At 67.3% G+C, this 55,818-nt stretch carries 57 protein-coding genes (2 of these 57 cut by a window edge); 31 read left to right on the top strand and 26 right to left on the bottom strand.

What is annotated here, in order from left to right; translation table 11 throughout:
• From N2K99_RS16265 to N2K99_RS16225, 9 genes are all read left to right on the top strand, one after another.
• Nucleotides 1–368, top strand: the 3' portion of a protein-coding gene (locus N2K99_RS16265; RefSeq protein WP_227920312.1) for an ABC transporter ATP-binding protein. Its footprint begins 586 nt before the window's first position; 368 of the gene's 954 nt are visible here — the last part of the coding sequence; its start codon lies beyond the left edge, outside the window; it ends in the stop codon at nt 366–368.
• Between the two features lie 4 nt (nt 369–372).
• Nucleotides 373–1,251 (top strand): ABC transporter permease, encoded by an 879-nt coding sequence (locus N2K99_RS16260; protein WP_227920309.1) that lies wholly within the window; start codon nt 373–375, stop codon nt 1,249–1,251.
• Nucleotides 1,252–1,420: 169 nt separating this feature from the next.
• The gene (locus tag N2K99_RS16255; RefSeq protein ID WP_227932686.1) at nt 1,421–2,701 is read left to right on the top strand and encodes a M18 family aminopeptidase; all 1,281 of its coding nucleotides are present in this window, start codon (nt 1,421–1,423) and stop codon (nt 2,699–2,701) included.
• Nucleotides 2,702–2,902: 201 nt separating this feature from the next.
• Nucleotides 2,903–3,253: a 30S ribosomal protein S6 gene (rpsF, locus tag N2K99_RS16250; protein ID WP_227920298.1), complete on the top strand. Its 351-nt coding sequence runs from the start codon at nt 2,903–2,905 to the stop codon at nt 3,251–3,253.
• Between the two features lie 34 nt (nt 3,254–3,287).
• Nucleotides 3,288–3,854 (top strand): single-stranded DNA-binding protein, encoded by a 567-nt coding sequence (locus N2K99_RS16245; RefSeq protein ID WP_227920296.1) that lies wholly within the window; start codon nt 3,288–3,290, stop codon nt 3,852–3,854.
• 150 nt (nt 3,855–4,004) lie between these two features.
• Entirely contained in the window at nt 4,005–4,244 is a 240-nt protein-coding gene (rpsR, locus tag N2K99_RS16240) for a 30S ribosomal protein S18 (RefSeq protein ID WP_007269381.1), read from the top strand.
• An 18-nt stretch (nt 4,245–4,262) separates the two neighbouring features.
• Nucleotides 4,263–4,712, top strand: a complete 450-nt coding sequence (gene rplI / locus N2K99_RS16235; RefSeq protein WP_146359901.1) for a 50S ribosomal protein L9 — start codon at nt 4,263–4,265, stop codon at nt 4,710–4,712.
• Nucleotides 4,713–5,288: 576 nt separating this feature from the next.
• Entirely contained in the window at nt 5,289–6,671 is a 1,383-nt protein-coding gene (dnaB, locus tag N2K99_RS16230) for a replicative DNA helicase (RefSeq protein ID WP_227920294.1), read from the top strand.
• Between the two features lie 69 nt (nt 6,672–6,740).
• Nucleotides 6,741–7,361, top strand: coding sequence for a cell division protein CrgA (locus N2K99_RS16225; protein WP_227920292.1), 621 nt, complete (start codon nt 6,741–6,743; stop codon nt 7,359–7,361).
• A gap of 57 nt (nt 7,362–7,418) precedes the next feature.
• Here N2K99_RS16225 and N2K99_RS16220 read toward each other — a convergent pair whose 3' ends face one another.
• Nucleotides 7,419–9,416 (bottom strand): APC family permease, encoded by a 1,998-nt coding sequence (locus tag N2K99_RS16220; protein WP_227920290.1) that lies wholly within the window; start codon nt 9,414–9,416, stop codon nt 7,419–7,421.
• A gap of 678 nt (nt 9,417–10,094) precedes the next feature.
• On the opposite strand from N2K99_RS16220, the gene N2K99_RS16215 reads away from it, so the two are divergent.
• On the top strand, nt 10,095–10,871 hold the full coding sequence (locus N2K99_RS16215; protein WP_227932687.1) for a transglycosylase family protein: 777 nt from the start codon (nt 10,095–10,097) through the stop codon (nt 10,869–10,871).
• Between the two features lie 108 nt (nt 10,872–10,979).
• Here N2K99_RS16215 and N2K99_RS16210 read toward each other — a convergent pair whose 3' ends face one another.
• Nucleotides 10,980–11,330 carry a MoaD/ThiS family protein gene (locus N2K99_RS16210; protein ID WP_227920286.1) on the bottom strand — a complete coding sequence of 117 codons (351 nt, stop codon included), beginning with the start codon at nt 11,328–11,330 and terminating at the stop codon, nt 10,980–10,982.
• Nucleotides 11,308–12,432, bottom strand: a complete 1,125-nt coding sequence (locus N2K99_RS16205) for an exo-alpha-sialidase (RefSeq protein WP_227920941.1) — start codon at nt 12,430–12,432, stop codon at nt 11,308–11,310. The genes N2K99_RS16210 and N2K99_RS16205 overlap by 23 nt, the downstream gene beginning before the upstream one ends.
• Before the next feature lie 175 nt (nt 12,433–12,607).
• Here N2K99_RS16205 and N2K99_RS16200 point away from each other — a divergent pair, with 175 nt between their 5' ends.
• The 5 genes from N2K99_RS16200 to N2K99_RS16180 all read left to right on the top strand — a co-directional run bounded on the left by N2K99_RS16200 (nt 12,608) and on the right by N2K99_RS16180 (nt 17,248).
• Nucleotides 12,608–13,540 carry a DUF4031 domain-containing protein gene (locus N2K99_RS16200; RefSeq protein WP_227920940.1) on the top strand — a complete coding sequence of 311 codons (933 nt, stop codon included), beginning with the start codon at nt 12,608–12,610 and terminating at the stop codon, nt 13,538–13,540.
• Nucleotides 13,537–14,826 (top strand): MFS transporter, encoded by a 1,290-nt coding sequence (locus N2K99_RS16195; protein WP_227920284.1) that lies wholly within the window; start codon nt 13,537–13,539, stop codon nt 14,824–14,826. The genes N2K99_RS16200 and N2K99_RS16195 overlap by 4 nt, the downstream gene beginning before the upstream one ends.
• A 10-nt stretch (nt 14,827–14,836) precedes the next feature.
• Complete coding sequence (locus tag N2K99_RS16190) at nt 14,837–16,195, top strand: MATE family efflux transporter (protein ID WP_227932689.1); 1,359 nt, start codon at nt 14,837–14,839, stop codon at nt 16,193–16,195.
• 95 nt (nt 16,196–16,290) lie between these two features.
• Entirely contained in the window at nt 16,291–16,809 is a 519-nt protein-coding gene (locus N2K99_RS16185; RefSeq protein WP_227932690.1) for a hypothetical protein, read from the top strand.
• Between the two features lie 76 nt (nt 16,810–16,885).
• On the top strand, nt 16,886–17,248 hold the full coding sequence (locus N2K99_RS16180; protein WP_227920278.1) for a hypothetical protein: 363 nt from the start codon (nt 16,886–16,888) through the stop codon (nt 17,246–17,248).
• Nucleotides 17,249–17,252: 4 nt separating this feature from the next.
• Here N2K99_RS16180 and N2K99_RS16175 read toward each other — a convergent pair whose 3' ends face one another.
• From N2K99_RS16175 to N2K99_RS16165, 3 genes are read right to left on the bottom strand one after another with little or no spacing between them, the layout of a single operon-like run.
• Nucleotides 17,253–18,149, bottom strand: a complete 897-nt coding sequence (locus N2K99_RS16175; RefSeq protein WP_227932691.1) for a glycosyltransferase family A protein — start codon at nt 18,147–18,149, stop codon at nt 17,253–17,255.
• Nucleotides 18,146–19,717 (bottom strand): D-glycero-beta-D-manno-heptose 1-phosphate adenylyltransferase, encoded by a 1,572-nt coding sequence (gene rfaE2, locus N2K99_RS16170; protein ID WP_227932692.1) that lies wholly within the window; start codon nt 19,715–19,717, stop codon nt 18,146–18,148. Before rfaE2 ends, N2K99_RS16175 begins: the two co-directional genes overlap by 4 nt.
• Entirely contained in the window at nt 19,714–21,156 is a 1,443-nt protein-coding gene (locus tag N2K99_RS16165) for an aldehyde dehydrogenase (RefSeq protein ID WP_374200016.1), read from the bottom strand. The genes rfaE2 and N2K99_RS16165 overlap by 4 nt, the downstream gene beginning before the upstream one ends.
• A 192-nt stretch (nt 21,157–21,348) precedes the next feature.
• Here N2K99_RS16165 and N2K99_RS16160 point away from each other — a divergent pair, with 192 nt between their 5' ends.
• Complete coding sequence (locus tag N2K99_RS16160; protein WP_227932693.1) at nt 21,349–22,503, top strand: glycosyltransferase family 9 protein; 1,155 nt, start codon at nt 21,349–21,351, stop codon at nt 22,501–22,503.
• Between the two features lie 95 nt (nt 22,504–22,598).
• Nucleotides 22,599–23,195 (top strand): TetR family transcriptional regulator, encoded by a 597-nt coding sequence (locus N2K99_RS16155; RefSeq protein ID WP_227920269.1) that lies wholly within the window; start codon nt 22,599–22,601, stop codon nt 23,193–23,195.
• A gap of 43 nt (nt 23,196–23,238) precedes the next feature.
• Here N2K99_RS16155 and N2K99_RS16150 read toward each other — a convergent pair whose 3' ends face one another.
• The 3 genes from N2K99_RS16150 to N2K99_RS16140 are packed head-to-tail and all read right to left on the bottom strand — an operon-like array spanning nt 23,239 to nt 27,530.
• Nucleotides 23,239–25,482: a cytochrome P450 gene (locus tag N2K99_RS16150; protein ID WP_227932694.1), complete on the bottom strand. Its 2,244-nt coding sequence runs from the start codon at nt 25,480–25,482 to the stop codon at nt 23,239–23,241.
• Nucleotides 25,483–25,504: 22 nt separating this feature from the next.
• Nucleotides 25,505–26,674, bottom strand: a complete 1,170-nt coding sequence (locus tag N2K99_RS16145; RefSeq protein ID WP_227932695.1) for a serine hydrolase — start codon at nt 26,672–26,674, stop codon at nt 25,505–25,507.
• A gap of 43 nt (nt 26,675–26,717) precedes the next feature.
• Nucleotides 26,718–27,530: an SDR family NAD(P)-dependent oxidoreductase gene (locus N2K99_RS16140; protein WP_227920261.1), complete on the bottom strand. Its 813-nt coding sequence runs from the start codon at nt 27,528–27,530 to the stop codon at nt 26,718–26,720.
• Between the two features lie 354 nt (nt 27,531–27,884).
• On the opposite strand from N2K99_RS16140, the gene N2K99_RS16135 reads away from it, so the two are divergent.
• Complete coding sequence (locus tag N2K99_RS16135; protein WP_227932696.1) at nt 27,885–28,112, top strand: hexameric tyrosine-coordinated heme protein; 228 nt, start codon at nt 27,885–27,887, stop codon at nt 28,110–28,112.
• 26 nt (nt 28,113–28,138) lie between these two features.
• Here N2K99_RS16135 and N2K99_RS16130 read toward each other — a convergent pair whose 3' ends face one another.
• Genes N2K99_RS16130 through N2K99_RS16115 form a run of 4 tightly spaced genes read right to left on the bottom strand, consistent with a single transcriptional unit; the run spans nt 28,139 to nt 31,737 of the window.
• Nucleotides 28,139–28,615, bottom strand: a complete 477-nt coding sequence (locus N2K99_RS16130; protein WP_227932697.1) for a MaoC family dehydratase — start codon at nt 28,613–28,615, stop codon at nt 28,139–28,141.
• Nucleotides 28,616–28,655: 40 nt separating this feature from the next.
• A complete protein-coding gene (locus tag N2K99_RS16125) occupies nt 28,656–29,852 on the bottom strand; it encodes an acyl-CoA dehydrogenase family protein (RefSeq protein ID WP_227920255.1) in 1,197 nt (398 codons plus the stop codon).
• Nucleotides 29,849–30,778 carry an amidohydrolase family protein gene (locus tag N2K99_RS16120; protein WP_227920245.1) on the bottom strand — a complete coding sequence of 310 codons (930 nt, stop codon included), beginning with the start codon at nt 30,776–30,778 and terminating at the stop codon, nt 29,849–29,851. Before N2K99_RS16120 ends, N2K99_RS16125 begins: the two co-directional genes overlap by 4 nt.
• Nucleotides 30,779–30,792: 14 nt before the next feature.
• Entirely contained in the window at nt 30,793–31,737 is a 945-nt protein-coding gene (locus tag N2K99_RS16115) for an SDR family NAD(P)-dependent oxidoreductase (protein WP_227920242.1), read from the bottom strand.
• 176 nt (nt 31,738–31,913) lie between these two features.
• Between N2K99_RS16115 and N2K99_RS16110 the strand changes: the two genes are divergently transcribed.
• Nucleotides 31,914–32,366 carry a MarR family winged helix-turn-helix transcriptional regulator gene (locus N2K99_RS16110; protein ID WP_227920239.1) on the top strand — a complete coding sequence of 151 codons (453 nt, stop codon included), beginning with the start codon at nt 31,914–31,916 and terminating at the stop codon, nt 32,364–32,366.
• Between the two features lie 67 nt (nt 32,367–32,433).
• On the opposite strand, the gene N2K99_RS16105 is transcribed toward N2K99_RS16110, so the two are convergent.
• Nucleotides 32,434–33,771 carry an MFS transporter gene (locus N2K99_RS16105; protein ID WP_227920237.1) on the bottom strand — a complete coding sequence of 446 codons (1,338 nt, stop codon included), beginning with the start codon at nt 33,769–33,771 and terminating at the stop codon, nt 32,434–32,436.
• A gap of 52 nt (nt 33,772–33,823) precedes the next feature.
• Complete coding sequence (locus tag N2K99_RS16100) at nt 33,824–35,329, bottom strand: long-chain fatty acid--CoA ligase (protein WP_227932698.1); 1,506 nt, start codon at nt 35,327–35,329, stop codon at nt 33,824–33,826.
• Between the two features lie 304 nt (nt 35,330–35,633).
• Here N2K99_RS16100 and N2K99_RS16095 point away from each other — a divergent pair, with 304 nt between their 5' ends.
• The 3 genes from N2K99_RS16095 (at nt 35,634) to N2K99_RS16085 (ending at nt 37,318) form a co-directional block, all read left to right on the top strand.
• Nucleotides 35,634–36,167 (top strand): hypothetical protein, encoded by a 534-nt coding sequence (locus N2K99_RS16095; protein ID WP_227932699.1) that lies wholly within the window; start codon nt 35,634–35,636, stop codon nt 36,165–36,167.
• 252 nt (nt 36,168–36,419) lie between these two features.
• Nucleotides 36,420–36,902 (top strand): helix-turn-helix transcriptional regulator, encoded by a 483-nt coding sequence (locus N2K99_RS16090; RefSeq protein ID WP_227932700.1) that lies wholly within the window; start codon nt 36,420–36,422, stop codon nt 36,900–36,902.
• Nucleotides 36,903–36,907: 5 nt separating this feature from the next.
• Nucleotides 36,908–37,318, top strand: coding sequence for a VOC family protein (locus N2K99_RS16085; RefSeq protein ID WP_227920226.1), 411 nt, complete (start codon nt 36,908–36,910; stop codon nt 37,316–37,318).
• A 10-nt stretch (nt 37,319–37,328) separates the two neighbouring features.
• Here the strand turns inward: N2K99_RS16085 and N2K99_RS16080 are convergent, their stop codons facing one another.
• The gene (locus N2K99_RS16080) at nt 37,329–38,534 is read right to left on the bottom strand and encodes an ROK family protein (RefSeq protein WP_227920224.1); all 1,206 of its coding nucleotides are present in this window, start codon (nt 38,532–38,534) and stop codon (nt 37,329–37,331) included.
• A gap of 96 nt (nt 38,535–38,630) precedes the next feature.
• On the opposite strand from N2K99_RS16080, the gene gap reads away from it, so the two are divergent.
• The 3 genes from gap (at nt 38,631) to N2K99_RS16065 (ending at nt 41,420) form a co-directional block, all read left to right on the top strand.
• On the top strand, nt 38,631–39,638 hold the full coding sequence (gene gap / locus N2K99_RS16075; RefSeq protein WP_227932701.1) for a type I glyceraldehyde-3-phosphate dehydrogenase: 1,008 nt from the start codon (nt 38,631–38,633) through the stop codon (nt 39,636–39,638).
• A gap of 152 nt (nt 39,639–39,790) precedes the next feature.
• Nucleotides 39,791–40,387 carry an RNA polymerase sigma factor gene (locus tag N2K99_RS16070; RefSeq protein WP_227932702.1) on the top strand — a complete coding sequence of 199 codons (597 nt, stop codon included), beginning with the start codon at nt 39,791–39,793 and terminating at the stop codon, nt 40,385–40,387.
• Nucleotides 40,353–41,420, top strand: coding sequence for a CU044_5270 family protein (locus N2K99_RS16065; RefSeq protein ID WP_227932703.1), 1,068 nt, complete (start codon nt 40,353–40,355; stop codon nt 41,418–41,420). Before N2K99_RS16070 ends, N2K99_RS16065 begins: the two co-directional genes overlap by 35 nt.
• Here N2K99_RS16065 and N2K99_RS16060 read toward each other — a convergent pair.
• Entirely contained in the window at nt 41,417–42,148 is a 732-nt protein-coding gene (locus tag N2K99_RS16060; protein WP_227932704.1) for an alpha/beta fold hydrolase, read from the bottom strand. The genes N2K99_RS16065 and N2K99_RS16060 overlap by 4 nt on opposite strands.
• Nucleotides 42,149–42,221: 73 nt before the next feature.
• Between N2K99_RS16060 and N2K99_RS16055 the strand changes: the two genes are divergently transcribed.
• The 3 genes from N2K99_RS16055 (at nt 42,222) to N2K99_RS16045 (ending at nt 43,800) form a co-directional block, all read left to right on the top strand.
• Nucleotides 42,222–42,920, top strand: coding sequence for a YafY family protein (locus N2K99_RS16055; RefSeq protein WP_227932705.1), 699 nt, complete (start codon nt 42,222–42,224; stop codon nt 42,918–42,920).
• 119 nt (nt 42,921–43,039) lie between these two features.
• Nucleotides 43,040–43,531 carry a DUF2975 domain-containing protein gene (locus tag N2K99_RS16050; protein ID WP_227920938.1) on the top strand — a complete coding sequence of 164 codons (492 nt, stop codon included), beginning with the start codon at nt 43,040–43,042 and terminating at the stop codon, nt 43,529–43,531.
• The gene (locus tag N2K99_RS16045) at nt 43,531–43,800 is read left to right on the top strand and encodes a helix-turn-helix transcriptional regulator (protein ID WP_227920216.1); all 270 of its coding nucleotides are present in this window, start codon (nt 43,531–43,533) and stop codon (nt 43,798–43,800) included. The genes N2K99_RS16050 and N2K99_RS16045 overlap by 1 nt, the downstream gene beginning before the upstream one ends.
• Here N2K99_RS16045 and N2K99_RS16040 read toward each other — a convergent pair.
• Nucleotides 43,797–45,470: an FAD-binding protein gene (locus tag N2K99_RS16040; RefSeq protein WP_227932706.1), complete on the bottom strand. Its 1,674-nt coding sequence runs from the start codon at nt 45,468–45,470 to the stop codon at nt 43,797–43,799. The genes N2K99_RS16045 and N2K99_RS16040 overlap by 4 nt on opposite strands.
• Before the next feature lie 133 nt (nt 45,471–45,603).
• On the opposite strand from N2K99_RS16040, the gene N2K99_RS16035 reads away from it, so the two are divergent.
• Nucleotides 45,604–46,155 carry a TetR family transcriptional regulator gene (locus N2K99_RS16035; RefSeq protein WP_227920212.1) on the top strand — a complete coding sequence of 184 codons (552 nt, stop codon included), beginning with the start codon at nt 45,604–45,606 and terminating at the stop codon, nt 46,153–46,155.
• Between the two features lie 3 nt (nt 46,156–46,158).
• Here N2K99_RS16035 and N2K99_RS16030 read toward each other — a convergent pair whose 3' ends face one another.
• Nucleotides 46,159–47,574 (bottom strand): PLP-dependent aminotransferase family protein, encoded by a 1,416-nt coding sequence (locus tag N2K99_RS16030; protein WP_227920211.1) that lies wholly within the window; start codon nt 47,572–47,574, stop codon nt 46,159–46,161.
• On the opposite strand from N2K99_RS16030, the gene N2K99_RS16025 reads away from it, so the two are divergent.
• Entirely contained in the window at nt 47,573–48,511 is a 939-nt protein-coding gene (locus N2K99_RS16025; protein WP_227932707.1) for a DMT family transporter, read from the top strand. The genes N2K99_RS16030 and N2K99_RS16025 overlap by 2 nt on opposite strands.
• Nucleotides 48,512–48,533: 22 nt before the next feature.
• Here N2K99_RS16025 and N2K99_RS16020 read toward each other — a convergent pair whose 3' ends face one another.
• The 7 genes from N2K99_RS16020 to N2K99_RS15990 are packed head-to-tail and all read right to left on the bottom strand — an operon-like array spanning nt 48,534 to nt 55,226.
• Nucleotides 48,534–49,325, bottom strand: coding sequence for an SDR family oxidoreductase (locus N2K99_RS16020; RefSeq protein ID WP_227932708.1), 792 nt, complete (start codon nt 49,323–49,325; stop codon nt 48,534–48,536).
• A 53-nt stretch (nt 49,326–49,378) separates the two neighbouring features.
• Complete coding sequence (locus N2K99_RS16015) at nt 49,379–50,737, bottom strand: PfkB family carbohydrate kinase (RefSeq protein ID WP_227932709.1); 1,359 nt, start codon at nt 50,735–50,737, stop codon at nt 49,379–49,381.
• A complete protein-coding gene (locus tag N2K99_RS16010; RefSeq protein ID WP_374200017.1) occupies nt 50,734–51,360 on the bottom strand; it encodes an SIS domain-containing protein in 627 nt (208 codons plus the stop codon). Before N2K99_RS16010 ends, N2K99_RS16015 begins: the two co-directional genes overlap by 4 nt.
• Complete coding sequence (locus tag N2K99_RS16005; protein WP_227932710.1) at nt 51,357–52,613, bottom strand: glycosyltransferase; 1,257 nt, start codon at nt 52,611–52,613, stop codon at nt 51,357–51,359. Before N2K99_RS16005 ends, N2K99_RS16010 begins: the two co-directional genes overlap by 4 nt.
• Complete coding sequence (locus N2K99_RS16000; protein ID WP_227932711.1) at nt 52,610–53,638, bottom strand: glycosyltransferase; 1,029 nt, start codon at nt 53,636–53,638, stop codon at nt 52,610–52,612. Before N2K99_RS16000 ends, N2K99_RS16005 begins: the two co-directional genes overlap by 4 nt.
• Nucleotides 53,635–54,696, bottom strand: coding sequence for a glycosyltransferase family 9 protein (locus N2K99_RS15995; RefSeq protein WP_227932942.1), 1,062 nt, complete (start codon nt 54,694–54,696; stop codon nt 53,635–53,637). Before N2K99_RS15995 ends, N2K99_RS16000 begins: the two co-directional genes overlap by 4 nt.
• Entirely contained in the window at nt 54,693–55,226 is a 534-nt protein-coding gene (locus tag N2K99_RS15990) for an HAD-IIIA family hydrolase (RefSeq protein WP_227920189.1), read from the bottom strand. Before N2K99_RS15990 ends, N2K99_RS15995 begins: the two co-directional genes overlap by 4 nt.
• Nucleotides 55,227–55,382: 156 nt before the next feature.
• Between N2K99_RS15990 and N2K99_RS15985 the strand changes: the two genes are divergently transcribed.
• Nucleotides 55,383–55,818 carry the 5' end (the start) of a glycosyltransferase family 9 protein gene (locus N2K99_RS15985; protein ID WP_227932712.1) on the top strand. It continues 503 nt past the right edge of the window, so 436 of the gene's 939 nt are visible here — the first part of the coding sequence; its start codon is at nt 55,383–55,385; its stop codon lies beyond the right edge, outside the window.

Raw genomic sequence — 55,818 nt, 5'->3', positions numbered from 1 at the left:
ACCTGATCGTGATTGGCCGCGGCCGGATCATTGCCGACGCGCCCATCGCCGAGATTATTGCCGGCCAGAACAAGGTACGCGTCCTCGTCCGTACGGACAGCCCGCGCGAACTCCTGGAAGCAGTGGCCGGTCCGGGGGTCGCCGGCGTGGAGAAGGAATCCGGGCTGCTGGAGGTCACGGGGGCGGAACCGCGAATCATCGCCGAGGCCGCGCTGGACCGCCGGATCCTGGTGTACGAACTGACACCCCTGCAGGTGTCCCTCGAGGACGCCTACATGGAGCTGACCCGAGATGACGTTGAATACCGGTCCCAGGACCTGCCGCAGGAGCTAACCGCCGCGGGAACTGCCTCCGGGAAGGGGAAATAAAACCGTGAGTACCGCTACAACATCCAAGAATCCCGCGTCATCGCCGGCCGCCTCCTCCGGCTCCGGACTGAGCTTCCTCCGGGTCCTGAAATCCGAGTGGATCAAGATCACTACGGTCCCTTCCACCGTCATCCTCCTGGCCATCACCGTAGTGGTGATGGTCGGACTGGCAGCTCTGGGTGCCTGGGGCACCACCCAGATTGTCAATGAATTCGGCGGCGGTGCCGGCAGCCCGGACGCAGCGCAGGCCGGGCCGCCCGCGGCCGACAGCCTGGTTCCGGAGATCCCCGCCAGCGGACTCTTCTTCGGCCAGTTGCTCATCGCTTCCCTCGCGGTGGTGCTCATCGCCTCCGAATGGGGCACCGGAATGATCCGCTCCACCTTCAGCGCTGTTCCCAAGCGCATTCCGGCGCTGCTGGCAAAGAACCTGCTTATCGCCCTGATTTCCTTCGCGGTCGGTGCAGGTGCCGCCTTCATCTCCTTCCTGGTGGCCCAGCCGATCCTGGGCAGCGCAGACCTCAGCCTGTCCCTGGATGATGACGGAGTGCTCGCCAGCATCCTCAACACCGGAACGTGCCTGGCACTGATCGCCGTGTTTGCCATGGCCATCGGCACCCTGCTGCGGAACACCGCCGGAGGCGTGGTGACCGCCATCGGCATCATCTTCGTCCTGCCCCTGGTGGTGGCCATCGTGCAGAACCTGGCGGACTGGATTCCGGACGCCGCACGGTTCCTGCCGAGCAACGCGGGAACCCAGCTGGTGACGGCCGGCCCGATTGCGGACGGAGCCCTCACCCAGCTGCAGGGCGGCCTGGTCCTCGCAGCCTGGGCAGCTGTACTGCTGATCGCTTCCCTGGTCGTAACCAAGAAACGGGACGTCTAGGGGCACTGAACTTCGGTGCGGGCGGCGGCGGAAGAACGGCCGCCGCCACCCGCACCGGAACCAACCAACAATTCCTCCACAACCCCCGGCAATGGTCGTGCCGGGGGTTCTTTACGTCCGAGAAGGCCGGTGGTTACGCCGGGGCGACGGGCTCTGGTTGAATCGGAGCATGTCTGACGCATTGGCCCACATCAATGACCTCGGCGCGTTTGTCAGCGCCTCACCCTCCAGCTTCCACGCTGCGCGTGAAGGCGCGCGCCGCCTGGCGGAGGCAGGGTTCACGGAAGTACTCGAGACCGGAGATTTCCCGCGCTCGGCCGGAAAGTTCTTTGTGGTGCGCGACGGCGCGTTCATCGCCTGGGTCACGCCTGAGGCCGCGGGCCCCGCCACGGGGTTCTCGATCTTCGGTACCCACACCGATTCGCCGTCCTTCAAGCTCAAGCCACGGCCCACCACCGGACGGCTCGGCTGGCTGCAGGCCGGCGTCGAAGTCTACGGCGGCCCGCTGCTGAACTCCTGGCTGGACCGGGAGCTGCAGCTTGCCGGTCGGATGGTCACCCTGGCCGGCGAGGAACGGCTCGTGGAGACCGGCCCGCTGATGCGCTTTCCGCAGCTGGCCATCCACCTGGACCGGGCCGTGAACGAGGGCTTGAAGCTGGATAAGCAACAGCACATGAACCCGGTCTGGGGACTGGGGGACCCGTCCACCTCCGACCTCGTGGCGCTGCTGGCGGCAAAGGCCGGCCTGGCACCGGAGGAGATCGGCGGCTACGACATCGTTGCCGCCGACACCCAGCCACCGCAGGTTTTCGGCGCCGAGGGAGAGTTCTTCGCCTCGGGGCGGCTGGACAACCTTTCCTCCGTCCATGCCGGCGTCGTCGCACTTATCGCGGCCGACGTCGCGCCCACGGCACCGGTTGCCGTCCTCGCGGCGTTCGACCACGAAGAGGTGGGCAGCGGCAGCCGGTCCGGCGCTGCCGGCCCGTTCCTCGAAGACGTACTGCTGCGGATCGGTGACGGACTCGGTGCGACGACGGCGGACCGTGCCCGCGCGATGGCCGCCTCCTTCTGTATTTCCGCGGATGTCGGCCACGCCGTCCACCCCAACTATGCGGAGCGGCATGATCCCGCCAACCACCCGGTGCTCAACGGCGGGCCGCTGCTGAAGATCAACGCCAACCAGCGTTACACCACCGACGCCCCCGGCATGGCCCGCTGGGCGAGCCTCTGCACGGCCGCCGAGGTGCCGTACCAGGAATTCGTGTCCCACAACTCCGTCCCCTGCGGCTCCACCATTGGACCCCTGACCGCAACGCGGCTCGGCATCCGGACCGTGGATGTCGGGATTCCCGTACTTTCCATGCACTCGGCCCGGGAAATGGCAGGCGTGCATGACCCCCGGCGCCTGGCCGCAGTGGCACAGCTGTTCTTCGCGGCGGGGGCCGCCTGACCCGGACGGAACGGCCGGCGGATCCCGGCGTGTCAATCCCGTCCCGGGAAATCGGATAGGATAAGAAAGTCTGTGCTGTCGGCTTCGGTCGGCAGATTCCCCCCGCTGCGGATCAGCTGCATGCCGAGGGGAGACAACGCAAAAGAACCTCCTGTTACGGAAATGCCGTGACCGTATAGCCCAAAGGAGGTGGGTTCACAAATGCGTGCTTATGAACTGATGGTAATCATCGACCCCGAGGTCGAAGAGCGTACCGTCGAGCCTTCGCTCGACAAGTTCCTCAATGTTGTCCGCAACGATGGTGGAACCATCGACAAGGTAGACATCTGGGGCCGTCGTCGACTGGCCTACGAAATCCAGAAAAAGACTGAAGGCATCTACGCGGTGGTTAACTTCACCGGTACGCCTGCAGCAGCAGCCGAGCTTGATCGCCAGCTGAGCCTCAACGAGACCATCATGCGCACCAAGATCATCCGCCCTGAAGAGCAGAAGATCTCGAAGAAGGATGCCAAGAAGGCCGCTAAGGACGCTGCAAAGGTTTCCGCAGAATAATTTCGGCAACCCGTACTGATATCAGGAGGCTTTCATGGCAGGCGAGACAACAATCACCGTCGTCGGTAACCTAACCAACGACCCGGAACTGCGGTTCACTCCGTCCGGTTCGGCAGTGGCGAACTTCACCATTGCCTCGACCCCGCGGACCTTCGACCGTCAGTCCAACGAGTGGAAGGACGGCGAAACGCTGTTCCTCCGCGCGTCTGTCTGGCGTGAAGCTGCTGAAAACGTCGCCGAGTCCCTCACCAAGGGAACCCGCGTAGTTTGCCAGGGCCGCCTGAAGTCGCGTTCGTACGAAACCAAAGAAGGCGAAAAGCGCACCGTAATGGAGCTTGAGGTCGACGAAATCGGCCCCTCGCTGCGTTATGCCTCTGCCAAGGTCACCCGCACCCAGCGCTCCGGCGGTGGCGGCGGCGGCTTCGGCGGAAACAACGGCGGCGGTGGCGGCGGCTTCGGCGGCAACTCCAACTCCGGTTGGGGCGGCGGCCAGCAGCAGCCGGCGCAGTCCGCACCGGCTGACGATCCCTGGGGCGCCCCTGCGGGCGGCAACTCCGGTGGATGGGGCAGCGGCCCGGATTCGAACGATCCGCCCTTCTAAACCTCTTCATCCGAAGAGCGGCAACCCCCATTCGGGAGAAGCGGCCCTTCACCCGGCGCCTTCGGGCGCCATCCTCAGACGGCAACCGCCGTCGAGCCCATCCCGTGGAAAATGTATCCACGGGCTCCACTAGACATAAGGAGCTCCACGATGGCTAAGGCTGAACTTCGCAAGCCCAAACCAAAGTCCAATCCCTTGAAGGCCGCTGACATCACTGTCATCGACTACAAGGACGTAGCATTGCTGCGCAAGTTCATTTCCGACCGCGGAAAGATCCGCGCTCGTCGCGTAACTGGCGTCTCCGTGCAGGAACAGCGCAAGATCGCCCAGGCAATCAAGAATGCCCGCGAAGTTGCTCTCCTGCCTTACTCCGGCGCTGGCCGCGGCTAAAGGAAAGGAACCTAACTCATGGCAAAGCTCATTCTGACCCACGAAGTAACCGGTCTCGGCGCTGCCGGCGACGTCATCGAGGTTAAGGACGGTTACGCACGTAACTACCTCCTGCCCCGCGGCTTCGCTCTGACCTGGACCAAGGGTGGCGAGAAGCAGGTTGAGTCCATCAAGGCTGCCCGCGCTGCCCGCGAGCACGCTTCCCTGGAAGATGCTCAGAAGCAGGCTGCTGCTCTCTCCGCCAAGCCGGTCAAGCTGACCGTCAAGGCCGGCGAGTCCGGACGCCTCTTCGGTACCGTCAAGCCCGGCGACGTTGCCGCTGCTGTCGAAGCCGCCGGTCTCGGCGCCATCGACAAGCGCAAGGTTGAACTCCCGACGCACATCAAGTCGGTTGGTTCCTTCCAGGCCAACGTCCGCCTGCACAACGATGTTGCAGCCGTCATCGACCTCGAGGTCGTTGCAGGCTAACGTCTGACGCAGACACTAAAGCGCCCTCCTGCCTTCGGGCAGGAGGGTGCTTTTTTGTGTGGGGGGCCGCTGCTGCGGCCCCCGTTCTCCACGCCCCGGCAGCAGATGCCCGCAATCCATCGTCCGCTGAGGCGGCTGTTGTGGATATCGCGGGGGATATTTGTGGATTTCGGCACCCCTAGGCCTGTTTGGAGCTCCTGTCAACACGGCGCCGGCAGTCCGGCGCGGCGGAAAAATAGTTTGTTTACACAGGTGTGGACAAGCGTTTGCCCTAGTCAGAGGCCCTTTTGTGGAAAAAACTAAGATTTATCCACATGCTTATACCCAGCCTGTGCACAAGACACGCCGCGTTATGCACAGACTGTCCACAGGACCTGTGGATAACTCGTTTGTCGGCAGGCCGCAGGAGGCATACGGTTGCGGTGAATCCCTTCTTCAGACGCATGTCCGCCGGCTCGGATCCGTCAGCACCGCCGCCGCCGTTCCGGCGGAAAGTCAGTGCGGGCTGATAGAGATAAGCAAGCCCTCCGGCAGGGCAGGGATCGAAACGTCTTAGCCTTTATGGAAAGGGTCACAGTGTCGCTCACGCATACGGACTCCCCGGCATCAACATCAAGTCCGGACTTCGCGAGGACACCGCCGCAGGACCTGGTCGCAGAACAATCGGTGCTTGGCGGCATGATGCTCTCCAAGGACGCCATCGCAGACTGCGTGGAAGTCCTGCGGGGCCTGGACTTCTACCGCCCTGCACATGAGGCCATCTATGAGGCCATCATTGATCTCTACGGCCGCGGGGAACCGGCCGACGCCGTCACCGTTTCGGATGAACTCACCAAGCGGGGCGAGATTGGCCGGATCGGCGGACCGGCCTACCTGCACGAGCTGATCCAGTCCGTTCCCACCGCGGCCAATGCCGGCTTCTATGCCGAAATCGTGCGTGAGCGGGCGGTTCTCCGCCGCCTTGTTGGCGCAGGCACCAAGATTGTCCAGTTGGGCTACTCCAACGAGGGCATGGAAGTGGATGACATCGTCAACGCTGCCCAGGCCGAAATCTACGCCGTGGCCGAGCGGCGGACTGCTGAAGACTACGTGCCCCTGAAGGACATCATCGAGGGCACGGTGGACGAGATTGAGTCCGCCGGACACCGCGGCGAAGGCATGACCGGCGTACCCACCGGCTTCTACGAACTGGACGAGCTCACCCAGGGCCTGCACCCGGGACAGATGATCGTTATCGCTGCCCGTCCTGCCGTCGGCAAGTCCACCTTCGCGCTGGACTTCGCTCGGTCCGCGGCCATCAAGAACAACATGACCACCGTCTTCTTCTCCCTCGAAATGGGCCGCAACGAAATCGCCATGCGCCTGCTTTCGGCCGAAGCGACCATCGGGCTTCAGGACCTGCGCAAGGGCACCATCAAGGACGAACAGTGGGGCAAGATCGCCACCACGATGGGCCGGATGAATGACGCGCCGCTGTTTATCGACGACAGCCCGAACATGTCCCTGATGGAAATCCGAGCCAAGTGCCGTCGCCTCAAGCAGCGCCATGACCTCAAGCTCGTGGTGCTGGACTACCTGCAGCTGATGTCCTCGGGCAAAAAGGTGGAGTCCCGCCAGCAGGAAGTTTCCGAGTTCTCGCGTGCGCTGAAGCTGCTGGCCAAGGAACTGGAAGTACCCGTGATCGCGTTGTCACAGCTGAACCGTGGTTCGGAGCAGCGTACCGACAAGAAACCGATGGTTTCCGACCTGCGTGAATCGGGTTCCATCGAGCAGGATGCGGATATGGTCATCCTGCTCCACCGCGAGGACATCTACGACAAGGAATCGCCGCGTGCCGGCGAGGCCGACGTCATTGTGGCCAAGCACCGTAACGGCCCCACCAAAACCATCGTGGTGGGGTTCCAGGGCCACTATTCCCGCTTCTCGAACATGGCGGTTGAGGGCGGCAGCGGCTTCTAGCCGCGGCCCCGGCCCCTCGTCCCCGCCTACCACCGCTTACCGCCCACCGCTTCCCCCAGGAGATCCGCCATGCCCAAGTCCAAGCCCCGCAAGAAGGCCGTCTCCAAGAAGAAGCAGGCCCGCCGCGCCGAGCATGAAGTCAATGCCCTGCTGCGCGGCGAAACCGCGTACTTCAGCGATGAGGCAGAGGCGCTGCTCACCGCCCGCGGCTGGATCAGTGAGCGGGACCAGCCCGGCGGCCCGGACCAGGGCGATGCCTGGTACTGGATGCCGTCCCAGCTGCCGGCGTACCTGGAGGAAGGCGAACCCGTCCCCACCTCCATCTACCCGTCCTCCGAGAGCACCTTCGTCAGCCAGCTGGCGACACCGGACGGCTCCGTTCCGGTCGTGGCGCAGACCGAGTACGACTCCCTTGAGGCACTCGAGGCGGACCTGGACCGGCTGCAGGCCTACCGGGTGCCCGACGACGCGTGGACGGTCCTGGGCGGCGGTCCGTCCGCCGAGGAAACCCCGGATGATCTCATTGACTCCATCACCGAGGAATGGGAGCTCATAGCCGAACTCATCCATTTCCCGTACAGCAACGACGCCGGTGCACGCTCATTTGCTGCCGTGGAGCAGGCCGTGCAGGACGGCAGGCTTACTGAATACGCCTACCGGTCCATCCTGGCCGGCCGCGCAGGGAAGTAAGCGGACCCCGGAAGGGAACCGCGGCCGGTGCCTTAGGCCCTGGCCCGAGCGGTGCGCCTAGCCCCGGTTTGAGGCGCCGGGACCGCCGGCCGGCTCTCCGTGGGCATCGTGGCTCGAGGCCAGCTGCCAAGGCACGGAGGCAACCATGATGGCCGGCTCGAAGTGCAGCCGGGCTTTGATGCGCAGGGCGGTCTGGTTGTGCACCAACTGCTCCCACCAACGGCCCACAACGTACTCCGGAATGTAGACCACGAACAGTTCCCGCGGGGAGTTGCGCCGGGCATCGCGCAGGTACGCCAGCACGGGGGAGATGGTCTCGCGGTACGGCGAGGAAAGGACCGTCAGCGGCACGGGAATCTGCAGCCGCTCCCAGTCAGCCAGCGTGCGGCGGGTGTCCTCCGGATCAAGATCCACAATGATCGCGTTCAGGCTGGAGGGACGGGATGCCCGCGCATAGGCAATTGCCCGCAGGGCAGGCTTGTGGACCTGCGAAATCAGGATCACCGCATTGACCCGGGAGGGCAGGGCCAGGCCGTGGTCGTCAGCACTGAGCGCCAGCTCGCGGGCAACCGTGTCGTAGTGGACCCTGATGCTGTACATGATCACGTAGAGCACGGCCATGGCCAGCAGGGCAATCCATGCGCCGTGGGTGAACTTGGTGATGATGACGATGAGCAGCACCAGGGCCGTCATGCCGAAGCCGAGGGAGTTGATCGCCCGGGAACGCTGCATCCGGCGTCGTACGTCCTTGTCCCGCTCTGTGCGCAGCTTGCCGGTCCAGTGCCGGATCATACCCAGCTGGCTGGCGGTGAAGGAAACGAAGACCCCGACAATATAGAGCTGGATCAGCTGGGTGACATCGGCGTCGAAGGCCACGACGAGCACCAGGGCGCCCAGACCGAGCGAAATGATGCCGTTGCTGAACGCCAGCCGGTCCCCGCGGGTGCGCATCTGGCGCGGGAGGAACCCGTCCTTGGCCAGGATCGAGGCCAGCACGGGGAAGCCGTTGAATGCGGTGTTGGAGGCAAAGACCAGGATCAGCCCGGTGGCGGCCACAACCAGGTAGAACGCGATGCTGCCATCGCCGAAGATGGTCTCCGCCAACTGGCTGATCACCGGATGCTGCACGTAGTCCTCGCCCACGGGGGAACCGTTGAACGTGAGCTGGGTGGCCGGGTCCTGGGCTACATGGACCTTGGTGAGGTTGGCCATGGCGATGATCCCGCCGATCATGGCCGCGGAAATCACGCCCAGGAGCAACAGGGTGGTGGCGGCATTGGCGCTCTTGGGTTTGCGGAACGTGGGGACGCCGTTACTGATGGCTTCAACGCCGGTCAGTGCGGCTGCGCCCGAGGAAAAGGCCCGCAGCAGCAGGAGGACGCCGGCAAGTCCTACGAGCCCTTCGTCGAAACCGGATTCCCGCACCAGTTCGAAGGACGCCGAGGGGGCCTGGCGGAGGTCTCCGCTGAGGAACTGGAGGAAGCCGGTGAGGCACATGCCCAGTACGGAGATCATGAAGATGTAGGTGGGTACGGCAAATAAGGCGCCGGCCTCCCGAATGCCGCGCAGGTTCACCAGGACCAGTACGGCCACCCCGATCACGGCGATGGTGGCCTGGGTGCCGTGCAGTGCGGGGATGGCCGTCACAAGGTAGGACGCCGCCGAGGACATCGACACAGCGACGGTGAGCACGTAGTCCACCAGCAGTGCGGAGGCGACGGTCAGGCCGGCGGGCTTGCCCAGGTTGGTGCTCGCAATTTCGTAGTCTCCGCCGCCGGACGGATAGGCATGGACGTTCTGGCGGTAGGACGCCACCACCGTGAGCAGGACGACAATAACGGCCAGCCCCACCCAGGGGGAGAGGGTCACGGCAGCGACGCCGGCCAGCGCCAGGGTAAGGAGAATCTCATCGGGCGCGTAGGCAGCAGATGAGAGGGCGTCCGAGGCGAAAACCGGGAGCGCAATCCGCTTGGGGAGGAGGGTGTGCGAGAGCCGTTCGTTGCCGTAAGGACGCCCGACCAGAATGCGTTTGAGCGCATTGAAGAATGTGAGCACGAGGACCAACGTTAGACCGGTCCGCCTGCACTGTCCAGAAGTGGAAAAACGCGGCGGCAGTGCCCTTCCCGGGCCGGGGCGCGGCTGGCTCCCCGGCACCTGCCGCAACCCGGGCACCATTATCGGCGCGATCACCGGAGCCTGATCAGAGGCACCCTGAATAACGGTATGCCTGTCGCACATGGGGCGGGGAGCAAGTGTCGGCAAGAAGCTGCAGGCGGCGGACGGCCGCACGGCGTCTGCCGCCGTCGTTTTGGTGGCATTCCTCACTGCCCGGAGATGACCCGGATCACGGAAAACGGGTCCTAAACGCCAAAACCGAATATGTGACGGAATCTACAAAAACGGGTGTTGATTGTACTTCTCGCGCTTATTTACGCGGATCTGGAAAAGATAACGATTCGTGCATACTTGATCTCGATTTGATCTCGATAAAAGACTTCCCTACGTTGGTTAAGGCCCTGATCGAGGGCTGGACCGCCTGACTGGATCGAAGTCGGCGGCGGCCGGCACCAATCCTGGTGCGGCCTCAAACCAGTAAGCCTGATGCCACGCGTCCACTGCACGTCGCCGCTGCGTGGCATCGACGAAGACCTCTATCAAGTTGGGGAAGGCGACGGCGTGCAGACGCCCGGGGACGGGACGAGCGCAGGTGGAACCCATGGGAGCAAAAGACTTATGAAGAACCAGAAGATCCGTCGTATCGTCCGCCGTGGCCTGGCTACCGCCGCCATCACCGGTGCTGGCGCTGCAGGCCTTGCAGGAATGGCCGCTCCGGCCAACGCAGCCTCCATGGACTGGGACGCCCTCGCACAGTGCGAAAGCGGTGGTAACTGGTCCATCAACACCGGCAACGGTTACTCCGGCGGCCTGCAGTTCACCCCCAGCACCTGGGCAGCCTTCGGCGGCACCGGCGACGCAGCTAATGCCAGCCGCGAAGAGCAGATTGCCGTGGCTGAGCGTGTCCTGGCAGCACAGGGCCCCGGCGCCTGGCCTGCCTGCACCGCCAAGCTGGGCATGACCGGCGCTACTGCCAACCCGCAGGCAGCCCAGACTCCGGTTGAGCAGGCTCCTGTCACCGAAGCCGCTCCGGTTGAGACCTACACCGAGCCCGCCCCGGTGGTCGAAGCCGCTCCGGTTGAGACCTACACCGAGCCCGCCCCGGTGGTCGAAGCCGCTCCGGTCGAGGCCGCTCCGGTCGAGACCTACGTACAGCCGCAGACCGTTGCTCCGGCACCGACCAGCGTCCCGGTTGAGGCCGTTGCTCCGGTACAGACCCCGGCTCCGGCCCTGTCCGGCGAGACCTACGTGGTCCAGGCCGGCGACACCCTCTCCGAGATCGCCGAGAAGCTTGGCATCGAGGGCGGCTGGCAGGCGCTGTACAACGCCAACCTGGACACCGTTATCCACCAGGACCTGATCTTCACCGGTCAGACCCTGCAGCTGCCGGCCTAGTTAGGCCAGCGTGAGTCTTCGGTAGATGTTCCGCCTTAGTGCGGAGATCGAAGCAGAACGGGCGCTTTACGCGAAATGCGTAAAGCGCCCGTTCCCTTTTAACTATCCTCATCCGCCGGCGATCGACTGCAGGACCAGCAGTTCCGCACGGGCGGGCAGCACGGTGGAAGCACCGTCCAGGTCCCGGATGTCATCGCCGTCCAGGTACAGATTCACATAGCGGCGCAGCTCCCCGGTCTCGTCGCAGATCCGGCGGTACACGCCCGCGAAATCGGACTGCAGGAGCGCCAGGACATCCGCAACGGTGGTGTTTTCCGGTGTCCCTTCGCCAGGCCTGGGGCGAAGGGTCAACAGGCGCCGTCCGTCCGCGGCGTCGGCCAGCGCCGCAGGGAGCAACAGCTCGACGTCGGCGCACCCGTGGCCGCGGCCGCGAGCGTCAGGCCGCAACTGCGCGGACACAGAGCACATCCGGAAGATTGGCGGCCACCAGATTGAAGGTCTCGCCCTCGTCGGCGCTGGCATAGACTTCGCCTCCGCGGGTGCCGAAGTAGATGCCGGCGGGATCGGCGTCGTCCACATCGGCCGCATCACGGAGCACGGCGTTGAAATCATAGGCGGGCAGGCCGGCGTCGAACCGCTCCCAGCTCCCGCCTGCATCGGTGCTGCGGTATACCGCCGGGCGGCCCTGCGGCGGATTGCGTTCCCCCGCCGAACCCAGCGGAATGGTCCAGATGGTATCCGGGCGGGTGGGGTGGGCAAGCATCACGAAACCGAAATCCGCGGGAAGGCCGTCCGCAATGGACAACCACTGTCCGCCGGCGTCGTCGCTGCGGTACACCCCGCCGTGGTTCTGGGCGTATAGCCGCTGCGGGTTGCCCGCGTCCCGGGCTACCTTGTGCACGCACTGCCCGAACGCGGGATATTTCTCCGGCATAAAGTCCGCGATGATGCCGGTGTTGAATGCGTCCCAGGTCTCCCCGCGGTCATCGGAGCGGTAGACCCCGCCGCTGCTGATCGCCACGTGGACGGAATCGTCGCTCGGGCTCGGCAGGACCGTATGGGCGGCCGGGCCGCCGTAGCCGGCGCCCCACTGGGTGCGGTGCGGGTGGTCCCACAACCCCCGCACCAGTTCGAAGTGCTTGCCGCCGTCCTCGGAGCGGAACACGGAGATCGGTTCGCAGCCCGCCCAGACAACGCCCGGCCGGTCCGCGCTGTCCGGCGCCAGCTGCCAGATGCGCTCCAGCGAGGCGCTGGTGTCCTCCGGAAAGGCAATGGCCGCCTGCTCGGGTTCCTGCCAGGTCCGCCCCAGGTCGTCCGAAATCGCGACATTGGTGCCCCACCACTCGGACCGCACACCGGCCAGCAGACGCGGGGTGCCGCTGCGGGCGTCAAAGGCCAGGGACGGGACCTCCGTCATCGCAAATTCCGGCCCGCGCAGCTCCCAGTTGCGGCGGTCGGGGCTCGTGGCCAGCCACAGGCCCTTGCGGGTTCCGATGGCGACCACGGTGGAGGCGCCGGGGGATGCGGCAGCGGGTTTGGCGGCGGGTTCGGCGGCGGGCATGGCCTCGGGCACGGCATCCATGCGGTTATTCCAGCACCGGGGGGTCCCCGGAACAAGGGTTTGCGCAAAGACCGGCTGCCCGGCGGCCCGACGGATGCGCCGCCGCATGGAAATTGCTGCCCCGGGTGCGATAGACATACAAGATGCTGTTGCTGCAGCCGGAAACCCGGCGTCCATGATCTACATCGATCCGCCGATGTGGCCGGCGCACAACACCCTCTTCTCGCACCTGATCTCCAACTCCGGGTTGGACGAGCTGCACGCGTTCACCCGGGAGGCAGGCATCTCGGACCGGGCGTTCGACGGCGACCACTACGACGTGCCCCGGGAACGCTATGACGCGCTCGTGTCGCTGGGGGCCGTGCCGGTCAGCTGCGGCGACCTGGTCCGCATCCTCATTTCCAGCGGGCTCCGGATCCCGGCGAGGGAGCGCCCTTCCGCCCTTGCCGCCCCGCTGCGCCACCGGTGGAACCGGCTGCTGCCCGGGACACCGGAGCTGGGCGAACACCTGCTTCAACTCTGGAATGAACCGCACCGCCGCTACCACGACCGCCGGCATCTGCTGCAGGTCCTGGAGGCCCTGGACCTGCTTGCCGGCGGCGAAGTGCCCCGCCCCGTGGCCCTGGCCGCCTGGTTCCACGACGCCGTGTACACCGGCCGGGCCGGTGCCGATGAGGGCGCCTCGGCCCGGCTGGCTGAGCAGCTGCTCTCCGGCGCGGGCGTGACTGCCGCCGAGACCGCCGAATGCGCACGGCTGGTCCGCCTGACCGCCAGCCATGATCCGGCTGCAGCGGACGCCAACGGAGCGCTGCTCACGGACGCGGACCTGGCAGTGCTGGCCCGCGACCCAGCGGGGTATGCCGCCTACCTGCAGGCGGTCCGCGCCGAGTACGCGCACCTTTCAGCCGAGGACTTCACTGCCGGACGACGCCGGGTGGTCCGGCGGCTTGTCGCAGCCGATCCGCTCTACCGGACGCCCGCCGGACGGCAGCTCTGGGAGGAACGGGCCCGCCGCAACCTGGCCGCGGAACTGGCGGGTGACCCGTCCGGTGCATCGCGGACGGCGCCCGCCGCCCCGGCCACGGACGCGGCAACGGACCAGCCATGACGAGACGCGATGACGCGCCCGGCTTCCGCGGCCAGTTCACCGGGCACCGGCGCGGCAGCCCCGGCTACCGCGGCGTCCTGGTGGGACTGGCCGCGGCCGGTGTGGCGACCTTCGCCCAGCTGTACTCCCTGCAGGGAGTCCTGCCCGAACTCGCTGCCGATCTGGGTATCTCCGCCTCGTCGGCGGCGTTGACGGTTTCCGCAGCCACCCTCGGACTCGCCGTCACAGTGATTCCCTGGTCCGCCGCCGCGGACCGATTCGGCCGGCTGCCGGCCATGCGCCTGGCGATCCTGGCCGCAGTGGTGCTGGGCCTGGCCGTTCCGCTGAGCCCCAATCTGCCGATGCTGCTGGGACTCCGCTTCCTCGAGGGGGCGGCCCTGGGCGGGATTCCGGCGGTGGCGCTGGCCTACCTCAGCGAGGAAGTGAGCAGGCTGCATGCCGCAGTGGCGGCCGGGACCTACGTTTCGGGCACCACCATCGGCGGTCTCGCGGGTCGGATCCTGGCCGCACCCCTGGCGGAACTGGTGAACTGGCGGGTGGGTGTAGCCGCGGTGAGCCTCCTGGCAGCCGGAGCCGCAGTAGTTTTTATGCTCACAGCACCCCGCCAGCACGGTTTTGTGCCCGTCCGCCGTGCCGCCTCCGGACACGGCCTGGCTGCGCGGTTGGCGGCGAACCTTCGCAGCCCGCGGCTGCTGGTCCTGTATTCACAGGGCTTCCTGCTGATGGGCGGGTTCGTGGCGGTCTACAACTATCTGGGTTTCCGGCTGGGCGAGCCGCCCTTCGGGCTGCCCCAGAGCCTGGCCAGCTCCCTGTTCCTCGCCTATCTCGCCGGCACCTGGTCCTCCCGGGCCGCGGGCACCCTGGCGGCCCGGCTTCGCGGCGGGCGGAAGCCGGTGCTGCTGCTGTCCCTCGGTGCCATGGCGGTGGGTCTTGCCCTGACGCTGGCCGAGAACCTTCCGGCCATCGTGGCCGGACTGCTGGTCTTCACCGCCGGTTTCTTCGCCGCGCATTCCATTGCCTCCGGCTGGACTCCGCTACTCGCCCGGGAAGGGCGGGCACAGGCCTCCTCGCTCTACAACCTCTTCTACTACACCGGGTCCAGCCTGCTGGGCTGGGTGGGCGGCTATTACTTCCAGCAGGGCGGCTGGAAGTTCCTGGTGCTTTTTGTCGGTGTGCTGCTGCTGGCGGCGGCACTGGCGGCCGTCCTGGTCCTGCGCAGCAACGACGACGGCGCCGGGACGGCGGACCCCGCGGCAGCGGCACCGGACAACGGACGTAAAACGTAGGCTGGAAGGTGTGAAGACCGAAGCCGACCTTTCCTCCCGGCGGCTCAGCCGCCGGATCCTGGCCCTGGCCCTCCCGGCGCTGGGCGCTCTGATTGCCGAACCCCTGTTCCTGCTGGCGGATTCCGCTATTGTCGGCCACCTCGGCGTGGCCCAGCTGGCCGGTGTCGGCCTCGCGTCGACGGTGCTGCAGACCGCCGTCGGGCTGATGGTCTTCCTGGCCTATTCCACTACCGGCACGGTGGCGCGCTACCTCGGCGGCAACCGGCAGCCTGAGGCGCTCGCCGCAGGAAGGGACGGCATTGCCCTGGCCGTCCTGCTGGGCGCCGTGCTTTCGACCGCGGGGTACCTCTTCGCTCCACAGTTGTGCAGTGCCATGGGCGCCACCGGTGACGTGCACCGCTACGCCGTGGACTACCTGCGCTTTTCCATGCCCGGCCTGACCGCGATGCTGGTGGTCCTGGCCGCCACGGGCGTGCTGCGCGGGCTGCAGGACACCCGCACCCCGCTGGTGGTGGCCACGGCCGGCTTCGCCGTGAACATCGGGCTGAATTACCTGCTGGTCTACGGGTTCTCCCTGTCCGTGGCGGGATCGGCCCTGGGCACCAGCATCGCGCAGTGGGGCATGGCGGTGTTCTACCTGATCGCGGTGGCGCGGATGGCACGCTCCCAGGGGGTTTCCCTGCGGCCCGCGGTGTCGGGAATCAGGGCGACGGCGCACGTGGGGTCGTGGCTGATGCTGCGGACGCTGAGCCTGCGTGCCGCGGTGCTCGCGACAGTCCTGGTCGCCACCGCGCAGGGACCGGAATCCCTCGCGGCCCACCAGCTGGTCATGACCGTGTTTACCTTCCTGGCGTTCGCGCTGGACGCCCTGGCCATCGCGGCACAGGCAATGATCGGCAAGGAACTGGGCGCCGGAGATACCGTGACGGCCCGCGCGCTGACCCGGCGGATGATCGTTTGGGGTGTGGGGTTCGGCGTCATTACCGGGGCGCTGCTGGCGCTGGTGGCGCCGGTGGCAGGGGTGCTCTTCACCAGCGACGCCGGTGTGCAGCAGGCCATGACCGCCGGGCTCTGGGTCCTCGCGGTCTCCCAGCCGATCTGCGGGCTGGTGTTTGTGCTGGACGGAGTGCTGATCGGCGCGGGGGACGCCAAATACCTGGCCCTTACCGGCGTGCTGAACCTGGCCGCCTATCTGCCGCTGCTGATCTGGGTGCACACTGCGGGCCTGTCCGGCGCCGGGGGGATCGCCTGGCTGTGGGCGGCGTTCGCCCTTGGCTACATGAGCGCACGCGGAATCACCCTGTCCTGGCGGACCCGGCGGGACGCCTGGATGGTGACCGGTGCCCGGTCCGGAGCGGGGAGCGACTAAGCTTGACGGTGGCCAACCGGCCACCGAAATGATGCAAAAGTGAAAGCGGAGGCTCTGCAGTGGGCGGATCCAATCCCGGAGCACCTTGGGGACCCATGCTGGTCCGTTCAATGGTCGCGGCAGTCTACGGCGTGCTGACCGTGTTCTGGCAGGACCCCACCGAGCCCGTCCTGGTGGTTGCCGGCGGCACCTACCTGCTGCTCACCGGCGTCGCACTCTGGCCCATGCTCGCCGCGGCACGCGGACACGGCAACGTTCGGGCTTTCCTGCTGGTTGAAGCCGCCGCCTACGTTCTGGCCGGTGCAGCCACGCTGGTCTTCGCCTCGGCCGAAGCCTTCCGGGCAGCGGCTGCCGCCGCCCTCATCCTCGGGGGAGTCCTCGAACTCATCCTCTGGGTCCGGAACCGCGGCGACTTCCTGCCGGCCCGTGACTGGCTGATCACCGGTGCCGCCGCCCTGGCGGCCGGCATCCTGGTGCCGCTCGTCTACAGCCTGGGTGTCCGCGCCTTGCTTGGCGTGACCGGTGGCGCGGCGATCATCATTGCGGTGATCGTGGCCATTTCCGCCCTGGGCGTCCGGCATGATTCCCGTGCAGCCGTGGACGAGCGGGCATAGGCCGTAAACTAGGTAACGCGCGCGGTGCATTTACGCATCGATCCGCGCCACCCCAACGCAGCAGGAGGCAATCATAGTGGCGAACAGCTCAACCGGTGGACCGCAGAGGCGGAACTCCGTTAAGGCACCGCTGATTTTCTCTGCCGTGCTGGCGTTGATTGCCGGCATTGCCACCATGATCTTCGCCACCGGGGGAGCGGAGCAGGAACTGAGGTTCGACCTCGGGCTCATTGCCGTCGGCATTGCGTTTATCGCGTCGCTGCTGGTCTCTTCGCTGCTGCTGATGACGGAGAAGCCGAACCCCGAGCACCTCAGCCAGGGCTCGGGTGTCCACCGCAGTTCGGCAAAGATTCCGGGCGGTGCGGGAAACGTGGGCAAGCCGACCCCGTCCGCAACGGATCAGGACGATTCGCCCCGGCCCACGGATCCCACCGCCTGAGCAGCTAGATCTCCCGTCCGCTGGACGGGTCGCACCCGCCGGTGCCCAGGATGAGCTCGGCAGCGTCAGCGGACCGGTCGGTAACCGTGGTTGGCGACTCCAGGTGCACAGCACCGGAGGGAATCATTCCGGCGCCGCCGAACCTCTCCATCACCCGCCACTGGGCTGCCACGTCCTCCCCGGCATGCCCGGGCGGCAGCTGATCCCAGAACCCGAAGCCGCCGCACGCAAGCAGGGCCTGCCGGTCATAGAGGACGCAGGCCCCCACCCAGGCGATCCGGTACAGGCGCCATTGCCCCGGCGGGATTCCGAGGCCGGAAGCCACATGCGCCAGATTCGCTGCATTGTGCAGGGTCCAACGCGAGAAACCCGGCTGGTTGCGTCGGATCCGTTCCGGCTGCACCTGTCCGTTCTCCCAGACCTCGAACGGCTGCTGTTCCTCGGGCCGCCGGTCGGCGAGATAGGACAGCCCTTGCACGGCAGCCCCCACAAACCCGCCGCCGGACGCCGCCAGGGCCGCCGTGAGCCGGGCCAGCATGTCCGGTTCCAGCCAGACGTCGTCGTCCAGGAACAGGACCAGCGGAGCGCCGGCCTGCCCGAGCAGGAAGTGCCGCTGTTCGGCCAGCCCCCGGGCCGGCAGGTGCCTCAGTAGCCGGACGGGACGGCCCTGCGCCTGCAGGACCCGGACCATCGCTTCGGCGGCGGGATGGTTCCAGGACGGAACATCGGTACTTTGGTCGCTGATGACGACGGCGAAGTCCGGCCCGTCCTGCGCGGCCAGCCCGGCGAGGGTGACCGCGAGTTCGGCCGGCCGGTTGCGGGTCGGAATCAGCACGTCCACCTCTGCCGCACTGCCCGAATCGGGTGGCCGGGCCCAGTCCCCGGACCAGCGGCGCGTCACGGCGGGTCCCCGGGGCCGTTCCCGCCTGCGGCTGCTTCTGAGCCTCCGCCGCCCGCGGGGTTTCCCTCAGTCTCCCCGGTGCCGCCGGTGCCGCCGGACCGGATCCGGGACACCAGGGCAGTGGTGGAGTGGTCGGAGACGTAGTCCAGGATCAGCACCCGGCCGCCGCATTCCTCCACCACCGGGGTTTCAGCCAGCATCTGGGCGGAATAGTCCCCGCCCTTCGCGTAAATATCCGGCCGCAGCTCCCGGATGAGCGGAATCGGCGTGTCCGTGTCGAATACGGTCACGTAGTCCACGCAGCTGAGCGCGGCAATGATCCCGGCCCGGTCATGGACGGGATTGATGGGACGGCCCGGTCCTTTCAGCCGGCGGGCGGACGAGTCGCTGTTCAGGGCGACCACCAGGATGTCGCCGAGTTGTTTGGCCTGGTTCAGGTACCGGGTGTGCCCGCGGTGCAGGACGTCGAAACAGCCGTTGGTCAGGACAATCCTGCGCCCGGCAGCCCGTTCGGCGGCGGTCCGGGCCAGGAGTTCGGCCTGGCTGAGTGCCGTGTCGGCAAAGCTGTCCAGATGCTTTTCCAGATCGGCGGTGCTGCAGACCGAGGTGCCGGGCCGCTGGACCACAATATCGGCGGCGTTCTGCGCCAGGCCCGCGGCGGTGGACAGCGGCAGGCCTGCGGCCCGGGCGAGCGTCAGGCAGGCAACGAACGTGTCGCCTGCTCCCGACGCCTGTTTTTCGGCAGCGGGCCGCGCCCAGGTGCGGTGGAACCCGCCGTCGGCGCCGATCACGGCCGCGCCGTCGCGGTCCAGGGTGACGGCTGCCGCTGCCGCGCCGGCGGCGGCCAGCAGATCCGGTGCAGCGGTGCGAACCGCTGCGGCCCGGTCCGGCCCGAGCAATTTTGGCCCGCCCAGCAGTTGCGCGGCTTCGGCGGCATTCGGCGTGACCAGGTCGGGGGACAGATCGGCCCAGCCCGCGGCGTCGTGGGCGTCCACGACGGTGAGGCGGCCGCCGCGCAGTGCCACCAGGGCGTCGCGGACGGCCCCGTGCAGCAGCCCGGTGCCGTAGTCGCAGACCACCAATGCATCGGCGCCCTCCAGCAGTGCAGGGACGGAGGCCGCCAGCAGGTCTTCTGCCTCGGCCGGGAACCGCCCGCCGTCGTCGAGCCGGAACAGTACCTGCTCCGCGGCGACAATCCGGTCCTTCGTGGCGGTCTGCGCGTCGGGGTGCCGCACCATGCCGCGCAGGTCCACGCCCGCCTCCGCCAGGATGCCGCGCAGCCGGTCACCGGCGGCGTCGCTGCCGGTCAGTCCGCCGAGCCGGACCCGTGCTCCGAGCGCCTGCAGGTTCATGGCCGTGTTTCCCGCACCGCCGGGTGCGTAGTTCTTCCGCTGCACATCCACCACGGGAGCCGGAGCCTCGCGGCAGAACCGTTCGGTGACCCCGGACCACCAGCCGTCCAGCATCACATCGCCGATGACCGCTATGCACAGGGAGGCGGCCGCGAGACGAGCCGGCAGCCCCGGAGCGAGGCTGCGGACCTCCCCGGGGTTCCGGAAGTCCGTCACTCCGGCAGTCCCGGTGAGGCGGTGCCCGGAGAGCCGACGTGGACCACCTTTACGAGGGAGAACTCGTCCAGCAGTTCCGGGCCGTAGCCAAAGCCGCGGCCGCTCCGACGCCTGGGCTGTGCCGAGCCGCCCGGGGCGCCGCCGAACACGGCGTTGATCTTCACGGTGCCCACGTCCAGGGCAGCCACTGCCTGCTGAGCGTGGGCAATGCTGCCCGTCAAGACCGTGGCGGCCAGCCCGTAGGATCCCGCAGCGGCCAGGGCGAGCCCTTCGTCGAAGCTGTCCACCACCTGCACGGCGGCCACGGGGCCGAACGTTTCGGCGTCGAAGACCTCCATCCCCGCCGAACAGTTCAGCAGGACGGTAGCGGGGTAGTGGGCTCCGGGTCCTTCCGGTAACGCGCCGCCCTCCGCAACCGTCGCGCCGCGGACCAGCGCCTGGGTTACCTGCTGGTGCACGGTATCGCGGAGCCGGGTATCCACCAGCGGCGCCATCGCCTGCCCTCGGTTTCGTCGCCGCGCTTCGGCCATCAGCTCGGCGCAGAACGCATCCGCGATGTTGCGGTGAACGTAAATGCGCTCCACCGCGGTACAGATCTGGCCGCTGTTGCTGAATGCCCCGACAGCTGCCTGTCCGGCCGCCCATCGCGGATCCACGTCTGCATCAACCAGCAGCGGATCATTGCCGCCGTTCTCGAGGATGACGTGGGCTCCCGTCAGGGCAGCCGTCCGGGCAATCCTCGCACCCGTCGCACTGGAACCCACGTGTGCCAGGACGTCCACCCCTGCTTCCAAGGTCAGTTGGGTACCCACGTCCGGGCCGCCGGTGACCGTTGTCAGGACACCGGCGGGGAACGCCGGGGCGAGGATCTCCCCGAGCAGTTTCCCGGTGTGGGGAGAACGCTCGCTGGGCTTGTGAATCACCGTGTTTCCGGTGACCAGCGCCGCGCCGATCAACCCGGCGGCAACGGCCACCGGGTCGTTCCACGGGGTCAGCACCACGGCGACGCCGCGCGGCCCGGCTACCGTGTAGTCCGCAGCGAGTGCCGCACCGCGGAGGCTGAGCCCCCGGTGCACAGGGCCAAGTTCGGCGTATTGCTCCAACGTGGACACCCCGGCCTGCACCCCGGCAAGGGCTTCGGCCGCGGGCCGTCCGGTCTCACGGGTGTTCCACTCGGCCAGTTCGGCGGCCCGCAGCTCCAGGGCAGCGGCAGCGGCGTGCAGGAGGCGCCCCCGCTCTGCGGGGTCGGTGCCTGCCCACCCGGGGAGGGCGCCGCGGGCTGCCGCCACGGCGGCTCGGATGCCGGCCCGTCCGTCCTGCTCCACCCGACCCACCAGCGTTCCGTCCCGTGGATCGCAAATGGTGAGCGGCTCGGGGGAACCGGTGGGGTGCATTGGGGAGGCGGACCGGGGGACCGGCGGCTGAATGGTGGTGGACATGCTGCTCCTTGTCGCGCGTTGTATAGCTCCCATACCCCGTTTCCGGCGGGTTCAGACAGGCGCGGAAAGCAGGTGCGGGCCCCGCTCACATGGAGTAAACACCTCCCTTGGGTCCGGCGTCGCCAGCACCTAAGGTGAGTGCCCACAGGGCAGACCGGCGCGGCACGCAGGTCCTCGGCGAAAGGAAGCCCCATGAAGCAGAAGACCACGGAACAGCGCGGGCCGCTGTACCCCCGGAGCGACCGGCCGGGGCTTGTCCGCGGCGTCGGCCCCCTGGCCGCACCCTTTCCGGAGGTGCAGAAAATCGCCGTGCTGCGCGGCGGAGGGCTGGGAGACCTGATGTTCGCCCTGCCGGCGGTCGAAGCTCTCGCCGCCGCATATCCGTCCGCGTCCATCACGCTGCTTGGCACTGCGCTGCACGCCGCCCTCCTGACGAACCGGCCCGGGCCGGTGCAGCGGGTGGAGGTCCTGCCCGCCGCCCCCGGCATTGCCTCCGGAGCGGAGGACCCGGAGGCCGTTGAGGCATTCCTGGCCCGGATGCAGCGGGAGCGGTTTGATCTGGCCGTACAGGTGCACGGCGGCGGCCGGAATTCGAATCCCTTCCTGCTCCGCCTGGGGGCACGGCACACGGTGGGGACCCGCACCCCCGATGCCGCCGCCCTGGAGCGGAGCATTCCCTACATCTACTACCAGCACGAGGTATTCCGGGCGCTGGAAGTGGCCGGGCTCGCCGGAGCAGCCCCCGTCAGCCTGGACGCGCAGCTGCCCGTCCTGCCCGAAGAGGTAGCGGCGGCGCGGGCCTTGGTATTGCCGGGCCGGAACCTGGTGACCCTGCACCCCGGGGCCACGGACCCGCGGCGCAGGTGGCCGGCGTCGTGCTTCGCGGAGGTGGCGGTGCGTGCCGTCGCCCGGGGCTGCCAGGTTGTGGTGGTGGGCGACGACGCCGACCGGGGCCTCGCGCAGTACGTCGTGGACCTTGCGCTCGCCGAGGCTGGACCCGACGCGCCCGTCCGCTCGCTCGCCGGCGAACTGGGCATCGGCACGCTCGGGGCCCTGCTGCAGGCCAGTGCGGTGATGGTGGGCAATGACAGCGGACCCCGGCATCTGGCGCAGGCGGCCGGAGCCGCCACGGTGGGGATCTACTGGTTCGGCAACGTCGTCAACGCCGGGGCGATGGGCCGCACCCGGCACCGGGTGCACATGTCCTGGGTGTCGGAGTGTCCCGTCTGCAAGGCTGACGTCACCCAGGTCGGCTGGACTGCCGAGCGGTGCGAACACGATGACTCGTTTGTGGCGGAAGTCCGGACCGCAGATGTGTGGGCCGACGTCGACCAGCTGCTCGGGTAGGCTCGGGAAGCCCGCTAAGGTCGGGGTATGCACATTTGGTATCCGGCCTCGCGGCCGCAGCCCGACGGCGTCCCCTGCCGTACGGTGGGCCGCCGGTGAATCTGCGCGAGCAGCAACGGAGCGAAACCCGGCAGCGGTTCATTGACACCGCCATGCAGTTGTTTCAGGAGCAGGGGTTCACCGCGACCAGCATGAACCAGATCGCGGTTGCCGCCGGCGGCAGCCGCGCCAACCTCTACCTGCATTTCCGGAACAAGCCTGAACTGGTCATGGCCAAAATGCGGGACATTGAACAGGAAATCACGGACGGCTACCGCGCGCTGGATGAGCTGCCGCAGCACGATTTTGCCGCCCTCCGCGGGTGGCTGGTAGACACCAAAGGGCTCTGGTCGCGGTACGCAATCGAATTTGCGGCCATGGAGCAGGCCATGGCCGCAGACACGGCGGTGGCGGACGAGTGGCTCGGGATGCTGCGGCGCGTCAGCGGGTCAATGGAGCGGCTCTACCGCTCCTGCTCCTCGCAACAGGAGCGGGAAGAGCTGCAGACCCATCTCGTGACTTTCATGATGAGTTTGGACCGCAACTTCTACTTCCTCTACGTCCGGGGACACCAGGAGCGGCACGAGATGGTGCTCGATGCGCTGACCCGCCAACTCTTGAGCCTGTTCGCTGACAGGTTTCCGTCCCAGTAGCAGCTGGAGTCCCGGCAGCAGCTGGAACGGAAACCCGATGCGGCTACCGGTCCAGGACCAGCCGCGGACAGCCCCGCCCGGCCCGGGATACGCAGATCATCAACGTCTCATTGGCATCCTGTTCGTCCGGCGTGAGGATCGAGTCACGGTGTTCGGCCCGCCCGGACACGATCCGGGTTTCGCAGGTGCCGCAGGTTCCCGTCTTGCAGGAAGAAATCACCGGCAGCCCGGCCCGGTCCGCAGCGTCGAGGATGCTTTCGTCCGGACCCACTTCAACGGTGACTCCCGAGGCTGCGAACTCCACCTCGAAGGCAGTGTCCGGTTCAGAGCGTTCCAGCACCTTGGCGGCAAACCGTTCCACCCGCAGTGAGCCCTTGCGCCAATGGGCAGAGTAGGTCTCCACGGCCCGCAGCACCGGTTCGGGTCCGCAGCAGTAGATGAGGGTTTCTTCCCGCGCGTCCTGCAGCAGTCCCGGCAAATCCATCAGTCCGTGGGTGTCCTGCGGCACGAGGGTGACGCGCTCCCCGTAGGCGGCCAGTTCCTCGAGGAACGCCATTGAAGCCCGTGTGCGTCCGCCGTACACCAGTTGCCAGTCGGCGCCGGCCTGTTCCGCTTCGCGGATCATGGTCAGGAGCGGGGTGATGCCAATGCCACCGGCAATGAAGAGGTACTTCGGTGAGGGGGCAAAGCGGAAGTTGTTCCGTGGCCAGGAAACGGTGACCGTACTGCCTTGATGGAGCGTACGGTGCACCGCCAGCGAGCCGCCGCGTCCGGTATCGGACCGCAGCACACCCACGCGGTAGGCTGCTGTGTTGCCCGGATCCGAGCACAGCGAATACTGGCGCACCAGCGTCTCGGGGTCCCCGGGTACGTGCAGATCGATGTGCGCGCCTGGCTTCCACCCGGGCAGGGCGCCTCCATCGGGGTGGCCCAGGAGCAGGGAGACCACGCCGTCGGATTCTTCCCGGCGCTCCAGGACCCGCAGGTTCAGGGTTCGCACGGCGCGTTCCCGGGAGCGGGCGACGTCGGCCACGTCCCAGTGCACGTTGAGTGAGCGGCGCGCGGGCAGCAGAGCAAACCGGACGAAGTCCACGGCATCAGCGTCGTCCGGGCGCATTGAGGGCAGGCGTTCGTAAAGCACCTTCAAACCCGCAGCCCCCTGGACCCGGGCGAGCGGGTTGCCCAGGCACTTGTGGCGTCCGGTGGAGAAGGCCAAATGGTCTACTGGATCCTGGCGGTGGATATCGAAGGCAAACGGACTGTCCACGTGGGCCGGATCTGTGTTCACCGAGGCCAGGGCAAGCCAGACCATGTCCCCGGCCTTGATCTGTGCCCCGCCGAGCTCAATGTCAATGTTGGACCGGCGGGAAGCGAACGTGGAGGAAGGTCTGCGGCGGACGGTTTCCTCAAAGACCCGCGGCCAGAGCTCAGGCTCGGCCAGGGCATCTTCCCGTGCCTGCGGGTTTGCGGCCAGGAACAGTACTGCGTTCGCCATGGCCTGAGCGGTGGTGTCGGTGCCTGCCGCGGCAAACTCGGTGAGGTGTATGGCTATTTGGTCCGCGCCGAGGGCATATCCACCGTCTTCGCTCCGCGCGGAAGCCATCACGCTGATCAGGTCCCCGGCGTCGGAGTTGCGGCGTGATTCAATGATGTCCCGCAGCACGAGGTTTGCCTCGGTGTAGCGTTTCCAGACCTGCGAGCGGAGGGGTTCCGGGAACGGCTCCTGCGCCGAGGCCAGAATCTGGAAGAAGTCGTCCCGCAGCTGGCGCATCATCGCGTCATATTCGTAATCGAGACCCATGAGGGCCATCAGGGTTTGGGTGGTCAGCTCGAGGCAGTAATCCTCCAGCAGGTTGCCCTTCCCCTGGTCCTCGAACCCGTCAATGATGCGGTGCGCGCGGGACTCGATCTCCGGCTGCAGCGCGTCCATGCGTTCCTGCAGGAAGCCCAGCTGTGCCACACTGCGGGCGGTGGTGTGTCCGGGCGGATCCGATCCCACGAGGATGCGGGACATCAGCTCGGCGGGAATGGTGGACTGGTAGGCCTCCGGCACCTCGATCAATCCGCCGTTGGATGCGGAAGAGAACTTCTGCCAGTCGGAGAGCACGGTCAGGGCATCCTCGCGGCGGGTGACAATCCAGGCATTGAGGTGCGGATAAAAGAAGGTGGGGGTCTCGTCACGGACTTCCGCAAAGTGTGCGGCCGGGTCGCGGTAGTAGGCATCGCCCATAGCATCGAAGCCGTGGGCCACGGGGCATTTTGACGGAGCGGAGGGGACAGCGGTCATGGCGGATTCCTTGGAAAAGAAGTCAGAGGGCAGCGGCGACGGCGAGCGTTGAGATTTTCTGGAAGCGGGCCACGTTCTCGCCCTCATCCATCACGCCGGAAGAGAGGAATACGAACGTGAGATCGCGCGCGGGATCCACCCAGAACAGGGTCGATCCGGCCCCGTAGTTGCCGAAAGTCCGGGGGCTGGTGAACGGGCCGAAGAAGCTGGGAGCGGTACCTGTGCCGGAAAGGGAAAAACCGAGTCCAAAGTTGCCGCGCGGGGTTTCCCAACCCCGCATGGCAGCGATTCCTGCGTACAGGTCGTTGGGCAGGTCCCCGGTCTGCAGGGTGGTGGCAGCGTCGATGACGGCAGGCGCCAGCAGCTGCTCGCCGTCGACGGCGCCGCGGTTGCGGAACAATTCGGCAAATCGGAACACGTCATCGACCGTGGAGGTGGCGCCGACCCAGGGCATCTCCGCGTCCTCGGTGATATGCGTGTTCAGGCATTCGATATCCTCGGGTGCCAGCCAGCCGTCTTCAGGCACGTAAACCTTCAGCGGTACCGCGCGTCCGGTCCTCCCCGACGGGAGCCCGAAGGCAGTGTCCTGCATCCCCAGAGGATCGAAGACCAGGTCCCGGGCCAAATCGCGGAAATGCTCGTAGCCGTAGACGCGGCGGACCATCTCACCGATGAGCGCGTGGTTGATGGAAGGGGCGTAATTGAGGTTGCTGCCTGGATCATTGACCACGTCCACGCTCCCCAGAGCAGCAATGACATCGGCCAGGACACCGAAACGTTCCGCCGGCAGTCCGGGGTCCGGGGTCGCGGGCATGCCGGAGCGGTGCGTCAGCAGGTGACCAAGATTGATTCTGTCCTTGCGTACGGCACGGAACCGGTCGGTGCCGAAGAACTCGGGTATCACGTCCACCACGCGAGTGGACAGCGCGAGCCTGCCCTCACCGAGGGCACGGTAGGCCAGCGTGTTGGTGAATGCCTTGGACATGGACAGGATGCGGTAAACGTCCCCGCGCTGAGTTGCCCGGCTGGTTTCCCGTTCGGCGAACCCGTAGCTGCCCTGCAGGCCGATCCGGCCGTGGCGGGCCACGATGATGTTCACCCCGTCGTAGTCGCCGCGTTGGATGTCCGCCTCGATGGTGTCTTCAAGGGTTTTCAGGGCAGAGGTGTTCAGACCCTCAACGTTGTTGATCATGGAGCCTTCCGGGGACGGGTTTATACGGGGGAGATGGTGCTGGTCAGGACATCAGGGCGCCGCCGGACGGCGAGAGCACCTGTCCGGTGTAATGAGCGCCGGCGTCGGAGGCCAGGAAGACCAGAGTCCGGGCAATCTCCTCGGGTTCGGCGAGCCGTTTCAGCGGTTGCAGCGCCAGCAGTGCCTGAACATGCTCCTCCCCGGACTGGGTCAGCAGGGGAGTGTTGATGCCGGCAGGAGCCAGTGCGTTCACGCGGATGCCGAAGGGGGCCAGTTCACCGGCGGTGGTGCGAGTCATCCCGACGACTGCGGCCTTGGATGCGGGGTAGTAGGTGGGCATGGGCAGGCCCACAAGTCCGGCCACCGAGGCGAAGTTGACGACGGCGCCCCCGCCGGCGGCCTTCAGCAGCGGGACGGCTGCGCGCAGGCAGTAAAAAGTTCCGTAAACATTGATCCGCATGACGCGGTCGAAGTCCTCGTCAGGAATCTCTGTGATGAATTCAGGGCTGAACGGCTCTCCGGCCTTCATTGCGGCCAGCATCCGGTGGTTGATTCCGTCCAGCCACTCGGTGGCCTGCCGGTGAGGGGTATTCACGCCGGCCGCGTTGATCAGCACATCCAATCGGCCCTGCTCGTCTGCCACCCGCTTAAACGCTGCGGTGACAGCGGCCGAGTCGGCAATGTCCACAGCCAGCCCGGTGGCGTGCGGTTCCTCACCGAATTCACGGTCCACGGCGTCCTGGGAGATGTCCAGGGCATAGACCCTGGCGCCTTCGGCCAGAAAAGCCCGGGCGGCGGCCAGACCCATTCCCGAGCCGGCTCCGGTAATGACTGCGATCTTGTCCTGCAGGTCCACGCGAACTCCTCTGACACGTTGTGATGTGAACCACATCATGCCAGTTGGCTAGACAGGTGTCTAGTCAACTGAATGCGTTGCTGCGCCGCCTATCGCCTATTAAGGGCGGCCGCCGTCGTCGCCGTGACCCTGGCCTCGATCCTGCTGTACGCGGTGGTTGCCGCAGTGGAGGCGGCACTGAAGCAGCGCGCCGGGACGTAGCCGGCACCCGCCGTCCTGGCTCCGGGGGAGGGCAATGCAGTGGAAACGGTTGAGTGCCGGGCGGTGCGGCGCAAGACTGTTGGCGTCGGGTGTATCCGCCCGCGTGCGCCGAGCCGGCAGGCCGGCGGACTTTGAAAAGACAGGACGGACACCATGGAACTTGTTCCGAACAATTCCCTAAAGTGCGGAACGCCGGAGGAAGGCCGGCAGCTGGCCATTCAACTGGCACTGCAGACCGCCTTTGCCATCCAGCCGGACGGGCAGGCGGAGCACATCATCCGGGATGCCTATGCCAACAACCCGGACGGCATCATCGCAGCCTCGCACGTGGTGGCCACAGAGTTCGCGACCGTTGCGGCCGCGAACAACTACTGGCGGTAGTCCTTCGGCCCGCCTGCCCCGACGGCCTAGGCGTACAGCCGGCTGAGGAACCGGGCGATAACGGCCGGACGCTCCTGGCCCTCGATTTCGATGGTGAGGTCCGCGACCACGTGCAGGCCGTTGCCCTTGACCTCCTGGACCTCGGCGATTGTGGCGGTCATCCGGATCCGGGAACCGACCTTCACCGGTGAGGTGAAGCGGACCTTGTCCAGGCCGTAGTTGACCTTTGTCTTGACGCCCGTCACGTCGAGCAGCTCGCCCCACATCGGGATCAGCAGCGACAGCGTCAGGAACCCGTGGGCTATCGGGGCGCCGAAGGGGCCGTCCTTGGCCCGCTCCGGATCAACGTGAATCCACTGATGGTCGTCGGTGGCATCGGCAAACAGGTCCACCTGACCCTGCGTAATCTCGCGGTAGGCAGAGGTGCCGACGTTCTGGCCGATGAGGTCCTTGACCTCTTCGAACGCTACGACGGTCTGGGCGGAGGCGGGTGCTTCAGTCATGGAAAACTCCTAGGTTGTTGGACGGATACGGCGGAACGTATCAGGCGAAGGCGCTCTTGCCGGTGACTGCGCGGCCTACGACCAGCGCATTGATTTCGTGGGTTCCCTCGTAGGAATAGACGGCCTCGGCGTCGGCGTGGAAACGGGCGACGTCGGTGGCCAGGGTGATCCCGTTGCCGCCGACCACTTCGCGGGCCAGGGCAACGGTTTCACGCATGTGCAGGCTGATCCACATCTTCGCCAGGGCGGAATCCTCATCCCGGAAAATCCCTTCCTGCTGGCGCTCCGCGAGGCCTGCCACCAGATTCAGGGACGCGGTGACGTTGCCCAGCATGCGGGCAAGTTTTTCCTGGACCAGCTGGAAGCTGCCCAGCGACCGGCCGAACTGTTCGCGGCTGCGCACGTACCGCAGGGCCGCTTCGTATGCTCCGGCCTGGATGCCGGTGGCAATCCAGGCGACGTCGGACCGCATAGCCCGCAGCATCGCCGCGACATCCTTAAAGGAGTTCACGTTGCCGAGCCGACGGGATTCAGGAACACGGACACCGTCGAGGTAAATATCGGCATTCTGCATCATCCGCAGCGACGTTTTGCCGCGGATCTTTTCGAGCCGCACCCCGGGCGCTTCACGGTCCACGAGGAACCCCTTGACCTGTCCGTCGGCGACGTCCCGGGCGAAGACTGCCAGGTAGTCGGCAGTGAACGCCCCGCCGATCCACCGCTTGGCCCCGTCCAGGATCCACTCCTCGCCGTCACGGCGTGCCGACGTCGCCAACCCGCCGGCAATGTCCGAACCGTGCTCGGGCTCGGTCAGGCAGAACACGCCGGTCATCTCAAAGGAGGTGATCAACGGATCCCACTGCGCGAACTGCTCCGGCGTTCCGCCTACCCGGCAGGCTGTGCGGAAGAGCCCGGCCTGCGCGGTGTAGTAAGTGGCAAGCGAGGCGTCGGTGCGGGCCAGTTCGAAGATCCGGAAGCCGTGGTAGAGCGCGCGGGGTTCGGCGCCGTCGGCAGTCAGCTCCTGAGGAACCATCAGGTTCAGCTCCCGCAGCGGGCCGTCCAATTGGTACGGGAACTCCCCGGCCTCCCAGTACTCGGCCAGCAGCGGCCGGGCGGAGTCCTCCAGCACGCGCCGCAGGCGCCGCAGCGGAGCCTTCTCCGCCTCGGTCAACCGCCCCTCGACGTTGAACGGATCGCAGTCGGGGTACAGGCGCGGCTCGGTCAGCACCCCGGTCATGCGCTTTCCCCTGCGCCGGCAGCGCCGGCAGCGGCGCCGGCCGCTGTATCCAGCCCGAGCAGGCGCACCGCGTTGTCCTTGAGGATCTTCGGGCGCACTTCATCCTTGAAGCTCTGCTGCTCAAAGGCGCCGAGCCACTTCTGCGGGGAAATCAGCGGATAGTCCGTGCCGAACAGGACCTTGTCGGCCAGCATGGAGTTCGAGGCCCGGACCAGGGACTCCGGGAAGTACTTCGGCGACCAGCCGGACAGATCAATCCAGACGTTGGCCTTGTGGGTGGCAATGGAGTTGGCCTCGTCCTGCCACGGCACGGACGGGTGCGCCATGATGACCTGCAGTTCCGGGAAATCCGCGGCAACGGCGTCGAGCAGCATCGGGTTCGAATAGGCGAGCTTGATGCCGTAGCCCCCGGGCAGCCCGGCCCCCATGCCGTTCTGCCCCGTGTGGAACAGGGCCGGGACACCCAGGGCGGAAATGGCCTCGTAGATCGGATAGAACTGCTGGTCCGAGGGATCGAAGTTCTGCAGCGAGGGGTGGAACTTGAAGCCCTTGACGCCGTAGTCCTCCACCAGCATCCGCGCCCGGTCCACGGCACGGCTGCCCTGCAGCGGGTCCACTGAACCGAAGGGAATCAGCACGTCATTGTTGCGCGCCGCGCCCTCGGCAATCTCCTCGATGGAGTTCGGTTCGTGGCCCAGAGCGGTGGTGGCATCCACGGTGAAGACGACGGCGGCCATCCGCCATTCGCGGTACCGCTCGGCGATGGTGTCCAGGGAGGGGCTGCGGTCCTCCGATTTGAAGTACTTGGCCGACGCCTCGGTGAGGGCTGCGGGCAGCGACGCGTGACCGTGGTCGGAGCACTCGATGTGCACGTGCATGTCGATGGCGTCCAGGGACGCGAGGTCCAGGCCGTATTCATAGCGCATAGCGGTTTCCGTCCCTACCGGGCCTGCGGTTCAAGTTCTTCGGGCAGCGGAGGCATCTTCTCGCCGACCGGCTGGAGGTTTCCCTCTATGAGCGCCGGGAACTGCTCGCGCAGGGCCTCAAACGTCCACCCGCCCTCACGGTATTCGGTGACCACGGGTACGGGGTGGGAGAAGATCTGCAGCCGGTCGCCGCCGGCACCGATGACCTGCCCGGTGATCCCTGCCGCGTCGTCGGAGGCCAGATATGCAACCAGCCCGGCGACGTCGGCGGAGGTGCCGAAACCCAGGTCCTTGCGGAAGAAGTCCGGCATCGGCTCACCGCGGCGATCTGCGTCCACGGCGCTGCGGAAGTAGGGGACCGTCTCGGTCATGGCGGTGGCGGCCACGGGAATGACGGCGTTCGCGGTGACGCCGGCCTTGCGCATTTCCAGCGCCCAGGTGCGGACCATGCCGACAATGCCGGCCTTGGCGGCGGCGTAGTTGGTCTGCCCGAAGTTGCCGTACTGGCCGGTGGGGGAGCCGATGGTGATGATCCGGCCGGCCACGTTGTTTTCCTTGAAGTACCGGTAGGCCTCGCGGGCGCAGGTGAACGTTCCGCGCAGATGCACCTGGATCACGAGGTCAAAATCCTCGTCCGTCATCTTCAGCAGCGACTTGTCCCGCAGCACACCCGCGTTGTTGACCAGGATGTCCAGGCGGCCGAAGGCGGACACTGCGCCTTCCACCAGGGCGGTGGCGGCTTCAGTGGTGCCTACCGGGGCGACGACGGCGACGGCCCGGCCTCCGGCGGAAGTAATCATTTCGACGGCACGGTCAGCTGTTTCCTGGACCACGTCATTGATCACGACGGCGGCGCCCTGGCGGGCGAGTTCGGAGGCGTAGGCCAGCCCGAGGCCCTGGCCGGAGCCGGTGACGACGGCGACCTTTCCGGCGAGTGCACCAGTGGATTCAGTGGTCATGCGAAGCTCCTTTGCTCAGGCCTGCCGCATGTGACTGCGGCCACGTTGCGGCGGTGTTCCCATTCCACGACATATCATTGAAAAAGTCAACAGTTAATATCCTCACTTATTGGGAGAAGCGACTATCTCCTAGGATGGGGTTCTGACCGTGCCCCTGCTGAAGGATCAAACACTCCATGAGCACCTTCCCTGACGGCGTTGCCGCCCGCTTCGCCGCTACCGATCTCGGTGCCGAACCCGTCTTCCTGATGGCCCGCGCCGCGTCCATTGGCTCGGCCGAGGCCAACCGCCGGCTGGCCGATCTCGGCCTGAAAGTGCGCCACTACTCCGTGCTGTCCCTGGCCTGCAGCGGAGCTGCGCCAACACAGCGGGAGCTGAGCCAGTTCCTGGTGCTGGATCCCAGCCAGATCGTGGCCATCATCGACGAACTGGAGAGCCGCGGCGCCGTCGAACGCCAGACCGACCCCCGGGACCGCCGGTCCAAGGTCATTGTGCCCACCGAGGACGGAGACGCGCTGTACGCACGGGCCAGGGAGGCAGTGCTCGGAGCCACGGCGGCCTCCATGGCACAGCTCTCCGCCGACGAACAGGACGAACTCCGGCGGCTGTTGCAGCGGGTCGCTTTCTAGCTGCCGCTGGACGCCGCAGTGCCGCATCCTCTTGGAGCGGAGGATGCGGCACTGTTTTGAGGCGGGGTCAGTGCTCGTGCGTCTCCAGGTCATAGTCCTTGGATTCGCGGGTCAGCAGGATGAAGATGGCACTGATCAGTGCCATTCCGGCCAGGTACCAGACCACGGGCCCGGTGTCCCGGCCGCTGGAAGCATAGATCGAGGACAGGATGCCGGGTGTGAAGCCGGCGCCGAGCAGGGTGGCGAACTGGTAGCCCAGGGACGCACCGGTGTACCGGGCGGTGGTGCCGAACTGTTCGGAGATGAACGCGGCCAGTGGTCCGTAAATGGCGGCATGGAAGAGCAGGCCCAGCATAAAGACGGCGAAGATCAGCCAGACGTTGCCGGTCGACAGCCAGGAGAACATCGGGAAGATCATGGCGATGAACAGCACCAGGCCGGCGACCATGACCGGACGGCGGCCCAGCCGGTCGGAGAGCCGGCCCATACCCACCACGAACGCGACGCTGAGGATGGAAGCGGCGGCGAAGACGTAGAGGACCGACTGGCGCTCGGCTCCGTGTTCGACGGCGTAGCTCACGGCAAAGGTGGCCAGGAATACCTGCAGGGCAAAGCCCGAGGCTCCGCCGAGCATGGTGAAGATCAACGCGCGCGGCCGGCGCAGCACCTGCATGATCGGCAGCTTGGGCTTGGCGTAGTCCCGATCGGCTGCTTCCTTCTCCACCGCTGCCTTGAAAATGGGGCTTTCGGAAACGCGGGAACGTACAAAGAGTCCCACCACAAGGAGCAGCGCCGAGAGCAGGAACGGAACCCGCCAGCCCCAGGACAGGAACTGGTCCTCCGGCATGGAGGCGAAGAGGCCCAGGATGAACGTGCCGAGGGCCGCGCCGGTGGGGGCTCCGGCATTGGTGAAGGAGGCTGCGAATCCGCGTTTCCCCTTGGCTGAGTGCTCCAGCGCCATGAGGGCGGCTCCGCCCCATTCGCCGCCTACGGCAATGCCCTGGCAGACGCGCAGCAGGATCAGGATCACGGCGCCCCAGGAACCAATGGTGTTGGCGCTCGGGATCAGGCCGATCAGGGTGGAGGCAATGCCCATGATGAGCATCGACAGAATGAGCATCTTCTTGCGGCCCAGCCGGTCACCGAAGTGCCCGAACACGGCTCCGCCCAGCGGCCGGGCAAGATAGCCGGCGGCGAAGGTGCCGTAGGAGGCGATGGTGCCGGCCAGCGGATCCAGGTTGGTGAAAAAGACATGCGGGAACACCAGTGCCGAGGCGGAGGCGTAAAGCAGGAAGTCGTAGAACTCGATGGTCGAGCCGAGGTAGCTGGAGAGAATGACCCGGCGGGCCTCGTTCTTTCCGGGGCGCAGCGCCGGGGAGGCCGGAGCGTCAGGAGCGGATGACATGGTTTCCTTCGAAGGGGAGTGGTGGATGGCGGGGTTGCAGGCTGGGACCTGCTCAGGCACCGGCACGCAGGACGTGCTTTTGGATCTTGCCGGTCGCGGTGCGGGGAAGCTCGGTGACGACGTTGACCCGGCGCGGCAGCTTGTAGGTGGCCAGCCGCTGGCTCAGCTGGGCGCGGATGTCCTCGCTGGTGCGGGCGTCGCCGTCGGCCAGGACAATAAAGGCCAGTCCGGTTTCGCCCCACTTCGAGTCGGGGATGCCGATGACCGCTGCATCCCGGACGCCGGGGATGTTCAGCAGCGCGTTTTCCACTTCGGCCGGATAAACGTTCTCGCCGCCGGAAATGTACATGTCCTTGATCCGGTCCTTGATGTACATGTATCCGTCTTCGTCCACGACGGCGATGTCACCGGAGCGATACCAGCCGCCATCAAGTGCCTTGGCGGTTTCTTCCGGCTTGTTCCAGTAACCGGACATCACGTTGGGGCCCCGGACGATCACTTCTCCGGGCACTCCCTGCGGCACGGGCCTGCCGTCGAAATCCACCACCTGATGCTCCGTGAAGAAATGCGGACGGCCCGCTGATCCGGCTTTCGTAACGCCGTCACGCGCCTCGAGCATGCACACCCCGGGAGCGGTCTCCGTCATGCCGAAGCCCTGCATGATGGCCGCCCCCTTGTCCGCCCAGGTGCGGATCATCCGTTCGGGAACCGGTGATCCTCCCACCATGAATCCACGAACCGAGGACAAATCCGCCTCGGCAAACCCGGGGTGCTCGCTGAGTGCATCGAGCATGGCCGGAACCATGAAGGAGGAGGTGACCCGGGAAGCGGCGATTTCGTGCAGTACGGCGTCCGGCTTGAAGGAGCGGTGGATGATGATCCGGCCACCCAGGGTGAAGGCGGGCAGGGTCATCATGTTCAACCCGGCAATATGGAACAGCGGCGCCACGGCTAGGTGCACCTCGTCCTGCCGCAGATCGACGCCGATCAGCGCATTGACGTACTGGTAGAACAGATTCTGGTGTGAAAGCATCGCACCCTTCGGCCGGCCGGTGGTGCCGGAGGTGTACATAATCAGGGCGAGATCCTCCATCTCGACGCCGTCCGGCACCGGATCCCCGCTGCCGGCGGAGAGGAAGTCTTCGAACCCGGTTCCCGGCCCGCCGCCGTCGACGCTCAGCCACGTGTCGACGTCGAGCTCCGCGGCGAGCTGTTCGATGTTCTCCCGCTGCTCTTCGGTGTAGGCCACGGCTTTGGCGCCGCAGTCGCGCAGGATGTAGTCCACCTCGGCCTGCCGTAGGCGCGGATTGACCAGGACGCAGGCGGCACCGATCAGGCCGGCGGCAAAGAAGGTTTCCAGCAGGGCCGGATGGTTGAAGCCGACGTAGGCCACGCGGTCTCCGCGGCGGATCCCGGCGTTGAGCAGGGCATTGGCCAGCCGGCGGACGCGGCGGTCCACGTCCGCGTAGGTCCACTCGCGACCCTCGAACACGATCGCCGGATCATGTGGGCGTACCTTTGCCCGCCGTGCCGGCCAGGAACCGATTCCCAGATTCACCGTGACTCCTTTGTCGTGAGCTAGTTCACATTCAAAAAACCATTGGAACAGCAATCTATTGATAAAGTCAATGATTGTTGAGGCGGACGACGGCGCAGGCGCTGGGCGCCCGGCGCGGTCGAAGATGACCGAGGCCTGAGCGGAATGCTGGCGTGGGGCCGGACATCAACGGGCCGAATCCCACCGCCGGCATCTCCCTGGTGCGCGTGCCGCTGGCCCTCAGCTGCTTTTAAGAATTCTCAAAGAAACAAGTTCGAGGATGGAAACTGTCAGAAAACCACTTATTCGGAGGTGAAACAGCACCATGGCTATAGGCAGCGGAGCTCGGAAAGCCATCGTCTGGGGCGGCGGCGCCCTTGCCGGTGTGGGCCTGCTGGTTGCCAGTTTCTTTGCGGGTACGGCTGTAGCGGACAACCCGGAGTTTGAGCAGGCCGGCTCCACCACCCAGGAACAGGACGCCGGGGACAACGAGAGCCGGGATTTGTTCGACGAGCAGGACGAGCAGGACACTCAGGACGAGCAGGACACCCAGGACGAGAAGGGCGAGGACGCCGACGGCCGCGACGGTGACCGCGACGGCGACGGACGGGGTCCCGACCGGGAGGATGCCGAGGGGCCGGACACCGACGCCGAGGAGGAACAGGATCCGGACGGCCAAGGTCCCGGCCTGAAGGACCAGCAGGACCAGGAGGACCAGGACGCCGAGGCGGGTGAAGGCCGGGGCGACGGCGGCCGCCACCACGGCCGGCACCATGACGGCCCCCGCGGCGGTGACGGCGGGCCGGATGGGGACCGGGAATCCGAGAGCGGAAGCGGGGACGGATCGGCCCCCGCGTAGTTCACAGCCATAAGGGCCGGGTGCAGAGGCACCCGGCCCTTTTGCGCGTGGAGCAACCGAACAGCCACACCGAAGCAGTGCGCTTGGGCTCTTGGGGAACCAACGTGCGGTTTTCGGTATCCTGCCGCTCGCTGGAGTGGAACCATGGCAAAAAGGCCGGTGGACAAACCGATCAGGAATCAAGAAGCGCGTTCCGTCCGCCCGTCGGTAGCGTGAGGAAACACCGGACAGGACAGCAGCAGGGAAAGCGCGATGAGTGTCGTATCAGCAGCCGTGGACAAGGACGGAGGATCCGGCCGGGCGTTGGAGAACTCCCGCCGGCTCGCCGACCTGGCCCGACTGCGTGGGGTACGGGACCGGATCGACCGCGAGTATGCCAAACCGCTGGACGTTGAAGCACTCGCCCGCGGAGTTTTTATGTCCGCCGGACACCTCAGCCGGCAGTTCCGCCTGGCGTACGGGGAGTCGCCGTATTCGTATCTCATGACCCGGCGCATTGAACGGGCCATGACCCTGCTGCGCTGCAGCACCAGGAGTGTCACTGACGTGTGCTTCGCCGTGGGGTGCTCCTCGCTGGGTACCTTCAGCACGCGGTTTACCGAGCTGGTGGGGGTCCCGCCGGGAACCTATCGAAGGCTGGCTGCACAGCAGGAACTGGACCTGCCGGGGTGCGTGAGGCGCACTGTGCAAAGACCGATCAGGAAAGGGCGGTTTTCGCCGCCCCAGAGAGGGTGAGCCCGATGGACATCTCCATCAATGCTGTATTTCTTCCCCAAACGGACCCCGATGCTTCGCTGGCGTTCTACCGCGACGTGCTGGGCTTCGAGGTCCGCAACGACGTCGGCTACGGCGACATGCGCTGGATCACGGTAGGTCCGCCGGACCAGCCGGGAACCTCCATTGTGCTGGAACCGCCCGCAGCGGACCCGGGAGTCACTGACGCCGAGCGCAGGACCATCGAGGAAATGATGGCCAAGGGCACCTATGCCGGGATGCTGCTGGCGACGGCCGATCTGGACGCGGCATTCGAGCGCGCCGTCGCCGGAGGAGCGGAGGTGGTCCAGGAGCCCATGCAACAGGATTGGGGCGCCCGGGACTGCGCGCTGCGGGACCCGGCCGGCAATCAGCTGCGGATCCAGGAACTGCGGTAGGTCTCCGGGACTACTCCCGGCGCGGCTCGGGCACCAGGTCCAGGAGGTGGGTCTCCACGTAGTCCAGGGCCAGGCGCACCGCACCCGTGGGAACCAGCATGGTGCCCAGGTTCGAGACGGCGACCCGGGGCGGTGTCACCACGTACCGGTCCAGCTCACGCGTCATGGCGGGCAGCAGGGCAGTGGCCGACGCCGCCACCGCGCCGCCGATCACGATCAGCCGCGGATCGAAGAACGAGGACACCAGTGCCAGCACCCGGGCCATCCGCCGGGCAATCCGGTCCAGGATTTCTTCGGCAACCGGGTCCCCTGCCTCGGCCGCTTCGAACACCAGCCGGGCCGAGGCGCGGTTGGTGTCCGGTCCCACGAGTTCGCGGATCCGGCCGTTGTGTCCTTCCTTCAGGGCGGCGCTGCCCCAAAGGCGGGCGAGCTTGGCGATGCCGTCCTCGTTGCCCACCCCTTCCACCAGATCCAGCGCACCCATGGCGCCGGTGCCGCCGGACGCGCCGTGCAGCAGGCGGCCGGACTCGATGATGCCGCTGCCGAGGCGCTCGCCGGCCAGGATCACCGCCAGGTTGTTTTCGCCCGCACCGACCCCGCGCCAGCGTTCTGCCAATGCCGCGAGCTTGGCATCGTTTTCCACGAGCAGCGGCCAGCCCCGGGAATCGCTGAAGGTGGAGCTCAGTCCGAGATCGAACATCGGCGCCACCTCCTGGCCCGGGGCGACGTCGCCGGCGCCGGTTACCTGCGCGGCGATGCCCATCCCCGCGCACAGCACGGCCGACGAGGAAATCCCTGCATCCTGCAAGGCGGCATCGACGGCCTCGGTGACCACGCGCCGTCGTTGGTCCGGTTCTCCGCCGTGGCGCGGGAACCGGGCCTCCGATTCTCCGACGACGGCGCCCGCGAGGTCGGCGACCAGCACCCGGACGGTGGCGATGCCGACGTCGAGCCCCAGGACATAGCCGGCACTTTCATTGAATTCGAACCGGCGGGCGGGCCGGCCTTTCTGCCGATCGATGCGCGGGGAAACCGTTTCCCTCGCCCAGCCGCGGGCAATCAGATCGTCACACACGGCAATGACGGTGGCGCGGGTCAGGCCGGTGGCGTTGATCAGGTCGGTGCCCGTGGCGGAGGGGGCAGCACGGAGCACCTCCAGCACCGCGCGCAGGTTGGTGCGGCGCAGTAGCTGCGGAGTGTTTGCTGAGGCGTCCATGGAAGTGCCCTTTGACGTGTGGCGGTAATAACAGCATAATTATAGGAGACAATAAATTTAGTTCCTAAATTTAGTTTCAGCATCAAGGAGGCACCAGTGACGGTACGCGTCGGAATCAACGGTTTTGGTCGGATTGGCCGCAACTACCTGCGGGCAGCCCTGCAGCACGGCGAAGGGTTCGAGGTTGTCGCAGTCAACGACCTCGCCGATCCCGCACAGCTGGCCCACCTGCTCAAGTACGACTCGGTAGCCGGACGCCTGGCCGAGAAGGTCACCGTCGAAGACGGAAACCTCGTGGTCGGCGGCAACACCATCAAGGTCTTCGCAGAGCGCGATCCGGGCAACCTGCCCTGGGCCGACCTCAACGTGGACATCGTCATCGAATCCACCGGCTTCTTCACCAACGCCGACGATGCACGCAAGCACATCTCCGCCGGCGCCAAGAAGGTCCTGGTTTCCGCACCGGCCAAGGGTGACGCGTTCACCGTGGTCATGGGCGTAAACGAGGGCGACTACGACGCCGAGAAGCACGACGTCATCTCGAACGCTTCCTGCACCACCAACTGCCTGGGCCCGCTGGCCAAGGTCCTCAACGACGCCTTCGGCATCGAAAAGGGCCTCATGACCACCGTGCACGCCTACACGGCAGACCAGAACCTGCAGGACGGCCCGCACAAGGACCTGCGCCGCGCCCGCGCCGCAGCCCTGAACATGGTTCCCACCTCCACCGGTGCCGCCAAGGCCATCGGCCTGGTCCTGCCGGAGCTGAAGGGCAAGCTGGACGGCTTCGCCATCCGCGTCCCCGTCCCCACCGGTTCCGTTACCGACCTGACCGTCACGCTGGAAAAGGAAGCCACGGTCGAGGAGATCAACGCCGCCTACGCCAAGGCTGCACAGGATCCGCGCTGGGCCGGCATCCTCACCTACACCGAGGATCCGATTGTCTCCTCGGACATCGTGGGCGATCCGTCCTCCTGCATCTTCGACTCCGGCCTGACCCGCGTCATGGGCAACCAGGTCAAGATCGTCGGCTGGTACGACAACGAGTGGGGCTACTCCAACCGCCTGGTCGACCTGACCGGACTGGTTGCTTCCAAGCTCTAATAAGCAACAACGCACGACGGCGCCGCGCCGGACTCCCTGCGAGTCCGGGCGGCGCCGTCGTCGTTTAATGTGCTCGTCGCTGAAACAGGGGAAAGCCGAAAAGAAAAACGGGGGAACCGTGAACCATTTGCGGTGAGCGGGCATTACAAGGTGTGAACACAGACAAAGAGATTGTGGAGCGGTCACGTAGCGGCCCCGCCATATTCGGGGAACTCTATGACCGGCACGCGCCGGACATCTACCGGTACGCGGCGCGCCGTGCCGGCGACTTTGCCGCCGAAGACGTGATGGCGGAAACCTTCCTGGTCGCCTTCGAACGCCGGGCCGGCTTCGAGGGGCCGGCAGAGGCGGTGCGGCCCTGGCTCTTCGGCATCGCCACGAATCTGCTGCGCCGGCACCACCGGGCCGAAGCGCGGATGCTGCGTGCCTTGGCCCGCAACGGCGGCCGCGGACATTCCGCGGACGGGCTCGATGCGGTGGACGCGAAAGTGGATGCCGACGGCGACCGGTCCCGGATCGGCGCCGCACTGCAGGGGCTGGCACCGATCGACCGGGAAGCCATCCTCCTCTACGCCTGGGCGGACCTGACCTACGACGGAATCGCCACCGCCACCGGCGTGCCTATCGGCACCGTCCGCTCCCGCATCAACCGTGCCCGGCGCAAGCTCCGGGCCGACCTCGGCTTTGCCCTTTTCGACGAAATGGACAGTGATCATGGACGAACTGCACCTGCTCCGCACCACGCGTAAGACCACCGGAACCGTCCCCCCGGCTGTCCTGGCCGCCGGGCGGGAGAAACTGATGCAACGGGCGGCGGAGGAATCCATGCCCGAAACGGCACCGGTGCTGCACCCTCGCAGGCCTTGGCGACGCTCGATTCTCGCGGTCTCCGCAGCGGCAGCGCTGATTGCGGCGCTCGTAGCAGTGGATGTTGTGGGCTCGGGCGAACGGTCCGGGGCGACGGCGGAGGCCGCCGAGGTGCTGGACAGTGCCGCAGCGGCCACCATCACCAGCTCCGACCCGATGCTGGGTCCCGGGCAGTACCTGGTCATCGACACCAAAGCCGTGTACTCCTACGGCAAGTACACCGAGGCCGGTGACTTTACCTGGCTGGTCAGCCAGGACAGCCAGTTGTATGTGCCAGCCGACCGGAACGGGGAATGGGTCTGGAACCAGGAGCCCAGCGAACCCGTGCAGTTCTTCGACGAGGCCTCCCGCCGGGAGGCCGAGCGGATGGCGGCAGAAGAAAAGATTCCCGGGCGGGTGGTGGCGGGCTTGCCGATCCAGGAACAGCCCATGCGGGCCGACGGTGGCCGGTTTTATGACGACACTCCGCGGCTTACCCTGAACGCCCGGCCGCTGGAGGAAGTCATCGCCACGGCTCCCCGCGACCCGAAGGAACTGCTGGAGGTGGTTTACGACTACCAGCGCGCCAAGGGAAAGGGGGATGCGCCCCACAAGGAAGCCTTCCGCACCATCGCGGATACGTTGAGCACCGGTGTCATTCCGGCTGACCTGCGAGCAGCGCTGTATCAGGCGGCGGCGCTGATTCCGGGGGTCACCGTGATGGATCGGGAAGCCGCCCTGGACGGCCGGACAGGCATCTCCTTGGGGATGGAGACCCCCGGGTATAAGGCCCGGAAGGAGCTGATCATCGATCCTTCCACCGGCCAACTGATTGGCGAACGGGAAATCCTGCTCGAGGACCAGGGCAGCATCCCTGCCGGGACAGCCGTCAGCTGGACCGCCGTCACCACCTCCGTGGTGGATTCGGCGCCCTAGTTGGTTCGAGCCGCTGACTGGATGACCTCGGCGAGGTCGCGGGGGCGGCTCCACATCGGCCAATGGCCCGTCGGGAGGTCAATGACGTCGAGGTGCTCAATGTTCGCGACTTCGGCAAACACGGCATGGCCTGAGCGGGCCAGCTCCAGCACCTGCGCGCTCGGGATCGAGCAGCACACCAGGGTGGTCCGGACCTTGCGGCGGGCATCGTTCGTGAGCTCGACGGGCTGGCGAAGGACGGGGCCGGGCTCGGGGACGGCCCGGGCCCGAAAACGCTCGAGGACCTCTGTGCTCAGGCCTTCAAGGCTCGCCTGCTGTGCCAGGACGTCGAGGGGCGGCACCGGAAGCTCCTCCACCTCCTCCGGGAGGTCCGGGGCGAAGACGCTTCCCGCCGCCGCAGGGCCGGAGTCGACCCACACCACCCTGCCAACAAGCTCAGGGTGCCGGTCAAGGACAAGGCTGACGGGGGCGTTCGCGCCGCTGTGGGCGACGATGGTCGCGGGCTGATCCGGCCCAAGGCCGGCGAGGACCTCCAGGACCGCTGCGGCCTGATCGTCGAGAGTCTTCACCGCGCGCTTAGGATCGTCCTCATCGAGGCCGGGCAAGGTCATCGCGATTACACGCGAGTGGCCGGTGTTCAGGTGTTCAAGGACTTCATCCCACGCCCACGCGCCCAGCCAGTGGCCGGCGATGAGGATGATGGTGGGACTGCTCGTAATAGTTGTCATATCCCTACCTTCGTAGGCGCAATGGGCAGGTGTATGTCACTATTTGTGGCATGAATTTGATCCGGGCTGAACGGTGAAGCGAGCAGAACGGCTCCATGCCCTGTCCGAGATGCTGCGCCGCAACGGGTCGCGGGGGTGCTCCGCCGAGCGGCTGGCCAGAGAGTTCGGCGTGTCCGTGCGCACAGTCAAGCGAGACCTCGCTGCGCTCGGGAACAGCGGCGCGCCCGTATGGTCGCGCCCGGGTCCGGGCGGTGGCTACGGATTGGCCGTAGGCGCGTCCCTGCCGCCCGTCAGCCTGACCCCGGCGCAGGCCGTGGCGCTCCTGGCGGCCGTGTCCGCTGCACCCGATGCCCCCTACGCCGATCTGGCAGCCGCCGGGATCCAGAAGATCCTGGACGTCCTCGATCCCGGAACCCGGGCAAGAGCCGACGAGCTGGCCGGCCGCGTCTGGATCAACGCGGTTCCTCCTTCTTCGCGCACAATCAGGTCGGCACTGGAGGAGGCGATGGCCGAGCAGCGGGTAATCCGCATTCGCTACGCAGCGAAAGACGGGACCACGACCACCCGCGACGTCGAACCCGTGCTGTTCGCCTCCACGAACGGCCAGTGGTACCTCGTTGGGTGGTGCCGACTACGCAACGCAATGCGATGGTTCACCGTGTCGCGCATCGAGCGGGCCAGCGTAACCAAGACGGCTTGCGGCAGCCATACCGTCCACGAGGTCGGAGAACCTCCGGCGAACGCCAGGCCGGTGCACGGCCGGGGCGACTGAGCCACTCAGTCAATTTCTCCGGTAAGTACACCTGGTTACCGGGACCCCTTGCGGGACCTCTCGATTGTCGATAAGTATTGATTGTCCTTCAATCGAAGTGATCCCGTAGGGAGAGCATGATGGGAAAAGCAACCATCCTGGCGTTGCGGATCGTGCTGGTGCTGGTGTTCCTCGGCACCCTGTTTGTGCAGGCCGTGCTGGTGCCGCTGTTCGGCGTCGATCTGGCCGAGGCGGGAGCCGAAGCCGTCCGTGTGCCGGTCCTGGTGATTGTGGTGCTGGGGGTCCTCGCCTTCCAGGTCTGCCTGGTCTGCGTCTGGCGCCTGCTGACCATGGTCCGGCGGGGAACAGTGTTTTCCTCTGCGGCCTTCCGTTACGTGGATGTGGTGATTGGTGCGCTGTCGGCAGCAGCGCTACTGCTCTTTGCCCTGGGGGCCGTGCTGGCACCGGGAGAAGAGGCGGCCCCCGGCACCGTCCTGCTGATTGGCGGTATGGGGGTGACCGTGGCGGCCGGCGCCCTGCTGGTGCTGGTGATGCGGGCGCTGCTGGCCTCCGCCGTCGATACCGCGGCGGAAGCCAGCCACCTGCGCGCCGAACTCGGCGGGGTGATCTGATGCCGATCATTGTGGACATCGACGTGATGCTGGCCAAGCGCAAAATGCCCGTCGGTGTGTTGGCCGAACGGATCGGCATCACCCCGGCGAACCTGGCCGTGCTGAAGAACGGCCGCGCCAAGGCGGTGCGGTTCACCACCCTGGCGTCGTTGTGCGAGGTCCTGGACTGCCAGCCCGGTGACCTGCTGCGCTGGGAGGCCAGTGAAACGGACGGGGCCGACGACAGCGGCGGGTTCCTCGACGCCGTGCCCCGCCAACCAGCAGGCTAGGCCATCGATTCATCCGCCGTGTCCGTGAGGATCTGGCCTCCTTGCAGGTCTTCCCGTCCGGAAGCCGCGTCTTCTGCCCGTGCGGCCTTTAGCCGCGCGGCAGCGTGCTGTCCGGCACGGCGGCCGCTGAAAATGCAGTCTGCGAGCGATAGTCCGCTGACGTAACTGTTGGAACAGACGCCGACAGCGTTGCGGCCAGCGGCATAGAGGCCAGGGATAAGCGTGCCGTCCTGCCGTTTCACCAGCCCGGACTCCCCGTCCACCACCAGTCCGCCCAGCGTGAGGCCCGGAATCGGATAGAACGGCGAGGCATCAACGGAAATGTTGTAGGCATAGAAGGGAGCCTTGCCTACGGGAACGGACAGTTCAGGAGCTTTATGGGCGGGATCGCCGGCGCCGCTGGCAATACCTTGGTTGTAGGCCTCTACGGTTTGCTGCAGACCTGAGGCATCAACACCGATTTTCATCGCCAGCTCCGCGAGGGTACCCGCTTTCTTGTGGCCAACGGTCAGAAGGAAGGCGACCTGTAGCTTTTGGAAAATCTGGGTCTGGGACCAGACCTGGCCGCGCGCCTTCTTCCAACTCACCGAGTCATAGACGGCCCAGCCCTTGCCGCCGAACTCCCGCATCAGCACGTTGCCGTGGGTGGCCCCGTAGAGATCCTCGTTCTTGATCCGGCGGCCGTTCAGCCCCACGGTAACTCCTTCTATGAAGGCGCTCGGCGGGGAGAGGAACCGCCAGGCCGTCACGTTGCCCATCTTGGCCGTGGCTCCGCCCGCATGCATGCCGAGCTGGATTCCCGAACCATCATCCGCCGGTGTCCCCAACGGGGAAATCCCGGTGAATTCCGGGGCATAACGCTGGACCCATTCCTGGTTGTAGATGAAGCCTCCAGCAGCCAGAACCACTGCTGACGCGCGGGCTTCCTTCTCTTCGGCGCCGCTTTCCCACAGGCTCTTGATCTTCGCCACCGGTCCTTTCACCAGACCGGGAGCCCAATTGCCCAGCTTCCCCGTGAGCCGGGTCAGCCGTGCGTGTTCCGCCGCATTGGCATGGTCCTGCCCGAGTACGCGATACCGCACCCCCACCACGCTTCCGTCCTCCACGATCAGGTCACTCACTTGGGCCAATGGAACAAAAACCACCCCCTTCCGCCGGGCGGCGGCAGCGAGGGCTGACCACAGCACCTTGCCTGAAGCCAGCCCCTTGGCAACGGCGCGGTGTCCACGCGGTGCGGGTTCGGCAGTGAGGTTGTACGGATAGGCCTTCTCGTTGCCGGAAAAATACAGGTAGTGCTGGTCAGTGGGGTACGACGTCTTGTAGGACGGAACGCTGCTTCCGAAGACCGCTCCCTGCTGCTCCAGCCAGGTGATTGTCCCCGGGCTCTGGGCGCAGAAGCGGCGAAGCGTTGAGTCATCAACGCTGTTTCCCGCCTCCTGCCGCAGGTAGTTGTAGAGGTTCTCGACGGTGTCTTCATAGCCGGCCTCGCGTTGCTGCCGGGTGCCGCCACCTGCATAGACGACGCCTCCGGACAGGGCGCTCGCTCCGCCGCCGTAAGACCGATCCAACACCAGCACCCGTGCTCCGTTGTCGGCTGCCTCAATGGCTGCTGCCGCACCTGCATCTCCGTACCCCACTACGATCACATCGAACTGCTGCACTTCGGGCATAACGACCTCCTTGTCGGGACCTCAATTCCGGCAGAGTCTGCCATAACTCGCAGAACGAGACAAGGGCTACGGTTGAGCCATGAGTTCGAGCAGACGAGCACCGGGACGCCCCCCGCTTCTGGAAGAAGTTGAATTGCGTGCACGGGCATTCGACGTCGTCGTCCGTCAGGGTTACGAAAATGTCACCGTTGGCGACATCGCGGCGGAGGTAGGAGTAAGCGTCCGTACCCTTCATCGATACTTCCCTGCCAAGGCGGACATTGTCTGGGGAGCCGTTGACTCTGCTTTTGAGGCGTTGAAGCAGGGGTTCGATCAGGCGGGAGAGGACCTTCCCCTCATCGACCTCATCATCGCCGCCGTGACGGCGGCGTTTGGGGAACCCGATGAACATTCCGTGCTCAGCCGCCGCCGCATGCGGCTGATCGTGACCATCCGCGAACTGCAGTCCAGCCAGTCGGAGATGTACCAGTTGTGGCACGGTCAACTGGTAGAGATCATCGCCAGGCGACTGGGCGAACCCGGCGACGCGCTGCAGCCGAGGGTGCTGGCCTCTGCAGTGCAGGCAGTGATCATGGAAGCCCTCGCGTTCTGGGCATTCCAGGATGATGCAGACACGCCTTCGGCGGTTGTAGCCAAGGCACTGCGGGCGTTCGAGCTGTTGAATTCGGCGGCGGCGCGGGACTAGCGGTCAGCCGCGCCGGTGCTGCTCCAGGACCCGCCCCAGGATGCGCGCCCCCTCCCCGAACGCACCGGGATTCGGTCCGGAGTAGTTCAGCCGCAGGTAGGCACCGGCCTGCTCGGCCGGAAACCACTCATTGCCAGGTGCCACCCGCACGCCGGCGCTTTCGCAGTCCCGGGTGAGCGCGGCCAGGTCGGTGTTGTCCGGCAGGCGTACCCACAGGTTGAGTCCGCCCTTGGGGACCGCCTCCACCTGGGCGCCCGGAGCGTGCTCCCGGAGCGCATCAACCAGCAGGTCCCGCCGGCCCGCCAGCTGGTGCCGCAACTGGCGCAGATGTGTTCGCCAGGCGGGCTGGGTGACGACGTCGAGCGCCACCGCCTGCAGTATTCCGCTGACATACACCGAGGACGCCTGGAAGTCGGCCAGCAGCCGTTCGCGCGCAGGGCCGCGGGCAATGATGGCTGCCACCCGCACCGCCGGGGAAATGCTTTTGGTGAGGGAGCGCAGGTACACCACGTGCCCGCCGTCATCGCGGGCGGCCAGGGGCGCGGGATCAGCGGCAATGCCGAAGTCATGTGCCCAGTCATCTTCGATCAAAAACGCTCCGTGCCGCCGTACGGTCTGCAGCACCTGGTCGGCCCGCTGCCGAGACCAATAGGCACCGGTGGGGTTGGCGAAGGCGGGCTGGGCGTAGAAAGCCCGGGCACCGGTCTGCGCGAAGGCGCGTGCCAGCTCCTCCGGGTCCGGACCGTCACTGCCGCTGGGCACCGGGATCACCTGCACTCCGGCCTGCGCGGCGGCCAGGATGGCGCCCCAATAAGTGGGGGATTCCATCAGCAGCGGACGGCCGGGCCCCACCAGGGCGCGGAACGCGGCGCTGAGCCCGATCTGGCTGCCGGGGAGGATTACGACGTCGGAGGCTGCCGGAGGTGCCACCCCCGCCGGGGCATCCCTGCCCAGTTCGGCGGCAAACCAGGCACGCAGTTCGGGCAGCCCGGCGGCGGGGGAGCGGGAGAGGGCGGCATCGGTGCGGGCGGCGCGGGCGAAAGCCGCCCGGACCAGGCGTCCGGGCAGAAGCTCCGGGTCCGGATAGCCGGAGTGCAGCGCAATCACGTCATCCGCCACGGACCGCATGGCGCTGGAGAGGGTGGGCAGGCTGCGCGGGGCGCCGAGGGCGGCGGTCTGCCAGCCGTAGTCGTGGGCGCGGGCAACGGTGCGGGCGCGGACAAATGTTCCTGCGCCGGGCCGGCTTTCCACCAGGCCCAGGGATGCCAGTGTCCGCAGCGCTTTCTGCACCGTGACCGGGCTGGCTCCGTGCCGTGCCACGAGCTCACGGGTGGACGGCAGCTGCGCCCCGGGAGCCGCAGCCGAGATCCACGAGTGCAGCTCTGCCACGATCCGGTTCGCACTGCTACTATCTGCCATGAAGCCACATAATAGCGCTACTCTCAGCATGCCCACAGTGCTACCGACCAGCCGCGAGGGCCTGTGGTGGGGCCTGCTGGGCGTCACCGCCTTCTCCTTTACCCTTCCCTTCACCCGACTCGCCGTGGCGGGCGGCATGGCGCCGCTTTTTGTCGGATCGGGCCGGGCGGTGGTCGCCGCCCTGCTCGCTGCCGCCGCGCTTGCACTGACCCGGCAGCGGCTGCCGCGGGGCACGCAATGGGCGCGTCTGGCCCTGGTGGGCGGCGGCGTGGTAGCCGGTTTCCCGCTGCTGACATCCTTTGCGCTCGCCACCGCCCCGGCCAGCCACGGTGCCGTTGTCACCGCCCTCCTGCCCGCCGCCACCGCCGTGATGGCAGTCCTGCGCACGCATGAGCGTCCGCCCCGCCGGTTCTGGGTTATGGCAGCCGTCGGGGCAGCGGCCGCCGTTGGATTCGCGGCCATCCAGGGCAGCGGGCTGGCCGGGCTGCACCCGTCGGACCTGCTGTTGTTCGCCGCGGTGATCGCCGGAGCGGTTGGCTACGCCGAAGGCGGCATCCTGACCCGGGAGCTGGGTGCCTGGCAGACCATTTCCTGGGCGCTGGTGCTCGCCTCGCCGGTCATGGCAGGCCTGACTGTGTTCAGCCTTGCCGGGAGGGCGCCTGCCGGTGGCCCGGGGGAATGGGCTGCCTTCGCCTACCTGGGTGTAGTGAGCATGTTCCTGGGCTTCTTCGCCTGGTACCGCGGCCTGGGTATCGGCCCCATGGCCCGGGTCAGCCAGGTGCAGCTGGCCCAGCCGGTGCTGACCATCTGCTGGGCAGCCCTGCTGCTGCATGAGCGGCTGACCTGGGGCACCGTCCTGGGCGGGCTGGCCGTCATCCTCTGCGCGGGCGTTGCGGTGCGGACCCGTGGACGAAAGGCACCGCCGTCGTCCGCCTGACCGGCACGCACCGGAGCCGGACTCAGGGCCAGGAATCCTCCTCCTCGTGGCAGATCAGCATTTCACGGACCTCGCAGCCGGCGGGCTGGCCCAGCACAAAGAGGATCGCGGCAGCCACGTTTCCCGGATCGTTCAGCCGTGAATGGTCCTGCGGGCGGTACTGCTCGGTGCGGTCATCGAAGAACCGCGTTTTCATGCCGCCCGGGATCATGGTGGTCACACCCACCTGGCCGCGGGTCTCGGCGGCCAGGGCACGGCTGAAACCGATCACCCCGAACTTGGAGGCGCAGTACGCGGTGGCGTCGGAGACGGCCTTGAGCCCCAGGGTGGAAGCCACGGTGATGACCCGGCCGTGGGAGACGGCCAGATGCGGCAGGGCGGCGCGGACCACGGAGACCGTGCCCAGCAGGTTCACGCCGATGACCTTCTCCCATTCCTCCGCCGCGACGTCTTCAAGCCGGCCGCAGCGGTCAATACCGGCGGCGGTGACCACGGCATCGAGTCCGCCCAGGATCTGCGCCGCCTCCTGGACGGCCGCTTCCACGCCGGCGCGGTCCGCCACGTCCACCTGCACGGCCTTGGCCGCCGTGACGGCGCTGATATCGCGGTCCAGCACCACCACGGATCCGCCCGCGGAGGTCACGGCGGCGCTGACGGCGGCACCCAGCCCGGAGGCGCCGCCGGTGACCAGCACCCGGCCGGTGAACACCGCGGGAAGGGGAGGCGTTTGGGGGAGGGGGTCCGGGACCGGGAGAGGACCGGGCACAGGATCGGGCAGGGAGGCCGGTGCGGGGGCCGCGGGGAACAGGGTCATGGGATGTCCTTTCGGCGGAATGGTTAGGGCAGTGGAGCCAGGGAACGGTTTGCTCAGCCGACCTTCGCCAGCGCGGAGGCCAGGGCCGTGGTGGAACGGGCCGGATGGAACGGGACCGTGACCGTTTCGCCGCCCCAGGAACGGATCAGCGCCGCCTCCGGGAGCTGGTCTTCGCGGTAGTCCCCGCCCTTGACCCAGATGTCCGGCCGCAGCCGCTCCAGCACGGCGGCCGGGGTGTCCTCCTCGAAGACCAGCACCCCGTCCACGCATTCCAGGGACTGCAGCAGTTCCGCCCTGTCTCCGGCACCGATAATCGGGCGCTGCTCACCTTTGAGCCGCCGGACGGAATCGTCGGAGTTCAAACAGACAATCAGACAGTCGCCCAGCCCCCGGGCCGCCAGCAGGGTGCGGGCATGTCCGGCGTGGAGCAGGTCGAAGCAACCGCCGGTGGCCACCACGGTTCCGCCGCGTGCCCGGACCTGCGCCGCCGTCGCCATCGCGTCCGGTGTCCCCGTGCCGAAGAGGGGGTCCTCCGCTTCCAGTCCGGCCACGCCGCCGGCGGCCAGGAAGGAGGCCGCCGCCTGCACGGCGCCTTCGGCGGCGGCTTCCAGCCCGTCGCCGTCGAGCAGCCGCACGGTGAGGGAAGCGGCAAACCGGTCTCCGGCACCGCATGTGTCCTCCGCGGAAACCCTCGGCGCCGGAAGGATCTGTGCCAACCCTGCTGCGGGGAGGGCCAGCGCGCCCTGCGCCCCCAGGGTGAGCACCACGGATTGGCTCTGCCAGCGGGTCAGCAGCTTTTCCGCCGCCCGAAGTGCCGCCGGAACCCCGCCCGGTGCCTCCCCGGCAGCGGACAGGGCCTCGGCCAGGTTCGGCGTCACCGCCGCAACCCCGGGCACCGGTTCGGCCCCCGCCGGATGCGGGTCCCAGACCACCGGAATACGCCGGGCAAGGGTTCCCAGCAGGTCCCGGAGGGCCGGATTGGCTGTGAGCCCGCGGCCGTAGTCGGCAACCACCACCGCATCGGCCGCCGCGAGCACGGACAGCATCTGTGCGGTGACCGCAGGGACCGGGGCGGCGGAGCAGCCCTGGTCGAAGCGGACCACGGCGTGGGTACCGGCCCGGATCCGCGTCTTTACCGGGGTGGGAGCGTCGGACGGGCCGGAGGTCAGGGGGATGCCGGCCAGCGCGGTCCGCAGCAGCCCGGAGGCGTCGTCGTCGGAGAGTACCGTCACCAGATGGACCTGCCGGCCGTCCCGTTCCAGCAGGCGCGCCACCAGGCCCGCACCGCCGGCCCGGCGTCCGACGTCGTCCACGTCCACCACGGGCACGGGCGCGTCGGGGGAGAGGCGCCGGGCCGAGCCGGAAATGTCCGTGTCCAGCAGGACATCACCCACCACGACGATTGTCTTCACGCGGTTCCTCCTGCAGTGGTGAGCCGTTCGATCTCGGCGTCAAAGGACCGGCAGAGGGCATGCAGGGCAACCAGGTGGGCCTCCTGTGCATTTGCTGCCGGTGCATCAATGGCAATGAAGTCCTCGCAGGCCGCCGCGAGCGGATTCGGCGCCCGGCCGGTCAACGCCCAGGTCCGCAGCCCGGCAGCGTGTGCGGCCTGCACGGCGGCCAGCAGATTGGGGCTGGCGCCGCTGGTGGAGAAGAGGATGAGGACGTCTCCGGGCCTGCCGTGGCCCTGCACCTGCCGGGCGTAGAGCTGGTCGAAGCCGTAGTCGTTGGCGATGGCCGTCACGGCTGAGGTTTCGGCATGCAGGGCAATGGCGGAAAACGGGCGGCGCTCGCCGTCGAACCGTCCCACCAGTTCCGCGCTCAGATGCTGGGCTTCGGCCGCGGAGCCGCCGTTTCCGGCGGTCAGCAGCCGGTGCCCGGCCAACAGGCGGGCCGCCAGCTCAAGGCCCCACTCCGTCAGGTGCCGGGCCTGCCGCTGGACGGAGAGCAGGGCGGGCTGCGCCTGGGCCAGATGGTCCAGCACTGCCTGCTCCGGCCCGGCGACGGGAGCGGTGACCGGTGATTCGATGCTCACAGCGCCTTCCCTCCCAGCGACTGCAGCCGGCCGGGCCTCGCCGCGGCGCCCAGGGCCAGCTGATAGGCCTTCTCCGTCTCCAGTGCCACCCGGTCCCAGGAGTAGCGGGCGGAGGCGCGCTGCTTGCCTGCTGCCCCGAGCCGCCGGGCGTAGCGGGGGTTCTGCAGCAGCTCCGAGAGCGCGGCGGCCAGGGCTGCCGGATCCCGGGGCGGCACGTGCAGGCCGGTTCTGCCGTGGACCACGGTGTCGATCAGCCCGCCCACTGCCGAGGCCACAACGGGGACTCCGCACGCCATTGCCTCCAGCGGCACGATCCCGAAGGGTTCATACCAGGGAGCGCACACCACGGCATCGGCGCTGCGCAGCACCGCGGGCATTTGTTCGCGGGGGACCTGGCCCCGGAGCAGCACCCGGTCCGCCACACCCAGGGACCGGGCGAGGGCCAGCAGCCGGCGGGCCTCCGGATCCGATTCCAGTCCGGCACTGTCACTGGAGCCGCCGACAATCAGCAGCTCCACATCTTCCAGGCCCTCGTCCCGCAGCAGCGCGAGGGCCCGGATGGCCAGGTCCACACCCTTACGCGGCACCAGGCGCCCGACGGCGGCAATCCGGTGCCGGCGTCCGCGCGGTTCCGCCGGCCCGCTGGAAGAGAAGAGGGACAGATCCACGCCGCAGGGCGCAATGGAGATCCGGCTGCCTGGCACCCCGATGGCCTTGAGTTCGAAAACCTCGTCCGAACAGGTGGCCAGCACCCGGTCCGCCCGCCGGCCCACGGAGGGTTCCAGCCAGGCCCGTTCCGGCGGGGACGTGTCCTCGGCACCCTGATGCCGTTTCTTCACGGTGCCCAGTGCGTGGAAGGTGTGGACCACGGGCACGCCCTCGTCTCCGGCGCTGCGGGCCGCCTCCAGTGCGGCGAGCCCGGACATCCAGAAGTGCGAGTGCACGACGTCGGGCGGTTCGGTTCCCCAGTCGGCCAGCACGCCGTCGGCCAGCTGCCCCATGTACGGCAGCAGGTCATCCTTGGGCAGCGGCAGGGCCGGCCCGGCGGTCACATGCACTACCTCCAGGCCGTCCTGCACCTGCACCCGGTCCGGGAGCCCGGGATCGTCCCGCCGCGTGTACACCTGCACGGTGTGGCCGCGGGCGGCCAGCGCCACGGACAGCGCGGCCACATGCACGTTCTGGCCGCCGGCATCCACCCCGCCCAGCGCGGCCAGCGGACTTGCATGCTCGGACACCATTGAGATTCTCACTGTTGTCCCCCTCCTGTTGATGCCGGTGCGGTTCCCGCCGCCGGAAGAAACGATGCGGCGGAAACCGTCTCTGTTAGCAGGTCCGCGAAGAGCCGGTCCCAGTCGGACAGGAACCGGTCCAACCCGTACCGGGCCAAGGCCGCCGCGCGGGCGGCCCGGCCGCAGGCGCGTGCCTGCTCGGGCTCGGCCAGGAACATCCGCGCCGCCCGGGCCAGCTCCTCGGGATCGTTGCTGGTGATCCCCGCCACCGGCGGGACTGCCCGGACCGCTTCGGTGGTTGCAAGGGCCAGGACCGGCAGTCCCAGGTGCATGGCCTCAAGCAGGGACAGGCCCAGCGAGGTCCAGCGCATCGGGTGCAGGTAGGCCCGGCAGCCGGCCAGTTCCCGGTGCAGCCTGGCAACGGGCAGGTCGCCGCGGACCAGCAGGCGGTCTGCACCCAGCAGTCCGGGCAGCCGTTCCGTACCCATCCCGAAGACTTCCAGCGGTGCAGCCCGGGCAAATTCGGGCAGGAGATCGGTGCCGGCCACCCGGCTGCGGCGGACCGGCTCGTTCACCACCACCCCCAGATGCGGGCGCTCCCCGGTGTAGAGGTAGCCGGGGTCGGGGATGCCGTGTTCGATGACCCGTACCGGTGCCCTCCCGGTGTCCCAGAACAAGCGGTTGAACTGCGTGACATGCACAACCGGGATGTCCGTCCGGCCGGCCAGCGGATGCCGGGTCTCGGGCACGTTGCCGCGCGGGGTGTTGTGTTCCAGATACACCGCCGGAATGTCCCGGCCGGGCCGCCGGCCGAGCAGGCGGGTGCAGGCGTCGATCTCTTCGGGACGCTGCAGCAGTACGACGTCGATCTGCTGGGTGCGTAGATCTTCCGGCGCCACTTCCACCGCAGCTGCCGGCCAGGACCGGCCGCCGCGTCCCAGTCCCCAGGCATCCCGTGCGGGGGTGGCCGGCAGCAGGTACTCATGGGCGCCGCGGACAAATGCCTCCATCCAGCCGCCGTGCACGTGCCACAGCAGGATCCTCATCGGTGCCTCATTTCACGGTGGGTCTGCAGCGACGGCACGCCGGTGACCAGGCGCTGCACCGCTTCCACCACCTGTTCGGGGGAAACGCCGGAAAGGCAGGGATGCCCGGGCACCGGGCAGATCCGGGCACGGGTTCCGTGGCAGGCAGCGTGCTGGTTCCCCAGCAGTTCCAGCGGAACACCGTAGGGCGCCCACCGGATGGCGGGCACCACGGGTGCGAAGAGGCTCACCACCGGAGTGCCTGCCGCGGCCGCCAGATGGGCCGGCCCGGTGTTTCCGGCCACCACCGCGTCCGCTCCGGCCAGGACGGCCGCCAGAGCGGCCAGATCCGTGCGTCCGCCCAGATCCAGGCCGGCCACCGCCGCCACGGTGGCGGTCAGCTCCTTCTCGCCGGGGCCGCCGGTGACCACCACGCGGAAGCCGGCGGCGGTGAGCAGTTCGACGGCGGCGGCATGGTGCAGGGCCGGCCAGGCCCGGGCCGGCACGGCGGCACCCGGATGCACCACGATGTAGGGTCCGGTGCCCACCAGATGGGAGACATCGGGCAATGGTCCCAGCCGCAGCCGGCCGTCGTCGCCGGCGGGAAGCGGAAAACCTGCGGCGGCAGCGATCCGCAGCGCACGCTCCGCCTCCGGCTGGTCTTCGGGGAAGTCCTCCCCGGGTTTGAGCCGGTGGGCCAGCAAGGCACCGGCGTAATCCGTGGACGCCCCCGTAATAGTGCGTACTCCGGCTTCGCGGAGCAGCAATGCCAGGGGCAGCGGGGACTGGTGGAAGGACGTGAGGATCACCGCTTCCTCGGCCCCGACGGACCGCAGCATGACCCGCAGTGCCTCCAGCAGGTCCCGGGAAGGTTCCGGGGCAGGATTCAGGATCCAGGGGCAGGACCACTCCAGCACCTGCGCGACCCCGGGCAGCAGCCGTCCGGCAGGCGCACCCTGCGGACCGCACAGCAGCACCGTTTCCACATCCGGTGCCGCCGCCACCGCACGGATGGCCGGGCCCGCGAGCAGGACGTCCCCGGCGCCGTCGAGCCGGGCCACCAATACCCGGCGGCTCATCGGCTGCCCCACAGCAACTCCACGGCCTCGGCCAGGTCGTCCGCCACGAGCGGAGCCGCGGCGGTTTCCTCGGCACGGGTAACGGCAGTGGGCACCAGCACGCCGCGTGCACCGGCGGCCGCGGCGGCCTCGACGTCGGCACCAATGTCACCGATGACGGCGACTTCTGCAGGATCGAGCCCCAGGCGGCGGCTCGCCCGCAGCACCATGCCGGGCATCGGCTTGCGGCAGGCGCAGCCGTAGCCCGGTGCATGCGGGCAGATTTCCCAGACATCGAACGGTCCCAGCAGGTCTTCGACGGCGTCGTTCACTCCCGCCACTTCTTCAGCGGACAGCATCCCCCGGCCGATGCCGGACTGGTTGGTGATTACCCCTACGGCCACGCCGGCTTGCCGCAGCCCGGCCAGCACCTCGACGGCGCCGGGTAGCGGCCGCACGAGTGCCGGATCCGCGTTGTAGGGCACGTCAAAAATCAGCGTGCCGTCCCGGTCAAACAGGACGGCACGCGGCGGCGACGGCAAAAATCCCATACCGCATCTGTTCCCCGCCGGAAGGGAAGCTAAACACCGCGGGGACTACTTCTTTGACAACCGGAACTGCCGCCCCACGCGTATCCCGCGGCACAATCTTCTGGCAGGATGTGGACGTTCTGGCAGGAGTTGACCGACCGGAAGGAAACTGCGCCCATGCCCGACGTGGCCGGACGTCCCGAACTGCTGGTGCTGCGGGCCCTGAAACTGGGGGATCTGCTGGTCGCGGTTCCGGCGCTGAAGGCCCTGCGGCGGGAGTATCCGGAGCACCGCATCCGGTATGCGGCGCAGGAGTGGCTGCGTCCCATCCTGCCGCTCACCGGTGCCGTGGATGACCTGCTTCCCCTGCACGGCCTGGATGTGCCCATTCCACTCGAACCCGGACAAATAGACGTTGCCGTGAACCTGCACGGCAGCGGTCCGGAGAGCTGCAGCCGGATCGAGGCGCTGCAGCCAAGGCGCCGGATCGGGCACGCCGGACCCGGATGGGACGGTCCGCCGTGGAAGGACGGCGTCCACGAACGCGAGCGGTGGGCAGGATTGCTGTCCTGGCACGGCATCCCTGCGGATCCGCTGGATTACCGGTTGGATC

The organism is Arthrobacter sp. zg-Y1110, assembly GCF_025244865.1.
GTDB lineage: Bacteria > Actinomycetota > Actinomycetes > Actinomycetales > Micrococcaceae > Arthrobacter_B.
Note: the sequence above shows the minus strand (reverse complement) of the source record. Positions and strands in the feature narration are given on the sequence as shown.

Coding starts and splice junctions, on each gene's coding strand:
- N2K99_RS16115 (WP_227920242.1), bottom strand. CDS start 31,737: ATGACCACTGAATCCACTGGTGCACTCGCCGGAAAGGTCGCCGTCGTC.
- N2K99_RS16130 (WP_227932697.1), bottom strand. CDS start 28,615: ATGACTGAAGCACCCGCCTCCGCCCAGACCGTCGTAGCGTTCGAAGAG.
- N2K99_RS16185 (WP_227932690.1), top strand. CDS start 16,291: ATGCTGGTCCGTTCAATGGTCGCGGCAGTCTACGGCGTGCTGACCGTG.
- N2K99_RS16145 (WP_227932695.1), bottom strand. CDS start 26,674: ATGATCAACAACGTTGAGGGTCTGAACACCTCTGCCCTGAAAACCCTT.
- N2K99_RS16025 (WP_227932707.1), top strand. CDS start 47,573: ATGAAGCCACATAATAGCGCTACTCTCAGCATGCCCACAGTGCTACCG.
- N2K99_RS16195 (WP_227920284.1), top strand. CDS start 13,537: ATGACGAGACGCGATGACGCGCCCGGCTTCCGCGGCCAGTTCACCGGG.
- N2K99_RS16000 (WP_227932711.1), bottom strand. CDS start 53,638: ATGAGGATCCTGCTGTGGCACGTGCACGGCGGCTGGATGGAGGCATTT.
- N2K99_RS16225 (WP_227920292.1), top strand. CDS start 6,741: ATGCCCAAGTCCAAGCCCCGCAAGAAGGCCGTCTCCAAGAAGAAGCAG.
- N2K99_RS16065 (WP_227932703.1), top strand. CDS start 40,353: ATGGACGAACTGCACCTGCTCCGCACCACGCGTAAGACCACCGGAACC.
- N2K99_RS16120 (WP_227920245.1), bottom strand. CDS start 30,778: ATGCGCTATGAATACGGCCTGGACCTCGCGTCCCTGGACGCCATCGAC.
- N2K99_RS16160 (WP_227932693.1), top strand. CDS start 21,349: ATGAAGCAGAAGACCACGGAACAGCGCGGGCCGCTGTACCCCCGGAGC.
- N2K99_RS16040 (WP_227932706.1), bottom strand. CDS start 45,470: ATGCCCGAAGTGCAGCAGTTCGATGTGATCGTAGTGGGGTACGGAGAT.
- N2K99_RS16050 (WP_227920938.1), top strand. CDS start 43,040: ATGGGAAAAGCAACCATCCTGGCGTTGCGGATCGTGCTGGTGCTGGTG.
- N2K99_RS16255 (WP_227932686.1), top strand. CDS start 1,421: ATGTCTGACGCATTGGCCCACATCAATGACCTCGGCGCGTTTGTCAGC.
- N2K99_RS16150 (WP_227932694.1), bottom strand. CDS start 25,482: ATGACCGCTGTCCCCTCCGCTCCGTCAAAATGCCCCGTGGCCCACGGC.
- N2K99_RS16030 (WP_227920211.1), bottom strand. CDS start 47,574: ATGGCAGATAGTAGCAGTGCGAACCGGATCGTGGCAGAGCTGCACTCG.
- rpsR (WP_007269381.1), top strand. CDS start 4,005: ATGGCTAAGGCTGAACTTCGCAAGCCCAAACCAAAGTCCAATCCCTTG.
- N2K99_RS16245 (WP_227920296.1), top strand. CDS start 3,288: ATGGCAGGCGAGACAACAATCACCGTCGTCGGTAACCTAACCAACGAC.
- N2K99_RS16085 (WP_227920226.1), top strand. CDS start 36,908: ATGGACATCTCCATCAATGCTGTATTTCTTCCCCAAACGGACCCCGAT.
- N2K99_RS16045 (WP_227920216.1), top strand. CDS start 43,531: ATGCCGATCATTGTGGACATCGACGTGATGCTGGCCAAGCGCAAAATG.
- rpsF (WP_227920298.1), top strand. CDS start 2,903: ATGCGTGCTTATGAACTGATGGTAATCATCGACCCCGAGGTCGAAGAG.
- N2K99_RS16105 (WP_227920237.1), bottom strand. CDS start 33,771: ATGTCATCCGCTCCTGACGCTCCGGCCTCCCCGGCGCTGCGCCCCGGA.
- N2K99_RS15990 (WP_227920189.1), bottom strand. CDS start 55,226: ATGGGATTTTTGCCGTCGCCGCCGCGTGCCGTCCTGTTTGACCGGGAC.
- N2K99_RS16020 (WP_227932708.1), bottom strand. CDS start 49,325: ATGACCCTGTTCCCCGCGGCCCCCGCACCGGCCTCCCTGCCCGATCCT.
- N2K99_RS16215 (WP_227932687.1), top strand. CDS start 10,095: ATGAAGAACCAGAAGATCCGTCGTATCGTCCGCCGTGGCCTGGCTACC.
- N2K99_RS16090 (WP_227932700.1), top strand. CDS start 36,420: ATGAGTGTCGTATCAGCAGCCGTGGACAAGGACGGAGGATCCGGCCGG.
- N2K99_RS15995 (WP_227932942.1), bottom strand. CDS start 54,696: ATGAGCCGCCGGGTATTGGTGGCCCGGCTCGACGGCGCCGGGGACGTC.
- N2K99_RS16060 (WP_227932704.1), bottom strand. CDS start 42,148: ATGACAACTATTACGAGCAGTCCCACCATCATCCTCATCGCCGGCCAC.
- N2K99_RS16165 (WP_374200016.1), bottom strand. CDS start 21,156: ATGTCCACCACCATTCAGCCGCCGGTCCCCCGGTCCGCCTCCCCAATG.
- N2K99_RS16125 (WP_227920255.1), bottom strand. CDS start 29,852: ATGACCGGGGTGCTGACCGAGCCGCGCCTGTACCCCGACTGCGATCCG.
- rplI (WP_146359901.1), top strand. CDS start 4,263: ATGGCAAAGCTCATTCTGACCCACGAAGTAACCGGTCTCGGCGCTGCC.
- N2K99_RS16110 (WP_227920239.1), top strand. CDS start 31,914: ATGAGCACCTTCCCTGACGGCGTTGCCGCCCGCTTCGCCGCTACCGAT.
- N2K99_RS16205 (WP_227920941.1), bottom strand. CDS start 12,432: ATGCCCGCCGCCGAACCCGCCGCCAAACCCGCTGCCGCATCCCCCGGC.
- N2K99_RS16080 (WP_227920224.1), bottom strand. CDS start 38,534: ATGGACGCCTCAGCAAACACTCCGCAGCTACTGCGCCGCACCAACCTG.
- N2K99_RS16135 (WP_227932696.1), top strand. CDS start 27,885: ATGGAACTTGTTCCGAACAATTCCCTAAAGTGCGGAACGCCGGAGGAA.
- N2K99_RS16095 (WP_227932699.1), top strand. CDS start 35,634: ATGGCTATAGGCAGCGGAGCTCGGAAAGCCATCGTCTGGGGCGGCGGC.
- N2K99_RS16200 (WP_227920940.1), top strand. CDS start 12,608: ATGATCTACATCGATCCGCCGATGTGGCCGGCGCACAACACCCTCTTC.